The sequence below is a fragment of the Pseudomonas simiae genome (genome assembly GCF_900111895.1).
GTDB lineage: Bacteria > Pseudomonadota > Gammaproteobacteria > Pseudomonadales > Pseudomonadaceae > Aquipseudomonas > Aquipseudomonas simiae.
In genome coordinates, this window is record NZ_FOKB01000012.1 from 55,096 (window position 1) to 109,859 (window position 54,764).

The window sequence follows — 54,764 nt, forward strand, 5'->3', positions numbered from 1 at the left end:
TGCGCCAGGGCACGCACCACTTCACTGCTTGGCCCACCACGGGCAGCTTCCTGGAACAAGCGCATGTCCAGCTTGAGGATATCCGGCTGCAACGCCAGCACCCGGTCGAGCTGGGAATAGCCGGCGCCAAAGTCGTCGATGGCGATGCGCGCACCGGCTTCGCGATAGCGCGCCACCACGTCAGCCAGGCGACGGATGTCGCCACCCAGCTCGGTGATCTCGAACACGATGCGCTGCGGATCGACGCCATGGTGCTGGATCTGTTTGAGGCTCGGCAGGGCCTGGCCCGGTCGCAGGCGATTGATCCAACGTGGCGAGATGTTCAGGCTCAGGAACCAGTCTTTGGGGGCTTCATGCAAGCGGCTCAGCGCATTGTCGCGAATCTGTCGGTCGAGTCGGCGCAAGGTTGCGCCCGGTGTGCGCGGGTCAGCGAACAGCGGGCCTACGGACTGCAGGCGACCGTCAGCCTGACGCAGACGGCCCAGGGCCTCGACGCCGGCGATGCGGCCCGTGGCAGTGTCGATAAACGGCTGGAAGCAGGCGAGCGGTTGCCCGTCGATCACGGCGCCTCCTTAGAATGGTTGGCGAAAAAAGGCCCGACCCTCGAAATGAGGGCCGGGCCGTTTCTGTTAGCAAGAATGCAGCCAGCCAGGCTCAACTTTTACGCGAAGAGCCCTGCATGGCCAGTTTGATCAGCGGGATCAAGCCGGCACCGAGGCGCACCAGGCGCGTCAGGCTGCCGATACCACCGCCCTTGGCGCCTTTGCCGGTAAAGAAGCCCATCAGCGTCACCGCGGCCACGCCCCACAGCGGCGCGTGCTTGAGGCCGAGGCTGTCTTGCCAGTTATGGCCCATGTTGCGCACCTTGTTCAAAGGCAGCATCAACTGCTGGGACTCGTGGCGAATCTCCTGACGGTGCATTTCCATGCGCAGACGAATCAACGCCTTGCGCATTTCCCGGCGGGAGGTGGTTTTCGGGATTTCAGTGATGCTCATGGCAGCAGGCGCTCCCGGTCATTGGCCAGCTCTTCGAGGGTGGCGTGGAACGGCGTGGACTCATCAAACACCGCCGCTTTCAAGCGCACCCCGCAAAACGCTGCGGCCAGGGTGTAGAACACGCACAGGCTGATGATCCCGGTCAGGCGATAACCGGTGTCCCAGACGAGGATCATCACCAGCGTGGACAGGCCCACCAGCAACAGCAGCGCAAACACCAGCGCCAGGCCGGCAAACAGCAGCAGGCTGACGGTGCGGGCTTTCTGTTCCTGCAATTCGATGCCAAACAATTCGACGTGGCTGTGCAGCAAGCCCAGTACGGCCGCGCCCAGACGTCTTGAGGTGGTGCCCGTGGACGAGCCCGTTTCGCCGATAGACATGATTAGCGCCTTGTGGCCAGCAGGCCGATCAGAAAGCCCACGCCGGCAGCAATGCCCACCGACTGCCAAGGGTTGGCTTGCACGTAATCTTCGGTCGCAGTGACCGCCGCCTGCCCGCGTTCGCGCAGGGAGTCCTCGGTCAATTGCAGGGTTTCGCGGGCCTTGAGCAGGCTTTCGTGGATCTTGCTGCGCAGCTCGTCAGCCTGGTCACCCGCCAACACCTTGGTGTCATCCAGCAACTTTTCAGTGTCGCTGACCAGGGTTTGAAAATCCGCCATCAGTATTTCTTGAGCAGTCTTTGCAGTTCTTCTGGCCATGGGTATCTCCGTGATTGGCTGATCTGTACGTTTTCGAGTCACCGGCTTCGGTGAAGGTTCAGTGCAATTGTGTGGTACAGCTTTTGCTTTGCCTTGGTGCGCAGGCCCTGAGGCCTGCGCTGAATCTGGGCGGTCGGGCAGGAAGCCTTGAAAAACCTTACCCTAAATAACTGAAATTCGCGGAAAAACCCTATCGGTATCGGCTTGTTGTGTTGATCGCTGCGCTAAAGCGGTTCACGCCCTCTTAAGAGGGGTGGCGCCGGTGGTGCCAATTTAGTGCGCGCAACCCCGGATTGAACCGCTTTGGTGCTTTTTGCCTTTATTGCAGGCCTGCCAACCTCCATGGAAAATTTGCACAGTGCAGTGGACACGCTCGTCCACAGTTCCAATACCCTGTTTATTCTGATCGGCGCGGTCATGGTCCTGGCGATGCACGCGGGCTTCGCGTTCCTTGAAGTCGGTACGGTACGCCAGAAAAACCAGGTCAACGCGCTGTCGAAGATCCTCAGCGACTTCGCTATCTCTACGTTGGCCTATTTCTTTATAGGCTATTGGATCTCCTACGGTGTGAGCTTCATGCAACCGGCGGCGGTGATCAGTGCCGACCATGGCTATGGTCTGGTGAAGTTTTTCTTCCTGCTGACCTTTGCGGCGGCGATCCCAGCCATCATTTCCGGGGGCATTGCCGAGCGTGCACGGTTTGCTCCACAACTCTGCGCTACGGCGTTGATCGTGGCATTTATCTATCCGTTTTTCGAAGGCCTGGTGTGGAACGGCAATTTCGGTCTGCAGGCCTGGCTGCTCGCGACCTTCGGTGCCAGCTTCCATGACTTTGCTGGCTCCGTGGTGGTGCATGCCATGGGCGGGTGGCTGGCGCTGGCGGCGGTGTTGCTGCTTGGTCCGCGCAACGGACGTTACCGCGAGGGGCGCTTGGTGGCGTTCGCGCCGTCGAGCATTCCGTTCCTGGCGTTGGGTTCTTGGATTCTGATCGTCGGCTGGTTTGGCTTCAACGTGATGAGCGCGCAGACCCTGAACAGCGTCAGCGGCCTGGTGGCGGTCAACTCGCTGATGGCCATGGTGGGTGGCACGGTTGCGGCCCTGATCATCGGCCGCAACGACCCAGGCTTCCTGCATAACGGCCCACTGGCCGGGTTGGTGGCGATCTGCGCCGGTTCCGACCTGATGCATCCGGTGGGCGCGCTGGTCACGGGTGCAGTCGCTGGCGGCTTGTTTGTGTGGTTCTTCATCGCGGCCCAGGATCGCTGGAAGATCGACGACGTGCTGGGTGTGTGGCCCTTGCACGGCCTGTGCGGCGTGTGGGGCGGCATTGCCTGCGGCATTTTCGGCCAGACAGCCCTGGGTGGATTGGGCGGCGTCAGCCTGATCAGCCAGTTGATCGGCACGGCCCTTGGCGTGCTGGTGGCGTTGGTGGGCGGCCTGCTGGTATACGGCGTGATCAAGCGCGTGCATGGGCTGCGCCTGAGCCAGGAAGAGGAGTACTACGGTGCGGACCTGTCGATCCACAAGATCGGCGCGGTCAGTCAGGATTGATCGGCGCCTCGTCAGCGGCGTCCGGGTGTGAGTAAAAGCCGTGCAGCAGGCGATAGCGGTTCTGCCGCACCTCATCGACTCGCGCCTGGACCTGTTGGTCCGGCAGGCCCAGCAGGATCAGGGCGTGGGAGGCGAGCATCAGGCTCGACTCCAACAGCTCGGGCACCACTTCGCTGGCGCCCGCGGCTTTCAGTTCCGCGAGCTGGCTGTCATCGCGAGTGCGCACCAGGATCGGCACTTCGGCGTTGATCCGGCGCGCCTCTTTCAACACCGCCAGGGCGACATCGCTGTTGTCCACGGCAATCACCACCAGCCGCGCACGTTCCACGCCGACCGCGCTGAGCAGGGCGCCGCGCCGACAGTCGCCGTAATGCACGCTGCTGTCTTCGGTGGCTGCTTCCTGTACGCGCTCCGGGTCGTCATCCAGGGCGATATATGCCTGTTGTTCCTTGCGCAGAAAACGCCCGATCGATTGGCCGACGCGGCCATAGCCGCAGATCACTGCGTGCCCGCGCAGCTCGGCGTTCAGCGCAGTGATTTCTTCCAGTTGCACTTGTTGGTTGGGTTTGCGGTGCAGGCGCAGGGCGATGCCGGGTGCGGCGCGCAACAGCAGCGGCGTGAGCAACATCGAGCAGAAGGTCGCCGCGAGCAACAAGCCGTTGAACTCGTCAGGGATCAACCGGCTCTGCTGCATTTGTGCCATCAATGCAAAGCAGAACTCGCCACCCTGGGCCAGGGCCAGGCCGCTGCGCCAGGCGGTTTCACTGTCGCTGCCGCGCAGCTTGACCAGCACGGCGACCACGCAGCCTTTGACCAGCATCAAGGTAAGGGTCAGGCCGAGGATGAGCAGGCTGTGGCTGACAAACAATTGCAAGTCGATGAGCATGCCGATGCTGACGAAAAACAACCCCAGCAGGATGTCGCGAAAGGGCCGGATATCCGCCTCGATCTGGTGACGGTAGTGGCTTTCGCCCAACAACATGCCGGCCAGAAACGCCCCAAGAGCCGGGGAGAGCCCCAAGAGGTGGGTGAGCCAAGCGGTCAGCAACACGATCACCAGCGCCAGCAGCACAAACAACTCCGCTGAATGGGAGGCCGCCACTTCATGAAACAGCCGTGGCAATAACCAGCGACTGGCGAGCAGCAGGCCGACAAACAACACCACGGTCTTGCCCAGGGTCAGTGGCAGCGCCCAATACCAGGCTTGCTCGCCAGTGCCGGCGAACACCGGCACCAAGGTCAGCAGTAACACCGCTACCACATCCTGGAACAGCAACACGCCAATGGCGTTCTGGCCATGACTGCTGAAGATTTCCCCGAGGCTGGTCAGCTCCTTGCTGACGATGGCCGTGGATGACAGCGCCAGCCCAGCCCCCAGCAACAGGGCGATACCCGGCGCCACGCCCAGGATCATCAGCAACAGCCCCAGTAGCACCCCGCACCCCAACACCTGCAGGCTGCCCAGGCCAAACACCACACGGCGCAGGGCCAGCATCTTGGTCAAGGAAAACTCCAGGCCCAGGGAGAACAGCAGGAACACCACGCCCAGCTCGGCAAGGTCGGGCAACTCTTCGCTGTCATTCACCCAGTCCAGCGCGGTGGGCCCCACGGCCAGGCCGACGCAGAGGTAGCCCAGCACGGGCGGCAACTGCAGCCGGCGAAACAGCGCAATCACCACCAGGGATGAGGCCAGAATGATCAGCAGGTTGGCAAACACACGCATCTCCGTTGTAAGGGGGCTGGCAAAAAGCCGCAAGAGTCGGTGAATCAGTTATAGGCCATGGTGACCTGGGTCAGGGTTTTTGTGGTGGTGGGCTTCATGCCGCCACCGGGCATAGAATGTTGACCTACTTTCTGATCAGGTCCATTCGTCATGCTTCCTGAATGCCAGCTATTAGGCACCGTGGGTTGCCATCTTTGTGAGATTGCCGAAGCCGAAATCATGCCGCTCGTCGATAACGGGTTGCTGGTCGAACTGGTGGATATCACCGACCCCGAGGACCTGACCGACGTCTATGGCCTGCGGATTCCGGTGCTGCGTCGGGTGGACAGCGGTGCGGAACTGGATTGGCCATTCGACACACAACAGGTTGTTGCCTTCCTTCGTTAGGTTTATGCGATGGCAGGTTTCCAAATATTAAGTTACTGTATGTTTGTACAGCGATTGAAATAGAGGGAACGCCCGTGGTGAATGTCGAACAACTGAAAAGCAGCGTCAATCGCATGTCCGCCGACGTGGTGCGCGATGCGGTGAAGGAGCTGTGCCTCGATGGTCTGGTCACGGAAGGCAAGACGCCGTTCAACAAAGTGCACTTCAATACCTGCTTTGCCGAGATCGAGGCGCTGTTCCAGCGCGCCGGCTACCACAAGCAGCTGGATGTGGTGGGGTACCAGGGGTTGTTGTACGCGTTGTACGATCCGGGCCGTTGGGAAGCGGTGGATGTGCTGCGCTGGCTCAAGGAATTCACCGAGGCCGCCAGTGCCTCGCCGATCCTGCGGGCGGAGTTGGCCAAGGCCTGAGATCGGCCCTAGGCTCAATCCCGCTGCATGCGGGATAATGCCCGTCTGTTTGGTCAAAGGCGTCGAGCATTTCATGTCCACCTCCGGTTTTTCCGCGTCCCAACACCAAGCCAGCACGTTGTATCTGCCCCCCGGCCCTTGGATGACGGTGCTGGATTGCCTGTGCGAGCACTTTCCGGCCATCGGCCGCGAACACTGGCTGGATCGCATCGCGCGAGGCCGAGTGCTGGATATCAACGGCAGCCCGATCGCCCTGGACCTGGCCTACAAGGAAGGCTTGTGCATCTACTATTTCCGCGAAGTGCCAAACGAGAAAGTCATCCCGGTGCAGGAAACCATCCTGTATGCCGACGAGCATCTGGTGGTCGCCGACAAACCGCACTTCCTGCCCGTGACCCCGGCCGGTGAATACGTCGAGCAAACCCTGCTGCGCCGTTTGATTCGCCGCCTGGATAATCCATCGCTGGTGCCGTTACACCGTATCGATCGGCACACCGCGGGGCTGGTCCTGTTCTCGGCCAACCCGGCCAGTCGCTCGGCTTACCAGCAACTGTTTCCCACGCGCCAGATCGATAAATTCTACGAAGCCATTGCGCCAGCACTGCCGGACCTGACGTTCCCCAGGGTGCATAAAAGCCGGCTGGTCGATGGCGAGCCGTTCTTTCGCATGCAGGAAGGTCAGGGTGTCGCCAACACCGAAACGGCCGTGGAGGTGCGCGAGAAAAAGGGCGATTTGTGGCGTTATGGCCTGTTCCCGGTGACGGGCAAGAAACACCAGTTGCGCGTGCACATGACCGCCCTCGGCGCGAGTATCTGTAACGACCCGTTCTACCCGGAGGTGATCAAGGACGCGGTAGACGACTACGCCAACCCCCTCAAACTGCTCGCCCAGGGTGTGCGGTTCATTGACCCGGTCACGGGTGAAGAGCGCAGTTTCCGCAGTCGGATCACCCTCGACTGGTAACCCCCGGAAACGACAAGGCCCGCGCGAGGCGGGCCTTGATGGCAAACGTTAAGACTTACAAGTCTTTGACGGTGCGAACCTGGTCTTTGTTGATGCGGGTGCGCTTGCCGTCAAGTTGTTCGAATTCGTAGAAACCCGAATCTTCATTGTATTTCGGGGTGTCGACGGCCTGGATTTCGCGACCGTCATTCAAGGTGATCACTGTTGGCGAGGCGCAACCGGCGAGGGTGGCGAGGCCCAGTGCAAGCATGAGAGCGGCGATGGTCCGTTGAGTCATGAGTCTGTCTCCGAGAGAATACTTTTTAATAGCTGACCTTGTGACGCGTGCAGCGCCGACAAAGTTCCTTGTGCGAGGTTCATTCTGACACGCCCGATGGCGTCTGTAACAGCTCCGGCGTATTAAGGTTGGCCAGGCGAGGGTCATCCGCCGGGCATTGCAGACCCACGCCGCCCAGTTGTAGAAACAGCTTGCGCGGGCTGCGCTCACCGGCGTGCCACGCGCTGTCTACCGTGTCGCGCAGGCCGGTGGGGACGATGCAGATCAACGGTTCCCAGAACGCACCATGGCGCACCATCACCGGCAGCCGCGGGTTGCGTTGCGCGGTTTCACGCAGCGCCTGGATCAGCCCTGCGTCGATATGCGGCACATCGCACGGCAATATCAGCAGGTGCGCATGACGTGCGGCGGCGAGCCCCGCCCGGATACCGGCGAGCGGGCCGGGGAAGTCCGGGCTGTCGTCATTCACCAACTGGTCGGCGTAGGCGGCATAGTGTTGCGGGTTGCGGTTGCACGAGATGATCAGGTCATCCGTGAGCGGTCGCACCAAACGTTGCACGTGCGCGATCAAGGGCTGGCCGCGCCATTCCAGCAAGCCTTTGTCCTGGCCGCCCATACGTTGGCCGCGCCCGCCGGACAGCAGCAGCACCGAGCAGGGCAGGAGGGATGAATCGATAGGCATAACGGTTCCGCAGCGGCAGCAAAAGGGGGGCCTGTGATATAACATCGGGCTGTTCCTTCGACAACCGGACCGTGCCATGAAAGCCAAGGCAGATGCGCCCTTCGTACCCCTGAATATCGCTGTATTGACCGTCAGCGACACCCGTACCCTCGACACCGATACCTCCGGCCAGGTCTTCGTCGACCGCCTGACTGCCGCCGGCCACCACCTGGCCGAGCGCGTGCTGCTCAAGGACGACCTCTACAAGATCCGCGCCCAGGTCGCTCACTGGATCGCCGAAGACGTGGTGCAAGTCGTGCTGATCACCGGCGGCACCGGCTTCACCGGCCGCGACAGCACCCCCGAAGCGGTGAGCTGCCTGCTGGACAAACAGGTCGATGGTTTTGGTGAACTGTTCCGTCAGATTTCCGTGGCCGACATTGGCACGTCCACCGTGCAATCCCGTGCCCTGGCCGGCCTGGCCAATGGCACCCTGGTGTGCTGCCTGCCGGGTTCCACCAATGCGGTGCGCACCGGTTGGGATGGCATCCTCGCCGAGCAACTGGACAACCGTCACCGCCCGTGCAATTTCGTACCACACCTGAAACAGGCTGAGCCTTGTGAGTCCCGTGGGTAAGCCCGGCAAGACCGGCGCTCTGCTGCCGGTGGAAGACGCGTTGGCACAGCTGCTGGCCATGGCCGAAGCCGCGCCGATCCGCGAGCAGGAAACCCTGCTGCTGGCGGACTGCGACGGCCGTGTACTGGCGCAAGACCTGATCTCCACCCTCGACCTGCCGCCGTGGCCAAACAGCGCCATGGACGGTTACGCCGTGCGCCTGGCGGACTGGACGGGGGAGCCGTTGGTGGTCAGCCAGCGGATTTTCGCAGGCCAGGCGCCACAGCCTCTGGCGGCGGGCACCTGCGCCCGCATCTTCACCGGCGCCCCGGTGCCGGAAGGGGCCGACTGCGTGGAAATGCAGGAAAACGCCGTGGTTCACGCCGATGAGCGCGTGAGCTTCACCGAACCTCTGCACGCCGGCCAGAACATCCGCCCCCAGGGCCAGGAAACCACGGTTGGCGAGTTAGTGTTGTCGGCCGGCACGCGCCTGGGCCCGATTGAACTGGGGCTGGCGGCGTCCCTCGGTCGTGATCGCCTGGCGGTGGTACGCCGCCCGCGCGTGGCGGTTTTGTCCACCGGTGATGAACTGATCGAGCCGGGCTTGCCGCTGGGGCCGGGGCAGATCTACAACAGCAACCGACGGGTGCTGTGCTCATGGCTGGCGCGCATGGGTTGCGAAGTGATCGACGCCGGCATCTTGCCGGACGATCTGGAGCAAACCCGCGCACGTCTGGGCGGTTTGGGCAGTGTCGACTTGATCCTGTCGACGGGCGGTGTGTCGGTGGGCGAAGCGGACTTTCTTGGGATCGCCCTGCGTGAAGAGGGTGAGCTGGCGTTGTGGAAGCTGGCTATCAAACCCGGCAAGCCGCTGACCTTCGGCCACTTCCGTGGCGTACCGGTGATCGGCCTGCCAGGCAACCCGGCGTCGACGTTGGTGACGTTCGCGCTGCTGGCACGCCCTTACTTGCTGCGCCGCCAAGGTGTGCAGGATGTCGAGCCATTACGTTTTGCAGTGCCAGTGGGGTTCACCTGGCCCAAGCCGGGCAATCGCCGCGAATACCTGCGCGGTCGTATCGAGCAGGGCAAGGCGATCATCTACCGCAACCAGAGCTCGGGCGTGCTGCGCAGTGCGGCGTGGGCGGAGGGGTTTGTGGAGGTGTTGGAGGGGACGACGCTGGAGATGGGTGACCGGGTCAATTTCATTCCTCTAAGTGAAGTTCTGAACTGAACACAGGTCAAAAAAGTGGGAGCGGGCTTGCTCGCGAATGCGTTGGATCAGCCAGCGCATTGAGTGGCTGACACACCACATTCGCGAGCAAGCCCGCTCCCACAGTTTGTTTTGTGTTTGTCTGTGAGTCAGTAGTCATCCCCACGCTCCGTCACATCCCGCTCCACCGGGCCCGCATCCGGGTCATACCCCACCGGGAACTTGCCCTTCAATGTCCATGCAAACGCAATGATCTCGGCAATCGTGCGGTACAACTCCTCTGGAATGCTGTCACCCAGTTCCATCCGCGCCAGCAGCTTCACCAGCTCGGCGTTTTCATAGATGGGCACTTCGTTTTCCCGCGCCAGCTTCAGGATGGCCTCGGCCAGGGCATCGTCGCCCTTGGCGGTCAGGGTTGGTGCCTGCTGGCCGTCGTACTTGAGGGCGATCGCCTGGCGCGGTGGCGTAGGGTTTTTCATGCGGTCTCATCCACCCAGCGTTGCTCCAGTCCGGTTTTAGGCCCGCGCGGCGGGGTGCCGAGGTGGCAATCGAGGTCGCCGACATTGATGCCCGATGTCACCAGGCGTTCGCGCAGGTTGCCCAAGTGGCTTTCGATCAAGCTGGCGGTAAAGGGCCGGGAGGCCCACAACTGGCTGGACAGTTTGCCCTGGCTCAATTGCGCCTGGACCTGCAAAGGCCCCAGCGGCTCCATGTCGAAAGCCAACTCGACGCGCCAGAGCATCTGTTTGGCGTCCTTTTTCTCTTTGCGATCGGGCTGATCCTTGTCCGGCGCCGGCTCTTCGCGTTGGAACTTGACCTGCAACGGCACGATGTCCTGCAGGGTGCGCATGGGGATTTCCAACTGCCAGGTGGTTTGCAGGCGGCCGTCGGCGGTGGTGCCTGTTTGTTCCAGGCTCGACAGCTGATGGCTTTGCAACCGCGAGATCGCCCCGGCGGCCAGGCGCAGCAGGTTTTCCAGGTCGCCTTCGCCTTCCAGTTTTGCCATCAACCGTTCGGGCAGTGGGAAGCCGGCGGGCATCTGGCGCGCGCTGACCTGGCCGAGCGTATTCAGTGGACTGCGCACGAAGTTGGGCAGCACCTGGGCCAGGGTGTTGGCGGCGAGGATGGCATTCATATTGGTGTTGGCGGGTAGGGCTGGCAGCAAATCGGCGACTAGGCGCAGCAAAGCGCCTTTCATATCCAGAGGCGGGATCTGTGGGTTTTGCCCGGCAAGCAGCTTGGCTTCAAGAAACGCGCCGCTGTTCTGGATGACTTGCGCCAGTACCTTGGGATTGCTGACCTGGGCCAGGTCGGGCAGGGCGGCAAGCAAACGCTCGGCGGCGCCGCGCAGCTCGGCGGAGGTCGTGTCGCCGCGCGGCAGGTTTTGCAGCGCGGTGAAGACCGCATCCAGCGAGCCCTGGCGACTTTGCTGGGTCGACAGTTGCTGCGTGACGGCCAACTGATCCTTGAGCCCGCTCAACGGCACAAAGCTCAAGGTCTGCGTATTCTGCACCACAGCGCTGAGCAGGCTGCCGACGCGCAGTGGCTGGGGGCTTTCCACGCTCAGGGTCGCGCTGGCCAGCGCGCTGTTGAGCACGGTGACCAATGACCGATAGATCGCCGGTTGCGCCGTGCCCTGGGGCAGCATCTGGGTGGTCAGCACCTTGGCCTGCAACAGTGTGCCCACCGGCATCTGATCCGTGTCGATGCGGGTGAGGGCGGCGACATTGGCGCTCAAGGCTTGTTGCAGGCTGAGGGTCAGGTTGCCGGTGGGCGTCTGGCTCACCGCCACGTTGCTGCCCAGCGGCAGCGGCTGCGGGCTGCTTGCCTGTACCAATGTCTGGCGACCGCCCTCGAGGGTCAACTTGAGCAACAACTGAAAGGCTTCACCGCCTTGTTTCAGGGCGATGACCTCGGCATTCGCGGTTTTCCCGGGGTCGATCAGGCCGATCTGCGGCTCCAGCAGTTTCAACAGTTCGCCGGCCACAGGCGCAGGGCCGGGCCCGGCTGCCGGAGCAGGTGGAAGCGTAGGAAGGTTGATCTCACCGGTCATCGCGCGCGTCGTCTCTGGGGAAATTGCCCTCTTTAGAGTAGGGCATCACATGTATAATGCCGCCCGTCTGCAAAGAGAGCGGTAAAAACCTCACAACTATTTGATCCAGCTCTCTAAAATCGGTCGCCAAAGCCGTTATTGTGCATTTCTCTTTAACGGCCGCTGCACCGCCGACTTGAACCGTAAAGGCCCGCGATCTTTTGACCAGCCCTCTTCTTGAAGCCGTAGCGCTCTCCTGTGAACGCGACCTGCGCCTGCTGTTCGAGCACCTCGAATTGCGGCTGACGGGCGGTGACATGGTGCAGGTCAGCGGGCCCAACGGCAGCGGCAAGACCAGTTTGCTGCGCCTGCTGGCAGGGTTGATGCAGCCCACGGCTGGTGAAGTTCGACTGAATGGCAAACCCCTCAACGAACAACGCACCGAACTGGCACGCAACCTCATTTGGATCGGCCACGCCGCCGGGATCAAAGACGTGCTCACCGCCGAAGAAAACCTCAGCTGGCTCAGCGCCCTGCATCATCCCGTATCCCGCGATGCCATCTGGCAGGCTCTGGCCGCCGTCGGCCTCAAAGGCTTTGAAGATGTTCCCTGTCACACCTTGTCCGCCGGTCAACAGCGCCGCGTGGCTCTGGCGCGTTTGTATCTGCCGGGCCCGCCGTTATGGATTCTCGACGAGCCCTTCACCGCCCTGGATAAACAAGGCGTCGCCCAGCTTGAAGAGCACTTGGCGCGGCATTGCGAACAGGGCGGCACGGTATTGCTCACCACCCACCACACCCTGACGCGTATGCCCGCCGGCTACCGTGATCTTGACCTGGGGGAGTGGTCAGCATGAGCGTATTCGCCCTGTTGGTCGCCCGCGAAGCGCGGTTGCTGTGCCGTCGGCCGGCCGAACTGGCCAACCCGCTGGTGTTTTTCGCGATTGTCATCGCGTTGTTCCCGCTGGCGGTCGGCCCCGAGACTAAACTGTTGCAAACCTTGTCCCCAGGACTGGTGTGGGTGGCCGCGCTTTTATCGGTCCTGCTCTCGCTGGACGGGCTGTTTCGCAGTGATTTCGAAGACGGTTCCCTGGAACAGTGGGTCCTTTCGTCGCACCCTCTGCCACTTCTGGTACTGGCCAAGGTGCTGGCACACTGGGCTTTTTCCGGCCTGGCGCTAGTCTTGCTCTCGCCGCTGCTGGCGATGATGCTGGGCTTGCCCGTCGAATGCCTGCCGGTGTTGCTCCTGTCCTTGTTGCTCGGTACGCCGGTGCTCAGCCTGTTGGGGGCGGTGGGCGCAGCGTTGACCGTGGGTTTGAAGCGGGGTGGCCTGTTGCTGGCCCTGTTGATTCTGCCTTTGTACATTCCGGTATTGATCCTGGGCAGTGGTGCTTTGCAGGCCGCGCTCATGGGCATGCCGGCGACCGGTTACCTCTTGTGGCTTGGTAGCCTGACCGCCCTGGCGGTAACCCTGACACCCTTTGCTATAGCCGCCGGCCTGAAGATCAGCGTCGGCGAATAATGAGGTCTGGTTAAGCGTTGTCTTAACCAGTAAAGACCCTAAGCTTTTCGCAACGACGAAACGCTACCGTGATGGATACAGCAATGAACTGGACCTGGTTTCACAAGCTCGGCTCGCCCAAATGGTTCTATGGCATCAGCGGCAAGCTGCTGCCGTGGCTGAGCGTCGCCGCCGTGTTGCTGATCGGCATCGGCCTGGTCTGGGGCCTGGCCTTCGCGCCGCCGGACTACCAGCAAGGCAACAGCTTTCGCATCATCTATATCCACGTTCCCGCCGCGATGCTGGCCCAGTCCTGCTACGTGATGCTGGCGGTGTGCGGCATCGTCGGCCTGGTGTGGAAGATGAAACTGGCGGACGTGGCCCTGCAATGCGCTGCGCCGATTGGTGCGTGGATGACTGCCGTGGCGCTGGTCACCGGCGCGATCTGGGGCAAACCCACCTGGGGCTCATGGTGGGTGTGGGATGCACGACTAACGTCCATGTTGATCCTGCTGTTCCTGTACTTCGGTCTGATTGCCCTGGGCAACGCGATCAGCAATCGTGACAGCGCCGCCAAAGCCTGCGCGGTGCTGGCGATTGTCGGCGTGATCAACATCCCGATCATCAAATACTCGGTAGAGTGGTGGAACACCCTGCACCAGGGCGCCACCTTCACGCTCACCGAAAAGCCGGCAATGCCCGTAGAGATGTGGGCGCCGCTCCTGTTGATGGTGTTGGGGTTCTACTGTTTCTTCGGCGCCGTGCTGCTGATGCGCATGCGCCTCGAAGTGCTCAAGCGTGAATCGCGCACCCGTTGGGTCAAGGCCGAAGTACAAAGCAGCCTGGGAGCGCGCGCATGAGTTTTGCTTCTTTCAGCGAGTTTCTCGCCATGGGCCATCACGGCCTGTATGTCTGGACGGCCTATGGCATCTGCCTGACAGTGCTGGCCCTCAACGTCGCCGCGCCGATCCTGGCCCGCAAGCGTTACCTGCAACAAGAGGCGCGTCGTCTGCGCCGGGAGACCGATAAGTGAATCCGCTGCGTAGAAAGCGTCTGTTGATCATTCTTGCGATTCTGGTGGGCGTCGGCATTGCCGTCGGCCTGGCCTTGAGCGCCCTGCAGCAGAACATCAACCTGTTCTACACCCCGACCCAGATCGCCAATGGCGAAGCGCCGGTGGACACACGGATCCGCGCCGGCGGCATGGTTGAGAAGGGCTCACTGAAGCGTTCCGGTGATTCCCTCGACGTGACCTTCGTGGTCACCGACTTCAACAAGGCCGTGACCATCACCTACCGCGGCATCCTCCCGGACCTGTTCCGCGAAGGCCAGGGCATCGTCGCCCTGGGCAAGCTCAATGCCGACGGCGTGGTGGTGGCCGACGAAGTGCTGGCCAAGCACGATGAGAAATACATGCCGCCGGAAGTCACCAAGGCCCTGAAAGACAGCGGCCAATCCGCGCCAACGCCTGCCAAGGAGGGCTAAGCCATGACGTCCGCACTGTTTATTCCGGAGCTGGGGCAGTTGGCGATGATCCTCGCCCTGTGCTTTGCCATCGTCCAGGCCGTGGTGCCATTGCTCGGCGCCTGGCGCGGTGATCGCTTGTGGATGAGCCTGGCGCAGCCTGCGGCCTGGGGCCAGTTTGCGTTCCTGCTGTTCGCGTTTGGCTGCCTGACCTACGCCTTCATGACCGACGACTTTTCCGTCGCCTACGTCGCCAACAACTCCAACACGGCGTTGCCTTGGTACTACAAGTTCAGTGCCGTGTGGGGCGCCCATGAAGGTTCGCTGCTGCTGTGGGCGTTGATCCTCGGCGGCTGGACCTTCGCCGTGTCGGTGTTCTCCCGGCAACTGCCGCAAGTGATGCTGGCTCGCGTGCTGGCGGTGATGGGCATGATCAGCATCGGCTTCCTGCTGTTCCTGATCATGACCTCCAACCCGTTCAGCCGCATCCTGCCGCAGATCCCGGCGGACGGGCACGACCTCAACCCATTGCTGCAGGACATCGGCCTGATCGTGCACCCGCCGATGCTCTACATGGGTTACGTGGGGTTCTCGGTGGCCTTCGCCTTCGCCATCGCCGCCTTGCTCGGCGGACGTCTCGATGCGGCCTGGGCGCGCTGGTCGCGGCCGTGGACCATCGTGGCCTGGGCGTTCCTCGGCATCGGTATCACCTTGGGGTCCTGGTGGGCCTACTACGAACTTGGCTGGGGCGGCTGGTGGTTCTGGGACCCGGTGGAAAACGCCTCCTTCATGCCCTGGCTGGTCGGTACCGCGCTGATTCACTCGCTGGCCGTCACCGAAAAACGCGGCGTGTTCAAGAGCTGGACCGTGCTGCTGGCCATCGCGGCGTTTTCCCTCAGCCTGCTCGGCACATTCCTTGTGCGCTCGGGTGTGCTGACCTCGGTGCATGCGTTCGCGTCCGACCCTGAGCGCGGCGTTTTCATCCTGATCTTCCTGCTGTTTGTGGTGGGGGGGTCCCTGACGTTGTTTGCGTTGCGTGCGCCAGTGGTCAAGAGCCGGGTCGGCTTCAACCTGTGGTCGCGGGAAACCCTGTTGCTGGGCAATAACCTGGTGCTGGTGGTGGCCGCGTCGATGATCCTGCTCGGCACCCTGTACCCGCTGGTGCTGGATGCCTTGAGCGGCGCCAAGTTGTCCGTGGGCCCGCCGTACTTCAACGCGTTGTTTATCCCGTTGATGGGCCTGTTGATGGTGGTGATGGCCGTTGGCGTGCTGGTGCGCTGGAAAGACACCCCGGTGAAATGGCTGGTGGGCATGCTGATGCCGGTGCTGCTCGGCAGCGTGGCCTTGGCCGTGATCGCCGGGGTTGCCTACGGCGATTTCAACTGGGCAGTGCTCGCCACCTTCCTGCTCGCCGCCTGGGTATTGCTGGCCGGCGTGCGTGACATCTTTGACAAGACTCGCCACAAAGGCCTGATCAAAGGCCTGCCAACCCTGACCCGCAGCTATTGGGGCATGCAGATCGCCCACATCGGCATCGCCGTGTGCGCCCTGGGTGTGGTGCTCTCCAGTCAGAACAGCGCCGAGCGCGACCTGCGCCTGGCACCGGGAGAGTCCATGGACCTGGCCGGTTACCACTTCATTTTTGAAGGCGCCAAGCACTTCGAAGGGCCGAACTTCACGTCAGACAAAGGCACCGTTCGTGTAGTCCGCAACGGTAAGGAAATCGCCGTGCTGCACCCGGAAAAACGTCTGTACACCGTGCAGAGTTCGATGATGACCGAGGCCGGTATCGACGCCGGTTTCACCCGCGACCTGTATGTGGCGCTGGGTGAACCCTTGGGCGACGGTGCCTGGGCGGTGCGTGTGCATGTGAAACCGTTTGTACGCTGGATCTGGTTCGGCGGCTTGCTCACCGGTTTCGGTGGTTTGCTGGCTGCGCTGGACCGGCGTTATCGGGTCAAGGTCAAGAGCCGGGTGCGTGAAGCCCTCGGTCTGCAAGGAGCGGCGGTATGAAGCGTTGGTTGATGGTTGTGCCGCTGGCGTTGTTCCTGGTGGTCGCCGTGTTCCTGTATCGCGGTCTGTATCTGGACCCGGCCGAGCTGCCCTCAGCGATGATCGGCAAGCCGTTCCCGGCGTTTTCACTGCCGACCGTGCAGGGCGACAAGACCCTGACTCAAGCTGACTTGCTGGGCAAACCGGCGCTGGTCAACGTGTGGGGCACCTGGTGCATCTCCTGCCGTGTCGAACACCCGGTGCTGAACAAGCTGGCCGAGAAGGGCGTGGTGATCTACGGCATCAACTACAAGGACGACAATGCGGCGGCCTTGAAATGGCTGGCCGAGTTCCACAACCCTTATCAGCTGGATATCCGTGATGAAGACGGCAACCTCGGCCTGAACCTCGGCGTCTACGGTGCCCCGGAAACCTTTTTCATCGATGCCAAGGGCGTGATCCGTGACAAGTACGTCGGTGTGATCGACGAAGTGGTCTGGCGCGAGCAACTGGCCGCCAAGTACCAGGCACTGGTCGATGAGGCCAAGCCATGAAGCGTCTGTTAGCCGCTGCAGTCCTGGCGCTTGGACTGGTCGGCGTGGCCCATGCCGCCATCGACACCTACGAGTTCGCCAAGGACGGTGATCGCGAGCGCTTTCGCGAACTGACCAAGGAACTGCGCTGCCCCAAGTGCCAGAACCAGGACATCGCCGACTCCAACGCACCCATCGCCGCCGACCTGCGCAAAGAGATCTTCCGCATGCTGGGGGAGGGCAAGGACAACCAGCAGATCATCGACTTCATGGTCGACCGCTACGGTGATTTCGTGCGCTACAAACCGGCCCTCACCGGCAAGACCGCGCTGCTCTGGTTCGGCCCCGCCGGGCTGTTGCTGGCTGGCGTGGTGGTGATGGCCGTGATTGTGCGCCGCCGCCGCGCCGCGCCGACCGATGGTTCCGACGCGCTGTCTCCTGAAGAGCGTAAACGCCTCGACCAATTGCTGGACACCAAGACTGATGATTGATTTCTGGCTCGCAGCCGGCTTGCTGCTTCTGATTGCCCTGAGTTTCCTGTTGATCCCTATACTGCGCGGCCGCCGTGCCCAGCGTGAAGAGGACCGCACCGCGTTGAACGTGGCGCTGTACCAAGAGCGTGTCGCCGAGCTGCAAGTGCAGCAGGACGAAGGCGTGCTCAACGCCGCGCAACTCGACACCGGCCGCGCCGAAGCGGCGCGTGAATTGCTGGCCGACACTGAAGGTGTAGAAAAGCCCCGTAAATCGCGCCTGGGCAAGCCGCTGCCATTTCTGGCCGCGTTTTTGGTGCCAGCCCTGGGTGTTGCGCTGTACCTGCATTATGGGGCCAGCGACAAGGTTGAACTCACCCGCGAATTCGCCCAGCCACCGGTGTCCATGGAAGACATGACCCAGCGCCTGGAACGCGCCGCTGCCGCCCAGCCGGATTCGGCAGAAGGCTTGTACTTTCTGGGCCGTGCCTACATGGCCCAGGACCGGTCCGCCGATGCCGCCAACGTGTTCGAACGCACCGTGGCGCTGGCCGGTCGTCAGCCGGAACTGCTCGGCCAGTGGGCCCAGGCGCAGTACTTTGCCGACAACAAACAGTGGTCGCCCAAGGTTCAGGCGTTGACGGACGAGGCCTTGAAGCTTGATCCGAAGGAAGTCACCAGCCTTGGCCTGCTGGGTATCGCTGCGTTTGAAGGCCAGCGTTATCAGGAGGCTATCGACTACTGGAACCGTCTGCTGGCCCAGCTGCCACCGGAAGACAACTCCCGTGCGGCGTTGCAAGGCGGTATCGACCGTGCTGCCGAAAAACTCAAAGAGAGCGGTGGCACCGTCGCCCCTCAAAAAGCCGCGATGAAAGTTCGTGTGGATCTGAGCGCCGACGTGAAGGCCAAAGCCCTGCCCACCGACAGCGTATTCATCTTCGCCCGCGCCGTGAAAGGCCCGCCGGCACCGTTGGCAGCCAAACGCGTCACCGTCGCCGAACTGCCGATCACCGTCGAACTGGGCGATGCCGACGCAATGATGCCGCAGTTGAAACTGTCGAACTTCCCCGAAGTCCAACTGGTTGCGCGCATATCCCGGGCAGGTGTTCCGACAGCTGGCGAATGGATCGGCCGCAGCCAACCCTTGGCCAGCACCACCACTGCGCTGCAGCAGCTGACCATCGACAGTCCGGATAAGTAATTTCGAGGAAACGCCTATGACCGCACTCGCAAGAATCACCCTGCTCAGCCTGGTATTGGGCCTGAGCGCTTGTGCGGTCCACCGCCCACCTCCTGCGCCCACCGGCCCGACCATTCCACCGTCGGGCCCGTCGACCCAGCCGAGCACCAAGCCGTCCGGCCCGGTGACCCCAGCGCCGAAGCCAGTGCCGACTAAGTCAGCGACGTTCGCCCCACCGCCGGGCGCGGTGAGCCACTGGGACGGCAGGATGCAGGTGTATGTGCTCGACGAACAGCCCGACACCTTCTACCGCCAGCGCACCTACTACCGTTGGAGCAACGGCTGGAGCCGCTCCATCAGCCCGAACGGCCCATGGGAAGAAACCGACGTGCAAGGCGTGCCGCCGGGGTTGAGCAAGCAATACGCGCAATGACAAAAGGCGACCTTTGAAAGGTCGCCTTTTTTATTCTCAACAGCCAACCTGGCCCTCAACCCCCCACTTACCGTCGCCCCAGGTAAGAGGGCGCGCCAAACGTGGTGCGCGGCGGGTGGGACTCGGGTAATGTGGCCGCCGCCGGCCTGGCGGCTGAGGGATTGCTGGGTATACTTTCCAGTGACTATTGCCCGGCCAGCCTCTGGGGAGCAGTCAAGATGATTAGCCTGGGCTTCCGGTAGTGCAACAAGCAGGGCGACAAGCGAAGAGGGTGTTTTGATGGCAGGCAGGTTGATCTATCTCATCGGGCCCTCCGGCTCGGGCAAGGACAGCCTGCTGGATGCCGCACGCCCACGTCTGGCCGAGCGCGGTTGTCGCATTGTGCGCCGCGTTATCACTCGCTCGGCAGAAGCGGTGGGCGAGGCGGCGCAAGGGGTCAGCCCGGAGCAGTTCGCCTCGATGCAGGCCGAGGGCGCATTTGCGCTCAGCTGGCAGGCGAATGGCTTGTCCTATGGCATTCCGAAAGTGATCGACGATTGGTTGGCGGCAGGTGACGACGTGCTGGTCAACGGCTCCCGCGCGCACCTGGCACAGACCCGCGAGCGTTATCCGACGTCGCTGGTGTTGCTGCTGACGGTGGATCAGGCGGTACTACGCCAGCGCCTGATCGCACGCGGGCGTGAGGCACTGTTGGATATCGACGCCCGCCTGGCACGCAATGCGCGGTTCACTGCCGAGTTGATCGCGGGGAATGGGGCGGGGTTGTTCGTGCTGGACAACTCCGGTCCCCTGGAACATACGGTCGAGCGCCTGCTGTGCTGCCTCGACCACGGGCACTCGGCATGCGCCTGACGCGGGCGTTGTGCAGTATTGAGGAAATCGGTGCGCAACACGGGGTGTCGACATTTAGGAACCGAGCGCGTTCCTCTACGTGCCATTCATTGAGGCTATAGGGTCAGCTCGACGGGATCATCCGTGTTGGTGATAGTGAACCCGTCCACCTATTCCAGACCAGTTCACCGATGCGCAGGGCGACGTCGATGTCTTCTCATGTGTTTACGGTGTCGAGCAGGCAGGTTTTCAATATCCCGTAAAACAGCCGTCAGTCAGCCCCGCGTCTTTTGTGCTTGAGTAAAGATAACTCTAGGGTTACTTTTATTCAGGCCAAGCCAAGGAGGCAGGGGTGCAAAGCAGGTTATTGATCAAAGAACTGCAAGAGGCGGGTTGGGTGTTGGACCGGGTCGCGGGCAGTCATCATATTTTTACTCACCGCTATAACCCGTACACCATCCCGGTACCCCACCCAAAAAAGGACCTGCCGCTGGGCACTGTCAAAAGCATCAGGAAACGCGCCGGCTTGTTTCAGTTTTAAGGAGAACATTCATGCAATACCCAATCTGTATCGAATGGGGCGATGACTTCACCGCCACCGGTATTCAGATCCCCGACATCCCTGGCGCAGTCACCGCAGGGGACAGCTTTGAGGAGGCCTATAACGCTGCAGTGGAAGTCGCCCACATCATGCTGCAAGAGATTGCCGCAGAGGGTGGACCGATTCCCCTGCCAACGTCGGTCGCCAACCATCATGCGCACGAAGATTACGCCGGCATGGGCTGGGGGATGTTGGAGTTGGACATCTCGCCCTACCTGGGCAAGACCGAGAAGGTCAATGTGACCTTGCCCGGTTATGTGATCCGACGCATCGACCGTTATGTGCGTGAGCACAAGGTCAAGAGCCGCTCTTCCTTTCTGGCGGATGCCGCGCTGGAGAAGCTGGTGCGGTCCTGAGGAAGATTTAAGGGATATGTCCTGATCGTTGGGAAAACAGCGTACTGGCACGCGAAGTGCTTTTTTAGATTTTGTTTTTTTCTTGTTAAAACAACTCGATGCCGCCCGGAATTTTGTGTTGTCGGGTGTTTAAATTGCAACGGAATACCTGGTTGTATCGCCTCCTGTTTCGAGGCGCGCAGGTGTTGCGGTTAGAACCAAATCCGCGTTGGTATCGGATTTTTCAGCGTGCGAATTTACCTCTGGAAGGGTTGGTCAACGATCGCTTGGCCGGCTCCCGTTATTGAAACCAAAGGTGTCGCACAATGAATAATTATGACCTGCGCAGTAGGAGCTCTCTGAATAGCGTGCCGGTAGCGGACTTCGGCCCGTTGGGTGTGGGGGCTGGGAGTAAACCGTCTTACACAACGGACCAGGCGGCTAATCAACTTACCCGGGAAAACCTGCGTTTTCATGACCGTAATGGTGATTCGAAAGTCGATGTGAATTACACGGTGGACAACAGCTTCACCCACCAGCAGCAGGGGCGCGTCCGCCAGGCAGTGCAGTCCTGGCAGGATGTCGCCAATATCAACTTTCGCGAGCAGGCGAGTGGGACGGACGGCACTCTCAACATTCGCAACAATCCAGGCGGTGATCGAGGGGTGGCCAGCTTTCCTGGCCGTTTCACTACCCAGACTTCAGCCACGATTGGCACGCGCAGAGAAAGCGGGGCACCGGCATTGGGCAGCCAATTTTCGGTAACGGCTATCCATGAGATCGGCCACGCCATTGGCCTGCAGCATCCAGGGAACTACAACGGGAACGGTTTTGATTACCTGAACAGCGCGGTCTACGTCGAGGATACCAAGGCGCGTACGGTGATGAGTTATTGGTCGGAAAAAAACCAGAAGGGACACGACTTCAAAGGGCAGAATCCGTCCGCGCCGATGATGGACGATATTGCAGCGGCACAACGCTTGTACGGGGCCAATCACCAAACCCGTAACACCAATACCACCTATGGCTTCAACTCCAATACTGAGCGCGAGGCGATGAGCCTCAAGAGCGCTGCTGACAAACCGGTTTTCTGTGTCTGGGACGGTGGTGGCGTCGACACGATGGACTTCTCCGGGTTCTCCCAGGATCAGAACATCAACCTGAAAGCCGAATCGTTTTCCGATGTGGGCGGGCTGAAGGGCAATGTGTCCATTGCCAAGGGCTGCATGATTGAAAACGCGATTGGCGGCTCTGGCCGGGACACTGTGTCGGGCAATGAGGCCGCGAATCGGCTCAAGGGCGGCGGAGGGGGCGACACCCTGAGAGGCGGTGGCGGCGCGGACACCTTTGTCTACGACAAGGCCAGCGACTCCACGCCGACTGACCCGGACATGATCCAGGATTTCACCAGCGGTACGGACAAGATCGATGTGTCGGGCGCCTTGAAGGGCGCTGGGCTGAGCGGCCTGGCCTTCACTGATCGGTTCACGGGGCGAGCCGGTGAAGCGGTGCTCAAGCATGACCCCGGCACAGGCCTTTCAAGCCTGGCCATTGACCTGAAGGGAACGGGCAACGCGGACCTATTGATCAAGAGCAAGGGCGCGATCAAGCCAACTGATGTGCAGTGGGGCGGTCAAGCGCCTGAGGTTCAGCCTGCACCTGCACCCGTGCCGACACCCACGCCGACACCGACACCGCCTCCGGTCCCAACACCCGCTCCCTCCCCGTTGCCGGATAAGGCACAGGAACACGCCGCCGGCTTGATTCAGATGTTCGCCACCACCCTGCTAGCATTTTTCTCGCAGTTGCTGAGCCGGCTGACATCGCCGTCCGGCCAAGCATCCGCGGAAAAAAACCAGTCTTGAACCGCTGCCTCAAGCAGTGGCGACTGTGGCCTGGCGTGAAGCACTGAGGAACCGCAGTAACGCAATCAGAGGGAATGCGCTGCCCACCAGCATCACGCCCAGCCAGCCGCCGTGTTCATACACGCTGCTGGCAATCGCCGAGCCGAAGGCGCCGCCAATAAAGATGCTGGTCATGTACAGCGCGTTCAGGCGGCTGCGGCTGTTGGCGTCGAGGGCGTAGATAGCGCGCTGGCCGAGCACCATATTCATCTGCACGCAGAAGTCCAGGACCACACCGGTCACGGCCAGGCCGATCACGCTGTACAACGGGTGTACAAAGGCCGGCAGGAAACTCAACGCCGCAAACAGCATGGCCAGCAACGAAGCGCGATGGGTATGCCCGGCATCGGCCAGGCGACCGGCGACGGGCGCCGCAATGGCGCCCAGCGCACCGACCAGTGCAAACAGCGCGATCTCGCTTTGGCTCAGGCCGTGGTTACGCGCCAGTTCCAGTGGGGCAGCGGTCCAGAACAGGCTGAAGGTGGCGAACATGCAACCCTGATAGAACGCCCGTTGGCGCAATACCGGTTGCTCACGCAGCAACGTGCCGAGGGAGCGCAGCAACTGGCCATAGGTGGCACTGTGGTCAGGCTGGCGCTTGGGGATGGTGATCAGCAACACCACGCTGATTAACGCCATCAACGCCGCAGCGGCCATGAACATTGCGCGCCAACCGAAGTGGTCCGCCACCACGCTGGACACGGGCCGAGCCAGCAGGATGCCCAACAACAGACCGCCCATGATGCTGCCGACCACGCGGCCTCGGGACTCGGCGGGTGCCAGGTGCGCGGCCAGCGGGATCAGGATCTGCACCGACACCGAGCTGAAGCCGATCAGCAGCGACACCAGCAGGAACAGGTTCGGTTGTTCGGTAAATGCCGCCCCCAACAGGCTGGCGATGGCCAGCACGGTGGTGGCGATCATCAGCTTGCGGTTTTCCAGCAGGTCACCCAGCGGTACCAGGAAAAACAGGCCCAGGGCGTAACCAATTTGTGTCAACGAGACGATCAGGCTGGCCATGGCGGGCGTCAGGCCGATGTCCGGCGCGATCAGCTCGATGATCGGTTGTGCATAGTAAATGTTGGCAACGATGGCGCCGCAGCAAAACGCGAACAGCATCACCATGCTCCGGGTCATGGTGGTTGTAGCGTGGGAGGTAGCGTTCATGGTGTTCTCATAAAAGCGAATGAAAGTGAGGCGAGCCTAAAGACAACACCGTAGACCGGGTAGGCCGCTTGCAGTGATAACACTCATGCCCAGTAATGATGAGTGAATCGTTAACTTTCGGCGCGAAGGGTGATGATACATTCAGGCACAACTGCCGAAACAGGAAATTGAAGGTCATGAAAATCACATTGAACAAGATGCTCCTGGCTTCCACGCTTGCCGCCGCCATGGCCGTGGGCCTGGCCCAGGCCGAGGATGTCCCGCGGGTGGGCGTACGCGGCGCCATCACGGCGATGGAGGGCGACGCGATGCACGTCAAGGTCAACAGCGGCGAGGACGTCATCGTGCACCTGACCCCAAGCACTCAGGTGCGCGCGGTCACCCTGGCCAAGATCGATGAGATCAAGCCGGGCAGCTACATTGGCTCCGCCGCCATGCCCAACGCCGATGGCAGCCTGACGGCGCTGGAAGTGCACGTGTTCCCACCGGCCATGGCCGGCACGGGCGACGGGCATCGCGCGTTTGACTTGAAGGAAGGCAGCAGCATGACCAACGGCACCGTCGGCGACCTGGTGGTCAGCAACGGGCGGACGTTGACGGTGAAATACAAAGGCGGCGAACAGAAGATCGTGGTGCCGGAGGATGTGCCGATCGTCAACCTGGAACCTGGCGATCGCAGCTTGCTCAAGCCAGGGGTGAAGGTGGTGATGTTTGCGGCGCAGGGGGCGGATGGGATCATCACTGCCCAGGCTATCTCAGCCGGCAAGGATGGCGTGACACCACCGATGTAAAGTCTGGCGCAGAACCCAATGTGGGAGCGGGCTTGCTCGCGAATGGGGAGTATCAGTCACTGAATCAGTTGGCTGATACACCGCATCCGCGAGCAAGCCCGCTCACACAGGTTTAGTGCGTTGCGTCAGTTATTGACCCGAGTAAACCTGATCAAACACCCCACCATCATTAAAGTGGGTCTTCTGCACCGTGCGCCAGTCACCAAAGGTCTTCTCTACCGACAGGAAGTCGACTTTCGGGAAGCGGTCAGTGTATTTGGCCAGCACTTTCGGGTCACGTGGACGCAGGTAGTTGTTCGCCGCGATTTCCTGACCTTCCGGCGACCACAGGTACTTCAGGTAGTCTTCGGCGGCCACGCGGGTGCCTTTCTTCTCGACCACCTTGTCGACCACCGACACCGGTGGCTCGGCTTCGGCGGAGACGCTTGGATAGACCACTTCGAACTGATCGCGACCGAATTCACGGGCGATCATTTCCGCCTCGTTCTCGAACGTCACCAGCACGTCGCCGATCTGGTTGGTCATGAAGGTGGTGGTGGCCGCACGGCCACCGGTATCCAGCACCGGTGCCTGTTTGAATAGCTTGCCGACAAAGGCCTTGGCCTTGTTTTCATCGCCGCCGTTCTTCAGCACATAGCCCCAGGCCGACAGGTAGGTGTAGCGGCCGTTACCCGAGGTTTTCGGGTTGGGCACGATCACCTGCACGCCGTCTTTCAACAGGTCCGGCCAGTCCTTCAGGGCTTTTGGGTTGCCTTTGCGCACGATGAAGACCGTGGCGGAAGTAAACGGCGCGCTGTTGTTCGGCAGGCGAGTGACCCAGTTGTCCGGCACCAGCTTGCCATTGTCGACCAGGGCGTTGATGTCGGTGGCCATGTTCATGGTGATCACGTCAGCCGGCAGGCCGTCGATCACCGAGCGCGCTTGTTTGCTGGAACCACCGAAGGACATCTGCAGGGTCAGCTTGTCGTTCGGGTGTTCGGCTTCCCAGTGCTTCTGGAAAGCGGCGTTGTAGTCCTTGTAGAAATCGCGCATTACGTCGTAGGAGACGTTGAGCAGTGTGACGGGTGCGGCCTGGACGGCGCCCGCCAGGGCAAGGCCGGCGGCCAGGAGAGAGGCGCTAACGAGTTTTTTCACTGCTCATTCCTTGTTGTTCGAGACGGTTGTCAATTGAGTAGGGGCAATTTGCCAGCGACTATAGCTGGCGCCGCATAGACGCTTAAAGATTAAAACGTACTTTGCTTATTCCACTTTATGGAAAAGGTTGCTCCCGCAGCGCGAGCAGAAGGCGGCATTTGGCTCATGGCTGTTCTTCTTGCACACCGGGCAGTCGGTTTGCAGCTGTTCGCCCCGCATTGCGCTCGCCAGTTCAGCGGTAAAAATCCCGGTGGGCACGGCGATGATCGAATAACCGGTGATCATCACCAGCGATGAAATCACCTGGCCCAACGGCGTCTTCGGCACAATGTCGCCAAAGCCCACGGTGGTCAGGGTCACGATGGCCCAGTAGATGCCCTTGGGGATGCTGGTAAAGCCGTGCTCCGGACCTTCAATCACGTACATCAAGGTGCCGAACACCGTGACCAGCGTGCACACGCTGACCAGGAACACCACGATCTTCTGCTTGCTGCCCCGCAACGCCGACATCAGGTAGTTGGCCTGCTTGAGGTAGGGGCTGAGCTTGAGCACGCGGAAGATCCGCAGCATTCGGATGATGCGGATGATCAGCAGGTACTGCGCATCGCTGTAATACAGCGCGAGGATGCCGGGCACGATGGCCAGCAAGTCCACCAGCCCATAAAAGCTGAAGGCATAGCGTAACGGCTTGGGCGAGCAATACAGGCGCAACCCGTATTCGATCAGGAAGATCAGCGTGAAGCCCCATTCGATATAGGCCAGCACATCGGCGTAGTTCTGGTGTATCTGGTCGATGCTGTCGAGCATCACGATCACCAGGCTGGCGAGGATGATCAGCAGCAAGATGCCGTCAAAGCGCCGCCCGGCGACCGTGTCACTTTGAAAAACCATGACGTAGAGCCGCTGGCGCCAGTCGTTATTGCTGTCCATAAATCCCGCCTGAAACGAATATCGAGCAAGCCTAGGGGGATTCGAAGGGCCTGTCCATGCGGGGTTTGCGCAGCACCCGAGCGCCAGCGCGCACCAGCCAACAGGCGAGGATGAACGGCGCGGTCAACGCAGGCAGATGCAGGGCGGCAAAGCCTGGGGTGAGGGTGATTGCCAGCAGGATGCCGAGCAGCGGCAGCCAGGGTTGGCGACGTATTTGGCTCAACGCCACGGCAGCCAGCGCCGGGTTGTAGCTGTGCAGGCCAAGGAGGGCAGTGGCGGGTTCGTCCAGCCACAGCGCGATCAGTACGCCGACACTGGCGCCGATCAACGCCCAGGTGGCCGCGCGGCGGTTGGCCAACCACAGGCCCAACGCAATCAAGGCGCCGGCCACAGGCTGGTCCAGCAGCATGATTTGGGCGAGCCCGGTAAAAGGCGCGGTGAAGATGGCCGAGGCGTCGGGTACGTTCAGGGCAAATGCACGCTCCGGCAGGGTGCCCAGCAGCAACCAACCCAGGCCGACAAACGGCGCGGTGTAGGCGGGCAAATCACTGGGCTGAGTGGCGCGTTTCAACCATTGCCGCGTCAGGATCGCACTCAAGCCACCGCACGCCAGGATCAGCGGCGGCAACACGGCTGACCAGGCGAAGTGCTGGCTGATCAACAACCCCAGCAACACGCCGTTGTAGCTGTACAGCCCTGCCTGGCGTTCGGCCTTGGGATAGGCCCGGCGCTGGGCCGTGAGCAACCCCGCCAGGCCTCCCAGCAGCGCGCCGCCAAGCAAGGTCGGCGCGCCGATCAGGATCGCCAGCAGGCACAGCAGGCCACACAGCGGCTGGCGCTGCAGGAAGATCTGGCTGAAGCCGTTAAGCAGGGCTTCGGCCCAGTCGGGACAGGTTGGGTTGTGCATTTGGGGTCATTCAATCAGGCCGAGTTGCCCTTATCGCAGGCAAGCCAGCTCCCACAGTTGACCGAGTTTTCATGTCGAACATCGATCAAATGTGGGAGCGGGCTTGCCCGCGATGAGGCCCTTACAGACGCTAAATCAACGTCTCGATACGCAATGAGTTCGTCGACCCCGGCTGCCCGAACGGCACCCCCGCCGTAATCACCAAGGTATCCCCACGCTCCGCCATCCCCTGCGCCTGGGCAATCTCCAGCGCCGTGGAACACACCTCGTCTACTTGGCGCAGCCTGTCATTGACCACCGAATGCACGCCCCACGCCACGCTCAACCGCCGCGCCGTGGACAGGTTCGGCGTGAGGTTGAGGATCGGCGCCACCGGCCGTTCCCGCGCCGCGCGCAGACTGGAACTGCCCGACTCGCTGTAGTTCACCAGCACTGCCACCGGCAGGATGCTGCTGATGCGGCGGATTGCGCAGCTGATGGCGTCCGATACGGTGGCATCCGCCTTCGGTCGGCTGACGTCGAGCTGAGCCTGGTAATCCGGGCCGTTCTCCACCTGGCGGATGATCTTGCTCATCATCTGCACGGCTTCCAGCGGGTATTCGCCGGATGCGGTTTCCGCCGACAGCATCACCGCGTCCGCGCCTTCGGCCACGGCGTTGGCGACATCGGTGACTTCGGCGCGGGTCGGAGCCGGTGAGAAGCGCATCGACTCCAGCATCTGGGTCGCCACCACCACCGGTTTGCCCAGTTGGCGGCAGGTACTGATGATGTCTTTCTGGATCTGCGGCACACTCTCGGCGGGCACTTCCACGCCCAGGTCGCCTCTGGCCACCATGATCGCGTCGCTCAGTTCGGCGATTTCCTGCAGGCGCTGCACGGCCGAGGGCTTCTCGATCTTGGCCATCAGGAAGGCCTTGTCGCCGATCAGCTCGCGGGCTTCGCGGATATCTTCCGGGCGCTGTACGAACGACAGTGCCACCCAGTCCACGCCCAGCTCCAGGCCGAAGCTCAAATCGCGCCGATCCTTGGCGGTCAATGGGCTGAGCTCCAGCAGGGCTTGTGGGACGTTCACGCCTTTGCGGTCAGACAATTCGCCGCCGTTCAGTACGGTGGTGTCGATGGCGTCGGCATGTTTGGTGATGACCCGCAGGCGCAGCTTGCCATCGTCCAGCAACAGGTCCATGCCGGGTTCCAGCGCCGCGATGATTTCCGGGTGGGGCAGGTTGACCCGACGCTGGTCGCCCGGTGTTTCGTCCAGGTCCAGGCGCAATGCCTGGCCACGCACCAGTTGCACCTTGCCCTCGGCAAAGCGCCCGACCCTCAGCTTCGGCCCTTGCAGGTCCATGAGGATACCCAGCGGGTAATTCAGCTGACGCTCGACCTGGCGAATCCACTGGTAGCGCTGGGCGTGGTCGGCGTGGTCGCCGTGGCTGAAATTGAGCCGGAAGATGTTCACGCCAGCTTCCACCAGCTCGCGGATGTCATCGATACCGTCGGTGGCCGGGCCCAGGGTGGCGAGGATTTTGACCTTCTTGTCAGGCGTCATGTTTGGCAGTCTCAAGGATCAGGATGGCGCGGAAGTCGTTGACGTTGGTGCGCGTGGGCTCGGTGATGATCAAACCGTCGAGGGCGGCGAAATAGCCGTAGCCGTTGTTGTTATCCAGCTCGTCGCTGGCCGACAGGCCGAGGGCTTCGGCGCGCGAATAACTGCACGGCGTCATGATGGCGCCGGCGTTGTCTTCCGAGCCGTCGATGCCGTCGGTGTCACCGGCCAGGGCGTACACGCCGGGCAGGCCCTTTAGGCTGTCGGTGAGGCTCAGCAGGAACTCTGCATTGCGTCCTCCACGACCATTGCCACGTACCGTCACGGTGGTTTCGCCGCCGGAGAGAATCACGCACGGCGCTGCCAGCGGCTGGCCGTGTTGCACGATCTGTCGGGCGATGCCGGCGTGCACTTTAGCCACGTCCCGCGCTTCGCCTTCCAGGTCGCCGAGGATTAATGGACTGAACCCGGCCTGGCGCACTTTTACGGCGACTGCCTCCAGGGATTGCTGGGGGCGGGCGATCAATTGGAAGTGGCTACGGGCGAGCACCGGGTCGCCGGGCTTGACGGTTTCCGAGGCGGGGTTTTGCAACCAGCTGCGCACCGAAGCGGGGGCGTCGATGTTGTAGCGCTTGAGGATCGCCAGGGCTTGTTGCGAGGTGCTGGGGTCTCCGACCGTCGGGCCGGAGGCGATCACCGTGGCCTGGTCGCCCGGCACATCGGAAATCGCGTAGGTGTATACAGTGGCCGGCCATGCCGCTTTCGCCAATCGACCGCCTTTGATGGCCGACAGGTGCTTGCGCACGCAATTCATCTCGCCAATGGTGGCACCGGATTTGAGCAGGGCTTTGTTGATGGCCTGTTTGTCGGCCAGGGTGATGCCCTCGGCGGGCAGCGCCAGCAGGGCAGAGCCACCGCCGGACAACAGGAAGATAACGCGGTCGTGCTCCGTCAGGTTGCTGATCAGTGCCAGCACGCGCTGGGCCACGGCCAGGCCGGCGGCATCGGGCACCGGGTGAGCGGCTTCGACGATTTCGATTTTCTGGCACGGCGCGCCGTGCCCGTAGCGGGTCACGACCAGGCCGGTGACTTCACCCTGCCAGAGGTTTTCCACGACCAGGGCCATGGCGGCGGCCGCTTTGCCAGCGCCGATCACGATCACACGACCGCTGCGGTCGGCGGGCAGGTAGGGTTCAAGGACTTGCCGGGGGTGGGCGGCGTCGATGGCTGTGGCAAACAGCTCGCGAAGCAGGTGTTGCGGATCGACCGACATAAGCGGGCTCCCGGGGATTCTTGTTATTAGAGGTGCATCACGTTTCGGATCGGAATGCGATCAAATGTGGGAGCGGGCTTGCTCGCGAATGCGGTCTGACATCCAACATCCATGCTGACTGATCGACCTCTTTCGCGAGCAAGCCCGCTCCCACACTCGACCGAATTTCAAAGGTGCGGTGAAGCGGGGTTATTTATCGCGAATCGAGAAATTCGCCATATGTTCCAGGCCCTTGATCAGCGCCGAGTGGTCCCAGTTAGCGCCGCCAATCGCGGTGCAGGTGCTGAAGACTTGCTGCGTACCGGCGGTGTTCGGCAGGTTGATCCCCAATTCCTTGGCACCGGCCAGGGCCAGGTTGAGGTCCTTCTGGTGCAGGTTGATACGAAAGCCCGGGTCGAAGGTGCCCTTGATCATGCGCTCGCCATGCACCTCAAGGATTTTCGACGAAGCGAACCCGCCCATCAGCGCTTCACGCACCTTGGCCGGGTCGGCGCCGTTCTTGGAGGCGAACAGCAGCGCTTCGGCCACCGCCTGGATATTCAGCGCCACGATGATCTGGTTGGCGACCTTGGCGGTCTGCCCATCACCATTGCCGCCCACCAGGGTGATGTTCTTGCCCATGGCCTGGAACAGCGGCAGGGCGCGTTCGAAGGTCTGCGGTTCGCCGCCGATCATGATGCTCAGGGTGCCGGCCTTGGCACCGACCTCACCGCCGGACACCGGTGCATCCAGGTACTGCGCGCCGGTTTCGTTGATCTTTGCTGCGAACGCCTTGGTGGCGGTGGGGGAGATCGAGCTCATGTCGATCACGACTTTGTTCGGCGACAGGCCCGCCGCGACGCCGTCTTTGCGGAACAGCACGTCGTCGACCTGCGGGGTGTCCGGCACCATCACGATGATGAACTCGGCCTCCTGCGCCACTTGCTGAGGGTTGGCCAAGGCCACGGCGCCCGCGTCGACCAGGGCCTGCGCAGCCTTGCCGTGGTGCTCGGAGAGGAACAGTTGGTGACCTGCTTTCTGCAGGTTGGCGGCCATGGGTTGACCCATGATGCCGGTGCCGATAAATCCGATTTTTGCCATGAGAAAAGCCTCTTGTTATTCGGTATGTAGCGACCTGTCAAACGCCGCAGGTCCAATGTGGGAGCGGGCTTGCTCGCGAAGGTATTTCATTCAACATTGGCGTCGACTGATGCACCGCTTTCGCGAGCAAGCCCGCTCCCACATTTGGGGTTTGTGTTGTGTCTGTTAGATCGCGTTGTGGGTTTTGAGCCAACCCAAACCGGCTTCGGTGGTGGTCAACGGCTTGTATTCACAGCCGACCCAACCCGTGTAGCCGATGCGGTCCAAATGTTCGAACAGGAAGCGGTAGTTGATCTCGCCGGTGCCCGGCTCGTTGCGCCCTGGGTTATCCGCCAGCTGGATGTGGTTGATCTCACCCAGGTGCGCGGACATGGTGCGGGCCAGATCGCCTTCCATGATTTGCATGTGGTAGATGTCGTATTGCAGGAACAGGTTGTCGCTGCCCACCTGTTCGCGAATCGACAGGGCTTGCGCCGTGTTGTTCAGATAGAAGCCTGGGATGTCACGGGTGTTGATCGCTTCCATCACCAGCTTGATGCCCACGGCTTGCAGTTTTTCGGCGGCGTACTTGAGGTTGGCGACGAAGGTCTTTTCCAGGATCTCGTCGTCAATGCCTTGTGGCCGGATGCCTGCCAGGCAGTTGATCTGGGTGTTGCCCAGCACTTGGGCGTAGGCGATCGCCAGCTTGACCCCGGCACGAAACTCCTCGACCCGGTCGGGGTGGCACGCCAGGCCGCGTTCGCCCTTGGCCCAGTCGCCGGCCGGCAGGTTGAACAGCACCTGGGTCAGGCCGTGGGCGTCAAGTTGCGCCTTGATTTCGGCAGAGCTGAATTCATAGGGGAACAGGTACTCGACACCTTCGAAGCCCGCATCGGCGGCCGCTTTGAAACGGGCAAGAAAGTCCTGTTCGGTAAACAGCATGGACAGGTTGGCGGCGAAACGCGGCATAAGGTTCTCCTTAATCGAGCAGGGAAATGGCAGTCGGCGCATCGTTGCCGACCAGTGCCAGATCTTCGAATTCGTTGACGGCGTTGATCTCGGTGCCCATGGAAATATTGGTGACGCGCTCCAGAATAATCTCAACGATCACTGGAACCTTGAATTCTTCGATCATCTCCTCGGCGCGACGCAGGGCCGGCGCGATCTGGCTTGGTTCGAATACGCGCAGGGCCTTGCAACCCAGGCCTTCGGCGACGGCGACGTGGTCTACACCATAGCCGTTGAGTTCCGGGGCGTTGAGATTGTCAAAGGACAGCTGCACGCAGTAGTCCATTTCAAACCCGCGCTGGGCCTGGCGGATCAGACCGAGGTAGGAGTTGTTCACCACCACGTGGATGTATGGCAGCTTGAACTGCGCGCCCACGGCCAGTTCTTCGATCATGAACTGGAAGTCATAGTCGCCCGACAGTGCCACCACCTTGCGGCTCGGGTCAGCCTTGACCACGCCGAGCGCGGCGGGAATGGTCCAACCCAACGGGCCGGCCTGGCCGCAGTTGATCCAATGCCGCGGCTTGTACACGTGCAGGAATTGCGCGCCGGCAATTTGCGATAAGCCGATGGTGCTGACGTAGCAGGTGTCTTTGCCGAACACCTGGTTCATTTCTTCGTAAACGCGCTGTGGCTTGACTGGCACGTTGTCGAAGTGAGTCTTGCGGTGCAGGGTGGCTTTGCGTTGCTGGCAGTCGTTCAGCCAGGCGCTGCGGTCCTTCAACTTGCCGGCGGCTTTCCACTCGCGGGCCACTTCAATGAACATCGTCAGGGCGGAGCCGGCGTCGGAGACGATGCCCAGGTCCGGGGTGAAAACGCGGCCGATCTGCGTCGGCTCGATGTCGACGTGAATGAACGTGCGACCCTCGGTGTACACCTCCACCGAGCCGGTGTGGCGGTTGGCCCAGCGGTTACCGATGCCCAGCACCACGTCCGACTTGAGCATCGTCGCGTTGCCATAACGGTGGGACGTCTGCAAACCGACCATGCCGACCATCTGTGGGTGATCGTCCGGAATGGTGCCCCAGCCCATCAGGGTCGGAATCACCGGGATGCCGGTCAGTTCAGCGAATTCAACCAGCAGCTCGCTGGCGTCGGCGTTGATCACGCCCCCACCGCTCACCAGCAGTGGGCGTTCAGCCTTGTCCAGCAGCGCCAGGGCTTTTTCCACCTGCACGCGGGTTGCCAGTGGCTTGGCCAGGGGCAGTGGCTGGTAGGCGTCGATGTCGAATTCGATCTCGGCCATCTGCACGTCGAACGGCAGGTCGATCAGCACGGGGCCCGGGCGGCCGGAGCGCATTTCGTAGAAGGCTTTCTGGAAGGCGTACGGCACTTGGCCGGGTTCGAGGACGGTGGTCGCCCACTTCGTCACCGGCTTGACGATGCTGGTGATGTCCACGGCCTGGAAGTCTTCCTTGTGCATGCGGGCGCGGGGTGCCTGGCCGGTAATGCACAGGATCGGGATTGAGTCGGCCGAGGCGCTGTACAGGCCGGTGACCATGTCAGTGCCCGCCGGGCCCGAGGTGCCGATGCACACGCCGATATTGCCGGCCTTGGTGCGGGTGTAACCCTCGGCCATGTGGGAGGCGCCTTCAACGTGGCGAGCAAGGACGTGATCGATGCCACCCACCTTCTGCAAGGCCGAATACAGCGGGTTGATCGCGGCGCCCGGGATGCCGAAGGCGGTGTCCACACCTTCGCGGCGCATCACCAGGACAGCGGCTTCGATTGCTCTCATTTTGCTCATGATTTTGGTGCCTCTTGCGTTTTGTAATTGTATACAAGTGGTGTCTGGTCAAAGTGTATTCACGGCGAGCGGCGCAGGTCAATGCATTTTATGCACGGGTCTTTACGTTCGTCGGAACAGCTTTTTTCGACGTATGGAGCCTTTGTGCGAAAATATTGTATACAAAATTAAAAGTCATTGTGTTCTATTTGTTTGATCGAGCATCTGATCATTCAGACCTCCACCGCTTTCCCAATAACAAAAGAAGGACGGCACCATGAGCGCTTTAACCTTGAAACTCGCCACCCAACTGGCCAGCCAGGCCCTCAGCGCCGGGCGCACCATCTCAGCCGCACCGCTGACCATCGCTGTGCTCGACAGCGGCGGCCATCTGGTCACCCTGCAACGCGAAGACGGCGCCAGCCTGCTGCGCCCGCAGATCGCCATCGGCAAGGCCTGGGGCGCGATCGCCCTGGGCAAGGGCTCACGTCTGCTGGCGCTGGACGCGCAACAGCGCCCGGCGTTTATCGCGGCGTTGAATAGCCTGGGGCAGGGCAGCGTGGTGCCCGCGCCGGGCGGGGTGTTGATTCGGAGTCAGGAGGGCGTGGTGCTGGGGGCGATTGGAATCAGCGGGGATACGTCGGATATTGATGAGCAGTGCGCGATTACGGCGATCGAGGGGGTGGGGTTGATGGCGGATGCGGGGGTGTCGGCCTGATTTGAGGTGACTGATAGGTCCCCTTCGCGAGCAAGCCCGCTCCCACACTCAATTGGGTTCACACATTTAATGGGTGAATACGGTCAAATGTGGGAGCGGGCTTGCTCGCGAAGAGGGCAACTCGGTATCGACTCTACAACCAAATCGCGTCCCACAACGGATAGTCGCCAATCCGCTCCACCAGTCCCGCCCGCAGGGGATTGGCCACCACATACCTGGCCATTTTGACCAGATCATCTTCCTTGCGCAGCGCGCGATCATGAAAGCTGGTTTGCCAAAGCCTACCTTTGCGACCAGTAGCACCGTTCACGCTTCGAGTGCTCTTGGATTTCACTTGGCACATCAGATCCCCCAGCGAGCCTTTTTGTAGCTCGACCAGCCAGTGGAAATGATCTGGCATCACCACCCACGCCAGCGAGTTTGCCAGTCCTTGAGACTGGGCAAGCCTGAATTGCCAGACGACCAAACGGCCTAGATGAAAATCACTGAATATCGGCGCACGTTCGTGAGTGTTGGTGGTAATCAGATAGATACGGCTGGGTTCGCTAAACCGCCCGATGCGCAGGCGGTGTGATTTGGCTGGATCAGGCATTTCTTAGCCTCTCTTCAGATGGAGTTCTGAGAGGCTAGATCAGCTAGTTAATGCCGATCGGCAGGCTTTTGGCAGGATGTGTCTGGGAGGGCGCTTTCGCGAGCAAGCCCGCTCCCACAGGGGGGTGGCAGTGTTCTTGCTATTTATGTCAGTCCGGCTCACACCCCTTGAGCACCAGTCTGATAATCGTTTGCGCCGCCGCCTCATAATCCGCCTCATCCAGCTTGGCCTTCCCGGTTACCGCCGAGATCTGCCAATCAAAATCCGCATAGGTCTGCGTCGCCGCCCAGATGCTGAACATCAAGTGATTGGGGTCAATCGGCGCAATCAGGCCACGATCCACCCAGCTTTGGATGCACGCGATATTGTGCTTGGCCTGGGCGTTGAGCTGCTCGACCTGGTCCGCACTGAGGTGCGGCGCGCCGTGCATGATTTCACTGGCGAACACTTTGGAGGCGAAGGGCAGGTCGCGGGAGATGCGGATCTTGGAACGGATGTAGTTGCTCAGGACCACCGAGGGCTCGCCGTCCGGGTTGAACGGCGTGGAAGCAGCCAGGATCGGCTCGATAATGCTTTCGAGCACCTCGCGGTAGAGGTTGTCCTTGGACTTGAAGTAGTAATAGACGTTGGGCTTGGGCAGCCCGGCCTTGGCGGCGATGTCGCTGGTTTTGGTCGCGGCGAAGCCCTTGTCGGCAAACTCCTCGCTGGCCGCCCGCAGGATTTTTTCTTTGTTGCGCTCGCGAATGGTGCTCATGAACCAGAGGTTTCCTTGCCAGTACAGGCGGTTGCGCATGGTAGCACCGGCCATCCGCGCGCCTCAACAATGTGCCCATAAAGCGTTGCGCCGCGCTATGCTCGGTCCATCCCTCTCTAATGGAAGCCCGATTCATGGCAGGAAGCAGTTTGTTGGTGTTGATCGACGATATCGCCGCAGTACTCGATGACGTTGCCCTGATGACGAAAATGGCGGCGAAAAAGACCGCCGGCGTGCTGGGTGATGACTTGGCGCTCAATGCCCAACAGGTCTCCGGGGTGCGCGCCGAGCGGGAAATTCCCGTGGTGTGGGCGGTGGCCAAGGGTTCCTTCGTCAACAAGTTGATCCTGGTGCCCACCGCCTTGTTGATCAGTGCGTTTGCGCCGTGGGCGGTGACGCCGCTGCTGATGCTTGGCGGGGCCTACCTGTGTTTCGAAGGTTTCGAGAAACTCGCGCACAAGTTCCTACACAGCAAGGTCGAAGACCACGCCGAACATGCGCAATTGGTCAAGGCTGTGGCCGATCCGGCCATCGACCTGGTGGCCTTTGAAAAGGACAAGATCAAAGGCGCCATTCGCACTGATTTCATCCTTTCGGCCGAGATCATCGCCATTACCCTCGGCACCGTGGCCGATGCGCCATTGACGCAGCAGGTGATCGTACTGTCCGGTATCGCCATCGTCATGACCGTGGGCGTCTACGGGCTGGTGGCCGGTATCGTCAAGCTGGATGACCTGGGCCTGTGGCTCACCCAGAAGCCTGGCCAGGCGGCGCGCAGTATCGGTGGCGCTATCCTGCGCGCGGCGCCTTACATGATGAAGAGCCTGTCGGTGATCGGTACGGCGGCGATGTTCCTGGTGGGTGGCGGGATCCTTACCCACGGCTTGCCGGTGGTGCATCACTGGATCGAGACGGTCAGCCAGAGTGCTGGCGGGGTGGCGTGGTTGGTGCCGACGTTGCTCAATGGCGTGGCGGGGATCATCGCCGGCGCGGTGGTGCTGGCGGTGGTCAGCGGGGTGGGCAAGCTCTGGAACACCGCGAAGGCTTGATCGCGCAATAAAAAAAGGCCATTCAATCGAATGGCCTTTTTTGTGGGCGTTTACTCGGCAATCTGCAACTTGCGTGATTCCGTATAGATGTACCGCACCTTCTCATACTCGAACGGCGAGTTCATCTGGCCATACCGAAAGCTGGTCTGGTAACGCTTGTCTACCGCACGCAACGCCCAGATTTCCGGGTGGTTGGAACTGACTTCCGACACGTTGAGGAAGTTGATCTGGGTTTCCGCGCCGTAGTCGACGATCAGGCCGCCGGTATCGCGCAGGTTCGACGGGCCAAAGATCGGTAGCACCAGGTACGCACCGCCTGGCACGCCGTAGAACCCCAGGGTCTGGCCAAAGTCTTCGCTCTGGCGTGGCAGGCCCATGGCGGTAGCCGGGTCCCACAGGCCGGCGATGCCGATGGTGGTGTTGACCAGCAGGCGGCCGGTGGTTTCCAGGGAGCGATGGCCTTTAAGCTGCAGCAGGCTGTTCAACAGGTTGGGCACATCGCCCAGGTTGTTGAAGAAGTTGCTCACGCCGGTGCGCAGGAAGCTGGGCGTCACGTAGGTGTAGCCGTTGACCACCGGCAGGAACACCCATTGGTCGAAGCGGTAGTTGAAGTGGTACACGCGACGGTTCCACGATTCCAGCGGGTCATACACGTTGAGTGCAGTGAGCGACGAACGCTCGAACTCACGCTGATCCAGGCCCGGGTTGAACTTGAGTTTGGTCAGCGGTTCCTTGAACCCATCGGCGTCGACATTGACCGGCTCATGGGCCTTGCTGTTGTCGGCATTGGCCACGCCTGCGCACATCAAGGCGGCAAGCAGCAGAAGATATTTAGCCACGGAAGAACTCCAGCATGGCGTCGGCGTTGACGCGGTAATTGAGGTTGCCGCAATGGCCGCCCAGGGGGTAGACGGTCAAGCGATCGCCGAAGGTTTTACGCAGGAAGCCGAGGTCGCCTGGGCCAAGAATCACGTCGTCGGCGTTGTGCATCACGGCGATCTTCGGGTTGGTGTGCAGGTAGTCCTTGAGGGCGTACAGGCTGACTTGGTCAACCAGTTGCAACAGGCTGCCGCCGTCGGAGCGGGCGCGCCACATCGGAATCACTTGTTCGGTGAGGTAGCAATCGAAGTCGCACTGCAGCGCACGCTTGAGGAACGGCGTCAGGCTGGTGCCTTCGGTGATCGGGTACTTCGGCGGGATGATCAGGCCGCGGCGGTTGATCAGGTCCGAAGTGAAGGCGATGTCGGCCGCCGAGAAGCGGAACGAGGTACCGATCAGCATGGCCATTTGTTCGTTGGTCAGGTGCTGCTTGGATTGCTGGAAGTCGTAGAGCAGGGCATCGTTCAGGTCGATGTAGCCCTTTTGCTGGAAGTAGCGGGTCAGCTTGCTCAGCACCAATTCATAGAAGGTGGTGGTGTTGTTGATGCCTTTCACCTCGGTCTGCACCAGCTTGTCGAGGTTGGTGATCGAGGTGTAGAGGTTGACCGGCGGGTTGAGCAGCAAGACTTTCTTGAAGTTGAAGCTGCGACGGGTCTCGTCGAGCTTGCTGACGAACGCCGCATCCAGCGCGCCGAGGCTGTAGCCGGTGAGGTAGAAGTCGGTCACCGGCAGCGAAGCGTTCTGCGCACGCACGGCTTGCATCACGCGGTACATGTCTTCGGCGTCTTCCTGGGTGATACCCGGGGTGGCGAAGCGCGAGGCGGCGCTGATGAAGTCGAAGCTGGTGGGCGACGACAGTTGCACCACGTGGTAGCCGGCTTGGTAATACAGCTTTTTAAGGTATTCGTTGATGCTGCTGTCAAACCGCGCACCGGTGCCCGCGATCAGGAAGATCAACGGCGCGGCGCGATCCTGTTTGGCGATGCGGTAGGTGAGTTTCTTCACCGCCCAGAAGTTGTCCGGCAGGCTGAACTCGCGCTCGGGGCGCATGTTCAGGGTGTAGTCGGACTGGTTGATCTCGTCATCGCTCGGCAATTTCGGCCGAAGGTCAGGCGGGGTAGTGGCGATGGTCGCTTCGAACGGATTCGTCAAAGGGAAGCCATAGGTGGCCTGGTCGATATCGACGGCCAGTGCTGACGCACTCAAAAAAAGGCTGCCCAGCAAGGCAGCGCAGCGCAAGGAACGGAGCATGACTTAATCCCTAGGAGGAAACGTACTTAATGAAGTTCGCAGGCTATGACCGCCGTCCACTCGCCGAAGTGCCATCACGCGGCACGAAATGTCGGAAAAAAGGCGGAATCGGGGTAATAGTAGCCAGACGATACACGTTGACACGTATAGGTAAAAATTAATTGTGTGTATGCGCCTTGCCAACGGCCTCTGGCGCATTAAGCTGAGCGCCGTTTTTGCCTATTGGAGTGCCCCAATGTCCCATCGTTTTCCGTTGATACTGCTGCTTATTGCCCTGCCGCTGTGGCTGGCCGCCAGTTATGGCGCACGCTACGGCTTTATGGAAGATGGCCAGTGGGTGGGGATCTGCGCGGATGAGGCCAGCCGCTGGGAATGCCAGCTGCGTTCAAACCTGGGGTTGATGATTCACTTCAAGGTGTTGGGCTGGGCGGCGTTGATCACGTCGCTGCTGGCGTTTTTCGTGCCGGGGCGGGCGGGGTGGGGGTTGGCGGTGCTGGGGATGGTGTTCGGCCTGCCGGCGCTGGCGTTGTACAACACCACGTTTGCGGTGTTTGCGGTGGTGATTGCGGGGTTGCGGTTGGTCAGGAAGCCTCGGGCTGCTTGATAGAACCTCTTCGCAGGCAAGTCGAAGCGGCGGTTCGACGCTTCGACTTGCTCGCGAAAGCGGTCTTAAGCCTTGCGCACCCGCAGGCAACGCCACAAGGCTGCAACCATGAGCAGGCTGACCATGGCCCAGCCCCACGCCTGCTGGTTCAGCAAGCCTTCACGGTACAGTTGTGGCGCAACGCCAGCGCCGATGATAAAGGCCAGCAGCGCAATCTCCCGACGCGGTCCCGTCACCGGTCGCACCAGGTACACCAAGGCTGGCAGCAGCAGCGCCGCGCTTGGGAAGCTGCGATAGCGCGGATCAAACACCAACGTCAGCATCATCACCGCACTCGCGAACCCGGCAATCGCCACCAGCCAGCCTGCGCGCTGCTCCAGCCAGTCGAATGCCCGCTCACGCCAACCTTCCCGTGCGCTCAACGCCAATGCCGCGTGAGCCAGCACCAGCAGGTTCAACACCAGCAGCAACCCCGCCCACACCCATTCATCATTAAAGCGCGCCGTCACGCGGGTCAGCTCGGCCCAGGTGCCGATGGAGCAAGCCGCCACTGCACCCAACAGCGGCAGGGCAATAGCGGCACGCGGGCTGCGTACACGCCCCCCCAGCACCAGAGTGCCCAACAGGATAATCCCGCCGACGCCCAGCCATAGCGGCCAGTACGGCACATTGGTCACCGGCCCGGCGAGGATGCCCTTGTCCTGGCGATCCGCATCGAACAGGCCCCAGTAACCGCCCACGGCGCCTTCGCTCGCACGTTTCCAGGGTTGGTCAAAGGCTTCAATCAGGTTGTAGTGCCAGCCATTCGCCTCAGCCATGGCTACAAAACCGCGCATGAACTTGGCCTCATTGACCCGGCTCGGTACGGCGGTCTCGCGCTGGCGGCCTTCGCTTGGCCAGCCGGTTTCACCGATCAAGATGTCCTTGGGTGCAAACTTGTTGCCGAAGGTCTGGCGCACATCGCCCACGTGCTTGAGGGCCTGGTCGATGCCCGATGGATCATCTTCCCAGTACGGCAACAGGTGGATAGTGAGGAAATCCACCGCCGGGGCGATTTCCGGGTGTTGCAGCCAGAACTCCCACACATCCGCGTAGGTCACCGGCTGCTTGATCTGGCTTTTGACGGTCTGGATCAGCTTCACCAGCTGTGCGGCGGTGACTTCCTTGCGCAGCAGCGCTTCGTTGCCGACGATCACGGCTGTGACCACATCCGGGTGGGCGTTGGCCGAGGCGATCAGTTCGTCGATTTCCTTTGCGGTCGCTACCGGGTCGCTGCTCACCCAGGCCCCGGCCATCACCTTCAGTCCATGCTTGCGCGCCATGTCCGGCAAGGCTTCCAGGCCGGTCATGGAATAGGTGCGAATGCACTCGAAGCGGGTGGCAAGCAGGGCAAGGTCGGCGTCCATGCGTTCGGGGCGCAGGGCGAACGGCTGGTCGAACGGCGATTGATCTTTATCGAACGGGGTATAGGACGCGCACTGCATCTTGTGCGTGGCGCTGGCGACATCGGGCAGCACGACGGGCCGGCCGAGGCCATACCAATAAGCAAAGAGGGCCAGCAGGCCGAGGATCAAGGCGAAGCAATAGGGCAGGGCAGGGAAGCGGGCGGTCGCAGGCATGGTCGGCTTATCTGGAGGAGCAAAGGCGCGCATCTTACCCGGATTTGCCCCGTCTCAGTGGGGATGCATAATTTTGACATGCAAAGTTCAGGCGGGATTTTGACGCAGGGTCCTACAAAACATCCTACTGGCGATGTGATGTCGTTCCTTGCTTGCAGGATGTCGTTGACAGAGCAGGTCGAACACCCGGGCAGGTTGATGATCGAGGTGTCAGTACTCCGCTGACGGCGCACTACCGTGATCGATGCGCGTGAAGGGGGCGCGGTGCACCACATAACAACAGGTTGACGTCGCTCGGCATTCGCCGGGCGCAGCACTTTCGGGGAAGTACTATGAAGATGCGACGACTCTTGGGCGCAGCTGCCACTCTGGTAGTTGCGATGAGCTCCACACTGGCCAGCGCCGACAGCAAGACCCTGAGCATCGGCTATGTGGATGGCTGGTCCGACAGCGTGGCCACCACCCACGTGGCGGCAGAAGTGATCAAGTCCAAGCTCGGTTATGACGTGAAACTGCAAGCCGTCGCCACCGGGATCATGTGGCAGGGCGTGGCCACCGGTAAGCTCGACGCCATGCTCTCCGCCTGGCTGCCCGTCACCCACGGCGAGTACTGGGCCAAGAACAAGGACAAGGTGGTCGACTACGGCCCCAACTTCAAGGACGCGAAGATCGGCCTGATCGTGCCGGAGTACGTCAAGGCCAAGTCCATCGAAGACCTCAAGACCGACACCACCTTCAAGAACAAGATCGTCGGTATCGACGCCGGTTCGGGCGTGATGCTCAAGACCGACGAAGCCATCAAGCAGTACGGCCTCGATTACAAACTGCAAGCCAGTTCGGGCGCGGCAATGATCGCCGAGCTGACCCGTGCCGAAGACAAACAGGAGTCCATTGCGGTCACCGGTTGGGTGCCACACTGGATGTTCGCCAAGTGGAAACTGCGTTTCCTGGACGATCCAAAAGGAATTTATGGCGCTGCTGAAACCGTCAACAGCATCGGCAGCAAAGGCCTGGAGAAGAAAGCGCCGGAAGTCGCGGCCTTCCTGAAGAAATTCCAGTGGGCCTCCAAGGACGAAATCGGCGAAGTGATGCTGGCGATTCAAGAAGGCGCCAAGCCTGATGCGGCGGCCAAGGACTGGGTTGCCAAGCACCCTGAGCGTGTCGCCGAATGGGTCGGTAAGTAGAACCCCAGTTACAACCCTGTGGGAGGGGGCTTGCCCCCGATGGCGATGGTCCAGTCAGAGTGTTTTTGACTGACGCTCCGCCATCGGGGGCAAGCCCCCTCCCACATTAATTTCACGCCTCGCAAATCTTCCTGTGCTCGCGCAAACCCTCGCTACACTCCCTCTAATACTAAGGTCGTCTGGAACCTGTTCCGCAGCCGCATACAGTGGATACGTTCCAATAATAAAAAAGCTGTGCTGCGAGGATAAAAACAATGAACGACAGCATTTACCTCTCGATTCAAAACAGCCCGCGTTTCAAGGAGCTGGTGAGAAAAAGGGAAAGGTTCGCCTGGATTCTCTCGGCGATCATGCTAGGGCTTTACTCCGCTTTCATCCTGTTGATCGCCTACGGGCCACAATTGCTGGGGGCCAAGATCAGCCCCGGTTCGTCGATCACCTGGGGCATTCCCCTGGGCGTCGGGCTGATTGTGTCCGCTTTCGTCCTGACCGGCATCTATGTGCGTCGGGCCAATGGCGAGTTTGACGACCTGAACAATGCGATTCTCAAGGAGGCTGCGCAATGATCCGGCGTCTACTGGCAATATTGGGTGCTTCGATCTTTGCTCCAGCCGTTTGGGCGGCGGACGCATTGACCGGTGAAGTGCACAAGCAACCCCTGAACGTTTCGGCCATCGTGATGTTCGTCGTGTTTGTCGGCGCCACCCTGTGCATCACCTATTGGGCCTCCAAGCGCAACAAGTCGGCAGCCGACTACTACGCGGCCGGCGGCAAGATCACCGGTTTCCAGAACGGCCTGGCGATTGCCGGTGACTACATGTCGGCGGCGTCCTTCCTGGGGATTTCCGCGCTGGTCTACACCTCCGGTTATGACGGCCTGATCTATTCGATCGGCTTCCTGGTGGGCTGGCCGATCATTCTGTTCCTGATCGCCGAGCGCCTGCGTAACCTGGGCAAGTACACCTTTGCCGACGTGGCGTCCTATCGCTTGGGCCAGACCCAGATCCGCAGCCTGTCGGCTTGTGGTTCGCTGGTGGTGGTGGCGTTCTACCTGATCGCGCAGATGGTTGGTGCGGGCAAGCTGATTCAACTGCTGTTCGGCCTGGACTACCATGTAGCGGTGATCCTGGTGGGTATCCTGATGGTGCTCTATGTGCTGTTCGGCGGCATGCTGGCGACCACTTGGGTACAAATCATCAAGGCCGTGCTGTTGCTGTCGGGGGCCTCGTTCATGGCGCTGATGGTGATGAAGCATGTCAACTTCGACTTCAATGCCCTGTTCTCCGAGGCGATCAAGGTTCACCCTAAAGGTGAGGCGATCATGAGCCCCGGCGGCTTGGTGAAAGACCCGATTTCAGCGTTCTCCCTCGGGCTTGCGTTGATGTTCGGTACGGCTGGCCTGCCACACATCCTGATGCGCTTCTTCACCGTCAGCGACGCTAAAGAAGCGCGCAAGAGCGTGTTCTACGCCACAGGTTTCATCGGTTACTTCTACATCCTGACCTTCATCATCGGCTTTGGCGCGATCCTGCTGGTCAGCACCAATCCGGCGTTCAAGGATGCAGCAGGCGCCTTGATGGGCGGCAACAACATGGCGGCAGTGCACCTGGCCAACGCGGTGGGTGGCAGTATCTTCCTGGGCTTCATCTCGGCCGTGGCCTTCGCCACCATCCTCGCGGTGGTTGCCGGTCTGACCCTGGCCGGTGCTTCGGCGGTGTCCCATGACCTGTACGCCAGCGTGATCAAGAAAGGCAAGGCCAACGACAAGGACGAGATTCGCGTCTCGAAGATCACCACGATTGCCTTGGGCGTCTTGGCTATCGGCCTGGGTATCCTGTTCGAAAGCCAGAACATTGCGTTCATGGTCGGCCTGGCGTTCTCCATTGCTGCCAGTTGTAACTTCCCGGTGTTGCTGCTTTCCATGTACTGGAAAAACCTCACCACCCGTGGTGCGATGATTGGTGGTTGGCTGGGGCTGGTCAGTGCCGTTGGCCTGATGGTGCTGGGCCCGACCATCTGGGTGTCGATCCTGCACCATGAAAAAGCCATCTTCCCTTATGAGTACCCGGCGCTGTTCTCGATGATCATTGCGTTCGTCGGCATCTGGTTCTTCTCCATCACCGACAAGTCGTCGGCGGCAGAGAAAGAACGTGCGCTGTACTTCCCGCAGTTTGTGCGTTCGCAGACTGGCCTGGGGTCGAGTGGGGCTGTTAGCCACTAACCGCTGTAACCGCTACAAAAAAATGCCCCGGTCGTGAGATCGGGGCATTTTTTTGCTTTTATTGGTAACGGATTCCACAAAACTGTTTCTCAAATCCTGTATCAATAAAAGTGCCTTCACCTTGGCTGGGTCAACCACGATCCATCCTAGTGGCCGGCTTGCCGACGATAGCCCTCCTTGAACCTGGCGCTATGCTTGTGGGCCTCATCGCTGGCAAACCAACGCCTGCGGAGGTCGGTGCTGGCAGAAACAAATAAGGCCTCCAGAGGAGGCCTTATTCAGTGCAACTAAGCGGTTGAATGCTTACTTGCGATCTTCCAACTGGGTGATGTCACGCGACTCGTAGCCGGTGTACAGCTGGCGTGGGCGGCCAATCTTGTACGGGCTGGAGAGCATTTCTTTCCAGTGGGAGATCCAGCCCACGGTCCGCGCCAGGGCGAAGATCACGGTGAACATGCTGGTTGGAATGCCGATCGCCTTGAGGATGATCCCCGAGTAGAAGTCGACGTTCGGGTACAGCGAGCGTTCGATGAAGTACGGGTCGGTCAGGGCGATCTCTTCCAGGCGCATGGCCAGTTCGAGTTGCGGATCGTTCTTGATGCCCAGTTCCTTCAACACTTCGTCGCAGGTCTGCTTCATCACGGTGGCGCGCGGGTCGCGGTTCTTGTAGACCCGGTGACCGAAGCCCATCAACTTGAACGGATCGTTCTTGTCCTTGGCCTTGGCGATGAACTTGTCGATGTTCGAGACATCGCCGATTTCATCGAGCATGGTCAATACGGCTTCGTTCGCACCGCCGTGGGCAGGGCCCCACAGTGCGGCGATACCGGCGGCGATACAGGCGAACGGGTTGGCACCCGAAGAGCCTGCCAGGCGGACGGTAGAGGTGGAGGCGTTCTGTTCGTGGTCGGCATGGAGGATGAAGATCCGGTCCATGGCCTTGGCCAGCACCGGGCTGATCGGTTTGATCTCGCACGGCGTGTTGAACATCATGTGCAGGAAGTTTTCCGCGTACGTCAGGTCGTTGCGCGGGTACATCATGGGTTGGCCCATGGAGTACTTGTAAACCATTGCGGCCAGGGTCGGCATCTTGGCAACCAGGCGGATCGCGGAGATTTCGCGATGCTGCGGGTTATTGATGTCGAGGGAGTCGTGATAGAAGGCCGACAGGGCGCCGACCACGCCGCACATGACGGCCATCGGGTGGGCGTCGCGACGGAAGCCGTTGAAGAAGGTCTTCAACTGCTCGTGAACCATGGTGTGGTTCTTCACGGTGCTGACAAACTGGGCTTTCTGCTCGGCTGTTGGCAATTCGCCATTTAGCAGCAGGTAGCAGGTTTCCAGATAGTCCGATTTCTCGGCCAGTTGCTCGATCGGGTAGCCGCGATGCAGCAAAATGCCATTATCACCATCGATGTAGGTGATCTTCGACTCGCAAGAGGCGGTCGACATGAAGCCTGGGTCGAATGTGAAACGGCCCGTGGCCGTCAGGCCCCGTACGTCGATAACATCGGGACCAACGGTGCCGGTTAAAATGGGCAGCTCGACGGGGGCTGCGCCCTCGATGATCAACTGCGCTTTTTTGTCAGCCATGTGGCCTCCTATTTATGCTTCAAATCATCAGACAGACCCCCCACGCAGGGCCCGCACCACTATATTGATATAAATCCAGATGTCAATTTGCCTAAAGTCTTGCAGCAGAAGGCTTTAACCGTACTTTTTCCTCGAAATTGACTGCCGTTTACGCCTTTTATTCCCCCAGCGCAATCCGCTATTAGGGTGAGGAGTGCGCGTTGTCATTAGTAACCTAACTGTCTATACTCGGCCACCGACCGCCAAGGGCTTTTGGGCTTGCTTTCATTGGGGGTCGCACTCCCTGGGTGGTGCTTACCTGACCAGTGCACTCCCCAACAACTTTGCCCTGATTGTTAGGGGCTCTTCAGTGTGAAAAAAAGCCGTGAATAGCCAACGACCTGTAAACCTAGACCTAAGGACCATCAAACTCCCCATCACCGGCGTTACGTCGTTCCTGCACCGTGTTTCCGGCATCATCCTGTTCCTGGGCTTGGGCATCATGCTTTATGCATTGAGCAAATCCCTGGGTTCCGAGGAAGGATACGCCGAGGTGAAGGCATGCTTGACCAGCCCGCTGGCCAAGTTCGTAGCATGGGGCCTCCTGTCCGCTCTGCTGTATCACCTGGTAGCCGGTGTGCGCCACTTGATCATGGATATGGGCATCGGTGAGACGCTGGAAGGCGGCCGCCTGGGCTCGAAAATCATCATCGCCATTTCCGTGGTGCTGATCGTTCTGGCAGGAGTTTGGATATGGTAACCAGCGTTACGAATCTGTCGCGTTCGGGCCTCTATGACTGGATGGCACAGCGTGTGTCTGCGGTCGTTCTCGCGGCTTATTTCATTTTCCTGATCGGATACCTCGTTGCAAATCCGGGTATCGGCTATGAGCAATGGCATGGCCTGTTCTCCCACAATGCAATGCGAATCTTCAGTCTGCTGGCCCTTGTTGCCCTGGGCGCACACGCCTGGGTCGGCATGTGGACCATCGCGACCGACTACCTGACGCCGATGGCGCTGGGCAAGTCCGCGACCGCAGTACGTTTCCTCTTCCAGGCAGTCTGCGGCGTCGCGATGTTCGCTTACTTCGTCTGGGGTGTGCAGATTCTTTGGGGTATCTGATTCATGGCTAACATTCCAACTATTTCATTCGACGCCATCATCATTGGTGGCGGCGGTGCTGGCATGCGCGCTGCGCTGCAGCTGGCCCAGGGCGGTCACAAGACTGCCGTGATCACCAAGGTGTTCCCGACCCGTTCCCACACCGTATCGGCCCAGGGTGGCATCACCTGCGCCATCGCCTCCGCCGACCCGAACGATGACTGGCGCTGGCACATGTACGATACCGTCAAGGGTTCCGACTACATCGGTGACCAGGACGCTATCGAATATATGTGTCAGGAAGGCCCGGCCGCGGTGTTCGAGCTGGACCACATGGGTCTGCCGTTCTCCCGCACCGAGCAAGGCCGTATCTACCAGCGTCCATTCGGCGGTCAGTCGAAGGATTACGGTAAAGGCGGGCAGGCTGCCCGTACTTGCGCCGCTTCCGACCGTACCGGTCACGCGCTGCTGCACACCCTTTATCAGGGCAACCTGAAAGCCGGTACCACGTTCCTGAACGAGTACTACGCGGTCGATCTGGTGAAGAACGCGCAAGGCGAGTTCGTCGGTGTGATCGCCATCTGCATCGAAACCGGTGAAACCACCTACATCCGCGCCAAGGCTACCGTGCTGGCGACTGGCGGTGCAGGCCGTATCTACGCGTCGACCACCAATGCCCTGATCAACACCGGTGACGGCGTCGGCATGGCACTGCGTGCCGGCGTACCGGTGCAAGACATCGAAATGTGGCAGTTCCACCCGACCGGCATCGCCGGCGCTGGTGTACTGGTGACCGAAGGTTGCCGTGGTGAAGGTGGCTACCTGATCAACAAGCACGGCGAGCGTTTCATGGAGCGTTACGCTCCGAACGCGAAAGACCTTGCTGGTCGTGACGTTGTTGCCCGTTCGATGGTTAAAGAGATCATCGCCGGTAATGGCTGTGGCCCGAATGGCGACCACGTGCTGCTGAAGCTCGATCACCTGGGCGAAGAAGTGCTGCACAGCCGTCTGCCAGGTATCTGCGAGCTGTCCAAGACTTTTGCTCACGTTGACCCGGTGGTTGCTCCGGTTCCGGTTGTTCCAACCTGCCACTATATGATGGGCGGCGTGCCGACCAACATCCACGGCCAGGCGATCACCCAGAACGCCGAAGGCGAGGACGAGATCATCCACGGTCTGTTCGCTGTAGGCGAAGTGGCTTGCGTATCGGTGCACGGTGCCAACCGTCTGGGCGGCAACTCGCTGCTCGACCTGGTGGTATTCGGCCGCGCTGCCGGCCTGCACCTGGAAAAGGCGCTGACCGACGGCATCGAATACGATGACGCGACCGATGCCAACATCGAGGCTGCACTGGCTCGCCTGAACGCTCTGAACGAGCGCACCGATGGCGAAGACGTGGCTACCCTGCGTCGCGAGCTGCAAAGCTGCATGCAGAACTACTTCGGTGTATTCCGTACCGGCGAATACATGCAGAAGGGTATTGCCCAGCTGGCCGATCTGCGCAAGCGCATCGCCAACGTCAAGATCAACGATAAGAGCCAGGCGTTCAACACTGCTCGTATCGAAGCCCTTGAGCTGCAAAACCTGCTGGAAGTGGCCGAAGCGACCGCAATCGCTGCCGAGGTTCGCAAGGAGTCCCGTGGTGCTCACGCCCGTGAAGACTTTGAAGATCGCGACGACGAAAACTGGTTGTGCCACACCCTGTACTTCCCGGGTGACAAGCGCGTGACCAAGCGTGCCGTGAATTTCTCGCCGAAGACGGTTCCGACGTTTGAACCGAAGATTCGGACTTACTAAGGGTGGCTGCCATGTTGAAAGTCAGTGTTTACCGCTACAACCCTGATCAGGACGCTGCGCCGTTCATGCAGGAATTCCAGGTCGATACCGGTGGTAAAGACTTGATGGTGCTGGATGTACTGGCACTGATCAAAGAGCAGGACGAAGGTTTCTCCTATCGTCGCTCTTGCCGTGAAGGTGTGTGCGGTTCCGACGGCATGAACATCAACGGCAAAAACGGCTTGGCGTGCATCACGCCGCTGTCCGCCGTGGTCAAAGGCAACAAGCTGATCGTTCGTCCACTGCCAGGTTTGCCGGTTATCCGTGACCTGGTCGTCGATATGAGCATCTTCTACAAGCAATACGAGAAAGTTAAGCCGTTCCTGCAGAACGACACGCCGGCTCCGGCCATCGAGCGTCTGCAGTCCCCGGAAGAGCGCGAGAAGCTCGACGGTCTGTACGAGTGCATCCTGTGCGCTTGCTGCTCGACTTCGTGCCCGTCCTTCTGGTGGAACCCGGACAAGTTCCTGGGTCCAGCTGCCCTGCTGCAAGCCTACCGCTTCCTGGCAGACAGCCGTGATACCAAGACGTCCGAGCGTCTGGCTTCGCTGGATGACCCGTTCAGCGTATTCCGCTGCCGCGGGATCATGAACTGCGTCAACGTATGTCCCAAAGGCCTGAACCCGACTAAGGCCATTGGTCACATCCGTAACATGCTGCTGCAGAGCGGCGTGTAACCGACGTTGTAGTAAAGGCAGGACCGTTGTGCCCGTAAATGCTACGGCGCAGGCTTCAACCGGCGCCGTAGTTTTAACTTGAGCAGCGACTTACAAAGCCGCGGCTCTTATTTTGAAGAAATGAGACAAGCAGGGGCATTCGGGTTGGTACCCGAACTATCAGCGTGATCCTAAGTGGCTTGTTTTGGTCGCTGCACTTGGCCTTTTGCAAGCAAACTCGGTGTTTTCGCCGGTGGTGTCCCCAAATCGAGGGTGACCAAGCATGCAAGAAAGCGTGATGCAGCGCATGTGGAACAGCGGCTATCTTTCAGGTGGTAACGCTGCCTATGTGGAAGAGCTTTATGAGCTCTACCTGCACGACCCTAACGCTGTGCCAGAAGAATGGCGCACCAAATTTCAGACGTTGTCTTCAGACGGCAACGCTGCCACCGATGTATCGCACGCAACAATTCGCGATCAGTTCGTGCTGCTGGCAAAGAACCAGCGCCGCGCCCAACCGGTTTCCGCCGGCAGCGTGAGCAGTGAGCATGAGAAGAAGCAAGTTGAAGTATTGCGACTGATCCAGGCCTACCGGATGCGTGGCCACCAGGCGGCCCAGCTTGACCCGCTGGGGCTCTGGAAGCGTCCTGCACCTGCTGACCTGTCGATCAATCATTACGGCTTGACCAATGCCGATCTTGATACGACCTTCCGTGCCGGCGACCTGTTCATCGGCAAAGAGGAAGCGAGCCTACGCGAAATTCACGAAGCGTTGCAGCAGACATATTGCCGCACCATTGGCGCTGAGTTCACGCACATCACCGATTCCGAGCAACGCCACTGGTTCCAGCATCGCCTGGAAGGTGTGCGTGGTCGTCCGGTGCTGTCTGCCGACGTACGCAGCCACCTGCTCGAGCGCGTCACCGCTGCCGAAGGCCTGGAAAAATACCTGGGCACCAAATACCCGGGCACCAAGCGTTTCGGCCTGGAAGGCGGCGAAAGCCTGATCCCGATGCTCGACGAGCTGATCCAGCGTTCCGGTTCCTACGGCACCAAGGAAATCGTGATCGGCATGGCTCACCGTGGTCGCCTGAACGTGTTGGTCAACACCTTCGGCAAGAACCCGCGTGAGCTGTTCGACGAGTTCGAAGGCAAGAAGAAAGTCGAGTTGGGTTCCGGTGACGTTAAATACCACCAGGGCTTCTCGTCCAACGTGATGACCACCGGCGGTGAAGTTCACCTGGCCATGGCCTTCAACCCATCCCACCTGGAAATCGTTTCTCCAGTGGTCGAGGGTTCGGTCCGTGCCCGCCAGGATCGTCGTAACGACACCACCGGTGAAAAGGTCCTGCCGATTTCCATCCACGGTGACGCGGCATTCGCCGGTCAAGGCGTGGTCCTGGAAACTTTCCAGATGTCGCAGACCCGCGGCTTCAAGACCGGCGGTACCGTTCACATCGTCATCAACAACCAGGTTGGCTTCACCATCAGCAACCCGCTGGACGCGCGCTCTACCGAGTACGCTACCGACGTTGCCAAGATGATCCAGGCGCCGATTCTCCATGTGAATGGTGATGATCCGGAAGCCGTGCTGTTCGTGACCCAGCTTGCTATCGACTATCGCATGCAGTTCAAGCGTGACGTAGTGATCGATCTGGTTTGCTACCGTCGTCGCGGTCACAACGAAGCCGACGAACCAAGCGGCACCCAGCCGTTGATGTACCAGCAGATCACCAAGCAGCGCACCACCCGTGAGCTGTACGCCGAAAGCCTGACCAAGGCCGGTGTGGTTGACGATGCACGTGTTCAGGCCAAAGTCGATGAATACCGCAACGCGCTGGACAACGGTCTGCATGTAGTAAAAAGCCTGGTTAAAGAGCCGAACAAAGAGCTGTTCGTTGATTGGCGTCCATACCTGGGCCACGCCTGGACTGCGCGTCACGATACGTCGTTCGATCTGAAGACCTTGCAGGAATTGTCCGCCAAACTGCTGGAAATTCCTGAAGGTTTCGTGGTCCAGCGCCAAGTGGCGAAGATCTACGAAGACCGCCAGAAGATGCAAGCCGGCGGCCTGCCGATCAACTGGGGTTACGCCGAAACCATGGCGTACGCGACCCTGGCGTTCGAAGGTCACCCGATCCGCATGACCGGCCAGGACATCGGCCGTGGTACGTTCTCGCACCGTCACGCGGTATTGCACAACCAGAAAGACGCGGGCACCTATATCCCGTTGCAGAACCTGTATGAAGGCCAGCCACGTTTCGACTTGTACGACTCGTTCCTGTCCGAAGAAGCGGTTCTGGCGTTCGAATACGGTTACTCGACCACCACGCCAAACGCGCTGGTGATCTGGGAAGCTCAGTTCGGCGACTTCGCCAACGGTGCCCAAGTGGTTATCGACCAGTTCATCACCAGCGGCGAGCACAAGTGGGGTCGCCTGTGCGGTCTGACCATGCTGCTGCCACACGGTTATGAAGGTCAGGGTCCTGAGCACTCCTCGGCCCGTCTGGAGCGTTACCTGCAGCTGTGCGCCGAGCACAACATCCAGGTGTGCGTGCCGACTACGCCGGCCCAGATCTACCACTTGCTGCGTCGCCAGGTGATCCGCCCACTGCGCAAGCCGCTGGTAGTGCTGACGCCGAAGTCGCTGCTGCGTCATAAATTGGCCATCTCGACCCTGGAAGATCTGGCGGATGGTTCGTTCCAGACCGTGATCCCGGAAATCGACGCGTTGGACGCGGCAAAAGTGACGCGCCTGGTCCTGTGCAGCGGCAAGGTCTACTACGACCTGCTGGAAAAACGCCGTGCCGAAGGCCGCGAAGACATCGCCATCGTGCGTATCGAGCAGCTTTACCCGTTCCCGGAAGACGACCTGATGGAGGCCATCGCGCCTTACACCAACCTCACTAATGTGGTGTGGTGCCAGGAAGAACCGATGAACCAGGGCGCGTGGTACAGCAGCCAGCATCACCTGCGTCGCAGCATCGGCAACCACAACAAGGCCCTGGGCCTTGAATATGCCGGCCGTGATGCTTCCGCTGCACCTGCGTGTGGTTATGCGTCGATGCACGCCGAGCAGCAGGAAAAACTGCTGCAAGATGCTTTCACTGTTTAACGCCTTCGCGCTGACTGAAACCGAATTTTAAGGACCCACAGATAATGGCTATCGAAATCAAAGCCCCGTCATTCCCGGAATCGGTTGCCGATGGCACCGTTGCCACCTGGCACAAAAAACCAGGCGACGCTGTAAAGCGTGACGACCTGATCGTCGACATCGAGACCGACAAAGTCGTGCTGGAAGTGTTGGCCGAAGCTGACGGCGTGCTGGGCGCAATCGTTGCCGAAGAAGGCGCTACCGTGCTGTCGAACCAGGTACTGGGCTCGATCGAAGAGGGCAGCGCTGCTGCTGCCGCTCCTGCCGCTGCCGCTGCACCAGCTGCTGCTTCGGCTCCAGCCGCTGCTCCGGCTGCTGGTGGTGAAGATCCAATCGCTGCACCGGCTGCCCGTCAGTTGGCTGAAGAGAATGGCATCAACCTGGCTTCCATCAAGGGCACCGGCAAAGACGGCCGTGTGACCAAGGAAGACGTGGTTGCCGCTGTTGAAGCCAAGAAAAACGCTCCAGCTGCCGCACCTGCCAAGGCTGCTGCCCCGGCTGCCGCTGCTCCAGTGTTCGCCGCTGGCGACCGCACCGAGAAGCGTGTACCGATGACTCGTGTACGTGCCACCGTGGCCAAGCGTCTGGTTGAAGCACAGTCGAACATGGCGATGCTGACCACCTTCAACGAAGTCGACATGACCGAAGTCATGGCCCTGCGTTCGAAGTACAAGGATCTGTTCGAGAAGTCCCACAACGGCGTGCGCCTGGGCTTCATGTCCTTCTTCGTGAAAGCCGCCACCGAAGCGCTGAAACGCTTCCCGGCAGTGAACGCTTCCATCGACGGCAACGACATCGTTTACCATGGCTACGCAGACATCGGCGTTGCCGTGTCCAGCGACCGTGGCCTGGTGGTTCCAGTACTGCGTAACGCCGAGCTGATGAGCCTGGCCGAAATCGAAGGCGGCATCGCCACCTTCGGCAAGAAAGCCCGTGACGGCAAGCTGACCATCGACGAGATGACCGGCGGTACCTTCACCATCACCAACGGTGGTACCTTCGGTTCGATGATGTCGACCCCGATCGTCAACCCACCGCAAGCCGCGATCCTGGGCATGCACAACATCATCCAGCGTCCGATGGCCATCAACGGTCAAGTCGTGATCCGCCCAATGATGTACCTGGCGCTGTCGTACGATCACCGCCTGATCGATGGTAAAGAAGCCGTGACTTTCCTGGTGACCATCAAGAACCTGCTGGAAGACCCGGCTCGTCTGTTGCTGGATATCTGATTGAAGCAGCTGCAAGTTGCGAGCTGCAAGCTGTAA

The 54,764-nt window shown here is 60.7% G+C and carries 57 protein-coding genes and 1 pseudogene (1 of these 58 running past the window's edge); 34 read left to right on the forward strand and 24 right to left on the reverse strand.

The window, feature by feature from the left end; translation table 11 throughout:
- From BMZ57_RS26425 to BMZ57_RS26440, 4 genes are all read right to left on the reverse strand, one after another.
- Nucleotides 1-563, reverse strand: partial view of an EAL domain-containing protein gene (locus BMZ57_RS26425; protein WP_038452997.1) — the 5' end (the start) only. It extends 601 nt beyond the left edge of the window; 563 of the gene's 1,164 nt are visible here — the first part of the coding sequence; it begins with the start codon at nt 561-563; its stop codon lies beyond the left edge, outside the window.
- Nucleotides 564-654: 91 nt separating this feature from the next.
- Complete coding sequence (locus tag BMZ57_RS26430) at nt 655-996, reverse strand: hypothetical protein (protein WP_010206381.1); 342 nt, start codon at nt 994-996, stop codon at nt 655-657.
- Nucleotides 993-1,376, reverse strand: a complete 384-nt coding sequence (locus tag BMZ57_RS26435; RefSeq protein ID WP_021492234.1) for a phage holin family protein — start codon at nt 1,374-1,376, stop codon at nt 993-995. Before BMZ57_RS26435 ends, BMZ57_RS26430 begins: the two co-directional genes overlap by 4 nt.
- Before the next feature lie 2 nt (nt 1,377-1,378).
- Nucleotides 1,379-1,693, reverse strand: a complete 315-nt coding sequence (locus tag BMZ57_RS26440; RefSeq protein ID WP_010211812.1) for an ElaB/YgaM/YqjD family protein — start codon at nt 1,691-1,693, stop codon at nt 1,379-1,381.
- Nucleotides 1,694-2,035: 342 nt separating this feature from the next.
- On the opposite strand from BMZ57_RS26440, the gene BMZ57_RS26445 reads away from it, so the two are divergent.
- Nucleotides 2,036-3,244, forward strand: coding sequence for an ammonium transporter (locus BMZ57_RS26445; RefSeq protein ID WP_010211811.1), 1,209 nt, complete (start codon nt 2,036-2,038; stop codon nt 3,242-3,244).
- Here the strand turns inward: BMZ57_RS26445 and BMZ57_RS26450 are convergent.
- Nucleotides 3,231-4,967 (reverse strand): cation:proton antiporter, encoded by a 1,737-nt coding sequence (locus BMZ57_RS26450; protein WP_021492232.1) that lies wholly within the window; start codon nt 4,965-4,967, stop codon nt 3,231-3,233. The genes BMZ57_RS26445 and BMZ57_RS26450 overlap by 14 nt on opposite strands.
- Before the next feature lie 150 nt (nt 4,968-5,117).
- Between BMZ57_RS26450 and BMZ57_RS26455 the strand changes: the two genes are divergently transcribed.
- The 3 genes from BMZ57_RS26455 to BMZ57_RS26465 all read left to right on the forward strand — a co-directional run bounded on the left by BMZ57_RS26455 (nt 5,118) and on the right by BMZ57_RS26465 (nt 6,728).
- Nucleotides 5,118-5,354 (forward strand): glutaredoxin family protein, encoded by a 237-nt coding sequence (locus BMZ57_RS26455; RefSeq protein ID WP_044286868.1) that lies wholly within the window; start codon nt 5,118-5,120, stop codon nt 5,352-5,354.
- Between the two features lie 74 nt (nt 5,355-5,428).
- Nucleotides 5,429-5,764, forward strand: a complete 336-nt coding sequence (locus BMZ57_RS26460) for a hypothetical protein (RefSeq protein ID WP_021492231.1) — start codon at nt 5,429-5,431, stop codon at nt 5,762-5,764.
- Between the two features lie 73 nt (nt 5,765-5,837).
- Nucleotides 5,838-6,728, forward strand: a complete 891-nt coding sequence (locus tag BMZ57_RS26465; RefSeq protein ID WP_069673350.1) for a pseudouridine synthase — start codon at nt 5,838-5,840, stop codon at nt 6,726-6,728.
- Nucleotides 6,729-6,783: 55 nt separating this feature from the next.
- On the opposite strand, the gene BMZ57_RS26470 is transcribed toward BMZ57_RS26465, so the two are convergent.
- Nucleotides 6,784-7,005, reverse strand: a complete 222-nt coding sequence (locus BMZ57_RS26470) for a YgdI/YgdR family lipoprotein (protein ID WP_010211805.1) — start codon at nt 7,003-7,005, stop codon at nt 6,784-6,786.
- A gap of 79 nt (nt 7,006-7,084) precedes the next feature.
- Nucleotides 7,085-7,687: a molybdenum cofactor guanylyltransferase MobA gene (gene mobA / locus BMZ57_RS26475; protein ID WP_069673338.1), complete on the reverse strand. Its 603-nt coding sequence runs from the start codon at nt 7,685-7,687 to the stop codon at nt 7,085-7,087.
- 76 nt (nt 7,688-7,763) lie between these two features.
- Between mobA and moaB the strand changes: the two genes are divergently transcribed.
- Both moaB and BMZ57_RS26485 read left to right on the forward strand, forming a co-directional pair.
- Nucleotides 7,764-8,303, forward strand: a complete 540-nt coding sequence (gene moaB / locus BMZ57_RS26480) for a molybdenum cofactor biosynthesis protein B (RefSeq protein WP_010211803.1) — start codon at nt 7,764-7,766, stop codon at nt 8,301-8,303.
- Complete coding sequence (locus tag BMZ57_RS26485; protein ID WP_029529197.1) at nt 8,287-9,513, forward strand: molybdopterin molybdotransferase MoeA; 1,227 nt, start codon at nt 8,287-8,289, stop codon at nt 9,511-9,513. The genes moaB and BMZ57_RS26485 overlap by 17 nt, the downstream gene beginning before the upstream one ends.
- Before the next feature lie 128 nt (nt 9,514-9,641).
- On the opposite strand, the gene BMZ57_RS26490 is transcribed toward BMZ57_RS26485, so the two are convergent.
- Together BMZ57_RS26490 and fliK are read right to left on the reverse strand one after the other, a co-directional pair.
- Nucleotides 9,642-9,971 carry an EscU/YscU/HrcU family type III secretion system export apparatus switch protein gene (locus tag BMZ57_RS26490; protein WP_010211799.1) on the reverse strand — a complete coding sequence of 110 codons (330 nt, stop codon included), beginning with the start codon at nt 9,969-9,971 and terminating at the stop codon, nt 9,642-9,644.
- Entirely contained in the window at nt 9,968-11,545 is a 1,578-nt protein-coding gene (gene fliK, locus BMZ57_RS26495; RefSeq protein WP_069673339.1) for a flagellar hook-length control protein FliK, read from the reverse strand. The genes BMZ57_RS26490 and fliK overlap by 4 nt, the downstream gene beginning before the upstream one ends.
- A 200-nt stretch (nt 11,546-11,745) precedes the next feature.
- Here fliK and ccmA point away from each other — a divergent pair, with 200 nt between their 5' ends.
- From ccmA to BMZ57_RS26565, 15 genes and pseudogenes are all read left to right on the forward strand, one after another.
- Complete coding sequence (gene ccmA, locus BMZ57_RS26500) at nt 11,746-12,381, forward strand: cytochrome c biogenesis heme-transporting ATPase CcmA (RefSeq protein WP_044286874.1); 636 nt, start codon at nt 11,746-11,748, stop codon at nt 12,379-12,381.
- Nucleotides 12,378-13,046: a heme exporter protein CcmB gene (gene ccmB / locus BMZ57_RS26505; protein ID WP_003189951.1), complete on the forward strand. Its 669-nt coding sequence runs from the start codon at nt 12,378-12,380 to the stop codon at nt 13,044-13,046. The genes ccmA and ccmB overlap by 4 nt, the downstream gene beginning before the upstream one ends.
- A gap of 83 nt (nt 13,047-13,129) precedes the next feature.
- Complete coding sequence (locus tag BMZ57_RS26510) at nt 13,130-13,885, forward strand: heme ABC transporter permease (RefSeq protein ID WP_010211793.1); 756 nt, start codon at nt 13,130-13,132, stop codon at nt 13,883-13,885.
- Nucleotides 13,882-14,058 carry a heme exporter protein CcmD gene (gene ccmD, locus BMZ57_RS26515; protein WP_069673340.1) on the forward strand — a complete coding sequence of 59 codons (177 nt, stop codon included), beginning with the start codon at nt 13,882-13,884 and terminating at the stop codon, nt 14,056-14,058. The genes BMZ57_RS26510 and ccmD overlap by 4 nt, the downstream gene beginning before the upstream one ends.
- Nucleotides 14,055-14,510, forward strand: coding sequence for a cytochrome c maturation protein CcmE (gene ccmE, locus BMZ57_RS26520; RefSeq protein ID WP_042570794.1), 456 nt, complete (start codon nt 14,055-14,057; stop codon nt 14,508-14,510). The genes ccmD and ccmE overlap by 4 nt, the downstream gene beginning before the upstream one ends.
- A gap of 3 nt (nt 14,511-14,513) precedes the next feature.
- Nucleotides 14,514-16,502 carry a heme lyase CcmF/NrfE family subunit gene (locus BMZ57_RS26525; RefSeq protein ID WP_021492223.1) on the forward strand — a complete coding sequence of 663 codons (1,989 nt, stop codon included), beginning with the start codon at nt 14,514-14,516 and terminating at the stop codon, nt 16,500-16,502.
- Nucleotides 16,499-17,035 carry a DsbE family thiol:disulfide interchange protein gene (locus BMZ57_RS26530; RefSeq protein WP_010211784.1) on the forward strand — a complete coding sequence of 179 codons (537 nt, stop codon included), beginning with the start codon at nt 16,499-16,501 and terminating at the stop codon, nt 17,033-17,035. The genes BMZ57_RS26525 and BMZ57_RS26530 overlap by 4 nt, the downstream gene beginning before the upstream one ends.
- Nucleotides 17,032-17,505: a cytochrome c-type biogenesis protein gene (locus tag BMZ57_RS26535; RefSeq protein WP_012723038.1), complete on the forward strand. Its 474-nt coding sequence runs from the start codon at nt 17,032-17,034 to the stop codon at nt 17,503-17,505. Before BMZ57_RS26530 ends, BMZ57_RS26535 begins: the two co-directional genes overlap by 4 nt.
- Nucleotides 17,498-18,685 (forward strand): c-type cytochrome biogenesis protein CcmI, encoded by a 1,188-nt coding sequence (ccmI, locus tag BMZ57_RS26540; protein WP_069673341.1) that lies wholly within the window; start codon nt 17,498-17,500, stop codon nt 18,683-18,685. The genes BMZ57_RS26535 and ccmI overlap by 8 nt, the downstream gene beginning before the upstream one ends.
- A gap of 16 nt (nt 18,686-18,701) precedes the next feature.
- A complete protein-coding gene (locus tag BMZ57_RS26545) occupies nt 18,702-19,097 on the forward strand; it encodes a hypothetical protein (protein ID WP_010211781.1) in 396 nt (131 codons plus the stop codon).
- A gap of 89 nt (nt 19,098-19,186) precedes the next feature.
- A pseudogene (locus tag BMZ57_RS29895) lies at nt 19,187-19,324 on the forward strand (alpha-D-ribose 1-methylphosphonate 5-triphosphate diphosphatase); the annotation flags it as partial.
- Between the two features lie 52 nt (nt 19,325-19,376).
- Nucleotides 19,377-19,949: a phosphonate metabolism protein/1,5-bisphosphokinase (PRPP-forming) PhnN gene (phnN, locus tag BMZ57_RS26550; RefSeq protein ID WP_042570797.1), complete on the forward strand. Its 573-nt coding sequence runs from the start codon at nt 19,377-19,379 to the stop codon at nt 19,947-19,949.
- 331 nt (nt 19,950-20,280) lie between these two features.
- Nucleotides 20,281-20,469 carry a type II toxin-antitoxin system HicA family toxin gene (locus BMZ57_RS26555; protein ID WP_010211777.1) on the forward strand — a complete coding sequence of 63 codons (189 nt, stop codon included), beginning with the start codon at nt 20,281-20,283 and terminating at the stop codon, nt 20,467-20,469.
- 11 nt (nt 20,470-20,480) lie between these two features.
- Entirely contained in the window at nt 20,481-20,885 is a 405-nt protein-coding gene (locus tag BMZ57_RS26560; protein ID WP_069673342.1) for a type II toxin-antitoxin system HicB family antitoxin, read from the forward strand.
- A 305-nt stretch (nt 20,886-21,190) separates the two neighbouring features.
- On the forward strand, nt 21,191-22,729 hold the full coding sequence (locus tag BMZ57_RS26565; protein WP_069673343.1) for a M10 family metallopeptidase C-terminal domain-containing protein: 1,539 nt from the start codon (nt 21,191-21,193) through the stop codon (nt 22,727-22,729).
- A 9-nt stretch (nt 22,730-22,738) separates the two neighbouring features.
- Here BMZ57_RS26565 and BMZ57_RS26570 read toward each other — a convergent pair whose 3' ends face one another.
- Nucleotides 22,739-23,935 (reverse strand): MFS transporter, encoded by a 1,197-nt coding sequence (locus BMZ57_RS26570; RefSeq protein WP_021492219.1) that lies wholly within the window; start codon nt 23,933-23,935, stop codon nt 22,739-22,741.
- A 176-nt stretch (nt 23,936-24,111) separates the two neighbouring features.
- On the opposite strand from BMZ57_RS26570, the gene BMZ57_RS26575 reads away from it, so the two are divergent.
- Nucleotides 24,112-24,726, forward strand: coding sequence for a DUF5666 domain-containing protein (locus BMZ57_RS26575; protein ID WP_021492218.1), 615 nt, complete (start codon nt 24,112-24,114; stop codon nt 24,724-24,726).
- Between the two features lie 129 nt (nt 24,727-24,855).
- Here BMZ57_RS26575 and BMZ57_RS26580 read toward each other — a convergent pair whose 3' ends face one another.
- The 8 genes from BMZ57_RS26580 to gcl form a co-directional block, all read right to left on the reverse strand.
- Nucleotides 24,856-25,860, reverse strand: coding sequence for a sulfate ABC transporter substrate-binding protein (locus BMZ57_RS26580; RefSeq protein ID WP_010211770.1), 1,005 nt, complete (start codon nt 25,858-25,860; stop codon nt 24,856-24,858).
- A gap of 105 nt (nt 25,861-25,965) precedes the next feature.
- Nucleotides 25,966-26,790, reverse strand: coding sequence for an ion transporter (locus tag BMZ57_RS26585; RefSeq protein WP_010211769.1), 825 nt, complete (start codon nt 26,788-26,790; stop codon nt 25,966-25,968).
- 31 nt (nt 26,791-26,821) lie between these two features.
- Nucleotides 26,822-27,697 (reverse strand): urea transporter, encoded by an 876-nt coding sequence (locus BMZ57_RS26590; RefSeq protein ID WP_047543536.1) that lies wholly within the window; start codon nt 27,695-27,697, stop codon nt 26,822-26,824.
- 130 nt (nt 27,698-27,827) lie between these two features.
- Entirely contained in the window at nt 27,828-29,243 is a 1,416-nt protein-coding gene (gene pyk, locus BMZ57_RS26595) for a pyruvate kinase (protein WP_016979579.1), read from the reverse strand.
- Complete coding sequence (locus BMZ57_RS26600) at nt 29,233-30,513, reverse strand: glycerate kinase type-2 family protein (protein WP_069673344.1); 1,281 nt, start codon at nt 30,511-30,513, stop codon at nt 29,233-29,235. Before BMZ57_RS26600 ends, pyk begins: the two co-directional genes overlap by 11 nt.
- A 189-nt stretch (nt 30,514-30,702) precedes the next feature.
- A complete protein-coding gene (locus BMZ57_RS26605) occupies nt 30,703-31,593 on the reverse strand; it encodes a 2-hydroxy-3-oxopropionate reductase (protein WP_069673345.1) in 891 nt (296 codons plus the stop codon).
- A gap of 165 nt (nt 31,594-31,758) precedes the next feature.
- Nucleotides 31,759-32,541 (reverse strand): hydroxypyruvate isomerase, encoded by a 783-nt coding sequence (gene hyi / locus BMZ57_RS26610; protein ID WP_047543532.1) that lies wholly within the window; start codon nt 32,539-32,541, stop codon nt 31,759-31,761.
- Between the two features lie 10 nt (nt 32,542-32,551).
- Complete coding sequence (gene gcl / locus BMZ57_RS26615) at nt 32,552-34,327, reverse strand: glyoxylate carboligase (protein WP_038453017.1); 1,776 nt, start codon at nt 34,325-34,327, stop codon at nt 32,552-32,554.
- A 256-nt stretch (nt 34,328-34,583) separates the two neighbouring features.
- Here gcl and BMZ57_RS26620 point away from each other — a divergent pair, with 256 nt between their 5' ends.
- On the forward strand, nt 34,584-35,024 hold the full coding sequence (locus BMZ57_RS26620; RefSeq protein ID WP_044286883.1) for a GlcG/HbpS family heme-binding protein: 441 nt from the start codon (nt 34,584-34,586) through the stop codon (nt 35,022-35,024).
- A 133-nt stretch (nt 35,025-35,157) separates the two neighbouring features.
- Here the strand turns inward: BMZ57_RS26620 and BMZ57_RS26625 are convergent, their stop codons facing one another.
- Together BMZ57_RS26625 and BMZ57_RS26630 are read right to left on the reverse strand one after the other, a co-directional pair.
- Nucleotides 35,158-35,616 carry an REP-associated tyrosine transposase gene (locus BMZ57_RS26625; protein ID WP_010211757.1) on the reverse strand — a complete coding sequence of 153 codons (459 nt, stop codon included), beginning with the start codon at nt 35,614-35,616 and terminating at the stop codon, nt 35,158-35,160.
- 148 nt (nt 35,617-35,764) lie between these two features.
- Nucleotides 35,765-36,370 (reverse strand): TetR/AcrR family transcriptional regulator, encoded by a 606-nt coding sequence (locus BMZ57_RS26630; protein ID WP_010211756.1) that lies wholly within the window; start codon nt 36,368-36,370, stop codon nt 35,765-35,767.
- A gap of 134 nt (nt 36,371-36,504) precedes the next feature.
- Here BMZ57_RS26630 and BMZ57_RS26635 point away from each other — a divergent pair, with 134 nt between their 5' ends.
- Entirely contained in the window at nt 36,505-37,419 is a 915-nt protein-coding gene (locus BMZ57_RS26635; protein ID WP_010211754.1) for a DUF808 domain-containing protein, read from the forward strand.
- Between the two features lie 50 nt (nt 37,420-37,469).
- Here the strand turns inward: BMZ57_RS26635 and BMZ57_RS26640 are convergent, their stop codons facing one another.
- Together BMZ57_RS26640 and BMZ57_RS26645 are read right to left on the reverse strand one after the other, a co-directional pair.
- On the reverse strand, nt 37,470-38,258 hold the full coding sequence (locus BMZ57_RS26640) for an MlaA family lipoprotein (RefSeq protein ID WP_010211753.1): 789 nt from the start codon (nt 38,256-38,258) through the stop codon (nt 37,470-37,472).
- The gene (locus BMZ57_RS26645; protein ID WP_010211752.1) at nt 38,251-39,549 is read right to left on the reverse strand and encodes a serine protein kinase PrkA; all 1,299 of its coding nucleotides are present in this window, start codon (nt 39,547-39,549) and stop codon (nt 38,251-38,253) included. Before BMZ57_RS26645 ends, BMZ57_RS26640 begins: the two co-directional genes overlap by 8 nt.
- 235 nt (nt 39,550-39,784) lie before the next feature.
- Here BMZ57_RS26645 and BMZ57_RS26650 point away from each other — a divergent pair, with 235 nt between their 5' ends.
- Nucleotides 39,785-40,153, forward strand: a complete 369-nt coding sequence (locus tag BMZ57_RS26650; protein WP_069673346.1) for a hypothetical protein — start codon at nt 39,785-39,787, stop codon at nt 40,151-40,153.
- 65 nt (nt 40,154-40,218) lie between these two features.
- Here BMZ57_RS26650 and BMZ57_RS26655 read toward each other — a convergent pair whose 3' ends face one another.
- A complete protein-coding gene (locus tag BMZ57_RS26655) occupies nt 40,219-41,772 on the reverse strand; it encodes a glycoside hydrolase family 17 protein (RefSeq protein WP_069673347.1) in 1,554 nt (517 codons plus the stop codon).
- 332 nt (nt 41,773-42,104) lie between these two features.
- Between BMZ57_RS26655 and BMZ57_RS26660 the strand changes: the two genes are divergently transcribed.
- The 3 genes from BMZ57_RS26660 to BMZ57_RS26670 all read left to right on the forward strand — a co-directional run bounded on the left by BMZ57_RS26660 (nt 42,105) and on the right by BMZ57_RS26670 (nt 45,177).
- Nucleotides 42,105-42,956, forward strand: coding sequence for a glycine betaine ABC transporter substrate-binding protein (locus BMZ57_RS26660; RefSeq protein ID WP_010211747.1), 852 nt, complete (start codon nt 42,105-42,107; stop codon nt 42,954-42,956).
- A 254-nt stretch (nt 42,957-43,210) separates the two neighbouring features.
- Nucleotides 43,211-43,522 (forward strand): DUF485 domain-containing protein, encoded by a 312-nt coding sequence (locus tag BMZ57_RS26665; RefSeq protein ID WP_010211745.1) that lies wholly within the window; start codon nt 43,211-43,213, stop codon nt 43,520-43,522.
- Entirely contained in the window at nt 43,519-45,177 is a 1,659-nt protein-coding gene (locus BMZ57_RS26670; RefSeq protein ID WP_010211744.1) for a cation acetate symporter, read from the forward strand. Before BMZ57_RS26665 ends, BMZ57_RS26670 begins: the two co-directional genes overlap by 4 nt.
- A 303-nt stretch (nt 45,178-45,480) precedes the next feature.
- On the opposite strand, the gene gltA is transcribed toward BMZ57_RS26670, so the two are convergent.
- Nucleotides 45,481-46,770, reverse strand: coding sequence for a citrate synthase (gene gltA, locus BMZ57_RS26675; protein ID WP_003204440.1), 1,290 nt, complete (start codon nt 46,768-46,770; stop codon nt 45,481-45,483).
- A gap of 364 nt (nt 46,771-47,134) precedes the next feature.
- On the opposite strand from gltA, the gene sdhC reads away from it, so the two are divergent.
- From sdhC to odhB, 6 genes are all read left to right on the forward strand, one after another.
- The gene (gene sdhC / locus BMZ57_RS26680) at nt 47,135-47,509 is read left to right on the forward strand and encodes a succinate dehydrogenase, cytochrome b556 subunit (RefSeq protein WP_003172804.1); all 375 of its coding nucleotides are present in this window, start codon (nt 47,135-47,137) and stop codon (nt 47,507-47,509) included.
- Nucleotides 47,503-47,871 carry a succinate dehydrogenase, hydrophobic membrane anchor protein gene (gene sdhD, locus BMZ57_RS26685; protein ID WP_003172805.1) on the forward strand — a complete coding sequence of 123 codons (369 nt, stop codon included), beginning with the start codon at nt 47,503-47,505 and terminating at the stop codon, nt 47,869-47,871. Before sdhC ends, sdhD begins: the two co-directional genes overlap by 7 nt.
- A 3-nt stretch (nt 47,872-47,874) precedes the next feature.
- The gene (gene sdhA / locus BMZ57_RS26690; protein ID WP_010211741.1) at nt 47,875-49,647 is read left to right on the forward strand and encodes a succinate dehydrogenase flavoprotein subunit; all 1,773 of its coding nucleotides are present in this window, start codon (nt 47,875-47,877) and stop codon (nt 49,645-49,647) included.
- Nucleotides 49,648-49,658: 11 nt separating this feature from the next.
- The gene (locus BMZ57_RS26695; protein WP_003172807.1) at nt 49,659-50,363 is read left to right on the forward strand and encodes a succinate dehydrogenase iron-sulfur subunit; all 705 of its coding nucleotides are present in this window, start codon (nt 49,659-49,661) and stop codon (nt 50,361-50,363) included.
- A 262-nt stretch (nt 50,364-50,625) separates the two neighbouring features.
- A complete protein-coding gene (locus tag BMZ57_RS26700; RefSeq protein ID WP_010211737.1) occupies nt 50,626-53,457 on the forward strand; it encodes a 2-oxoglutarate dehydrogenase E1 component in 2,832 nt (943 codons plus the stop codon).
- 44 nt (nt 53,458-53,501) lie between these two features.
- On the forward strand, nt 53,502-54,728 hold the full coding sequence (gene odhB, locus BMZ57_RS26705; RefSeq protein WP_010211736.1) for a 2-oxoglutarate dehydrogenase complex dihydrolipoyllysine-residue succinyltransferase: 1,227 nt from the start codon (nt 53,502-53,504) through the stop codon (nt 54,726-54,728).
- Nucleotides 54,729-54,764 lie beyond the last annotated feature (36 nt).

What these genes read in the sequence shown, in the direction of transcription:
- BMZ57_RS26430 (WP_010206381.1), bottom strand. Translation starts at nt 996, where the DNA reads ATGAGCATCACTGAAATCCCGAAAACCACCTCCCGCCGGGAAATGCGC.
- BMZ57_RS26435 (WP_021492234.1), bottom strand. Translation starts at nt 1,376, where the DNA reads ATGTCTATCGGCGAAACGGGCTCGTCCACGGGCACCACCTCAAGACGT.
- BMZ57_RS26440 (WP_010211812.1), bottom strand. Translation starts at nt 1,693, where the DNA reads ATGGCCAGAAGAACTGCAAAGACTGCTCAAGAAATACTGATGGCGGAT.
- BMZ57_RS26445 (WP_010211811.1), top strand. Translation starts at nt 2,036, where the DNA reads ATGGAAAATTTGCACAGTGCAGTGGACACGCTCGTCCACAGTTCCAAT.
- BMZ57_RS26450 (WP_021492232.1), bottom strand. Translation starts at nt 4,967, where the DNA reads ATGCGTGTGTTTGCCAACCTGCTGATCATTCTGGCCTCATCCCTGGTG.
- BMZ57_RS26455 (WP_044286868.1), top strand. Translation starts at nt 5,118, where the DNA reads ATGCTTCCTGAATGCCAGCTATTAGGCACCGTGGGTTGCCATCTTTGT.
- BMZ57_RS26465 (WP_069673350.1), top strand. Translation starts at nt 5,838, where the DNA reads ATGTCCACCTCCGGTTTTTCCGCGTCCCAACACCAAGCCAGCACGTTG.
- BMZ57_RS26470 (WP_010211805.1), bottom strand. Translation starts at nt 7,005, where the DNA reads ATGACTCAACGGACCATCGCCGCTCTCATGCTTGCACTGGGCCTCGCC.
- mobA (WP_069673338.1), bottom strand. Translation starts at nt 7,687, where the DNA reads ATGCCTATCGATTCATCCCTCCTGCCCTGCTCGGTGCTGCTGCTGTCC.
- moaB (WP_010211803.1), top strand. Translation starts at nt 7,764, where the DNA reads ATGAAAGCCAAGGCAGATGCGCCCTTCGTACCCCTGAATATCGCTGTA.
- BMZ57_RS26490 (WP_010211799.1), bottom strand. Translation starts at nt 9,971, where the DNA reads ATGAAAAACCCTACGCCACCGCGCCAGGCGATCGCCCTCAAGTACGAC.
- fliK (WP_069673339.1), bottom strand. Translation starts at nt 11,545, where the DNA reads ATGACCGGTGAGATCAACCTTCCTACGCTTCCACCTGCTCCGGCAGCC.
- ccmB (WP_003189951.1), top strand. Translation starts at nt 12,378, where the DNA reads ATGAGCGTATTCGCCCTGTTGGTCGCCCGCGAAGCGCGGTTGCTGTGC.
- BMZ57_RS26510 (WP_010211793.1), top strand. Translation starts at nt 13,130, where the DNA reads ATGAACTGGACCTGGTTTCACAAGCTCGGCTCGCCCAAATGGTTCTAT.
- ccmD (WP_069673340.1), top strand. Translation starts at nt 13,882, where the DNA reads ATGAGTTTTGCTTCTTTCAGCGAGTTTCTCGCCATGGGCCATCACGGC.
- BMZ57_RS26525 (WP_021492223.1), top strand. Translation starts at nt 14,514, where the DNA reads ATGACGTCCGCACTGTTTATTCCGGAGCTGGGGCAGTTGGCGATGATC.
- BMZ57_RS26530 (WP_010211784.1), top strand. Translation starts at nt 16,499, where the DNA reads ATGAAGCGTTGGTTGATGGTTGTGCCGCTGGCGTTGTTCCTGGTGGTC.
- BMZ57_RS26535 (WP_012723038.1), top strand. Translation starts at nt 17,032, where the DNA reads ATGAAGCGTCTGTTAGCCGCTGCAGTCCTGGCGCTTGGACTGGTCGGC.
- ccmI (WP_069673341.1), top strand. Translation starts at nt 17,498, where the DNA reads ATGATTGATTTCTGGCTCGCAGCCGGCTTGCTGCTTCTGATTGCCCTG.
- BMZ57_RS26545 (WP_010211781.1), top strand. Translation starts at nt 18,702, where the DNA reads ATGACCGCACTCGCAAGAATCACCCTGCTCAGCCTGGTATTGGGCCTG.
- phnN (WP_042570797.1), top strand. Translation starts at nt 19,377, where the DNA reads ATGGCAGGCAGGTTGATCTATCTCATCGGGCCCTCCGGCTCGGGCAAG.
- BMZ57_RS26560 (WP_069673342.1), top strand. Translation starts at nt 20,481, where the DNA reads ATGCAATACCCAATCTGTATCGAATGGGGCGATGACTTCACCGCCACC.
- BMZ57_RS26565 (WP_069673343.1), top strand. Translation starts at nt 21,191, where the DNA reads ATGAATAATTATGACCTGCGCAGTAGGAGCTCTCTGAATAGCGTGCCG.
- BMZ57_RS26570 (WP_021492219.1), bottom strand. Translation starts at nt 23,935, where the DNA reads ATGAACGCTACCTCCCACGCTACAACCACCATGACCCGGAGCATGGTG.
- BMZ57_RS26575 (WP_021492218.1), top strand. Translation starts at nt 24,112, where the DNA reads ATGAAAATCACATTGAACAAGATGCTCCTGGCTTCCACGCTTGCCGCC.
- BMZ57_RS26585 (WP_010211769.1), bottom strand. Translation starts at nt 26,790, where the DNA reads ATGGACAGCAATAACGACTGGCGCCAGCGGCTCTACGTCATGGTTTTT.
- BMZ57_RS26590 (WP_047543536.1), bottom strand. Translation starts at nt 27,697, where the DNA reads ATGCACAACCCAACCTGTCCCGACTGGGCCGAAGCCCTGCTTAACGGC.
- pyk (WP_016979579.1), bottom strand. Translation starts at nt 29,243, where the DNA reads ATGACGCCTGACAAGAAGGTCAAAATCCTCGCCACCCTGGGCCCGGCC.
- BMZ57_RS26600 (WP_069673344.1), bottom strand. Translation starts at nt 30,513, where the DNA reads ATGTCGGTCGATCCGCAACACCTGCTTCGCGAGCTGTTTGCCACAGCC.
- BMZ57_RS26605 (WP_069673345.1), bottom strand. Translation starts at nt 31,593, where the DNA reads ATGGCAAAAATCGGATTTATCGGCACCGGCATCATGGGTCAACCCATG.
- hyi (WP_047543532.1), bottom strand. Translation starts at nt 32,541, where the DNA reads ATGCCGCGTTTCGCCGCCAACCTGTCCATGCTGTTTACCGAACAGGAC.
- gcl (WP_038453017.1), bottom strand. Translation starts at nt 34,327, where the DNA reads ATGAGCAAAATGAGAGCAATCGAAGCCGCTGTCCTGGTGATGCGCCGC.
- BMZ57_RS26620 (WP_044286883.1), top strand. Translation starts at nt 34,584, where the DNA reads ATGAGCGCTTTAACCTTGAAACTCGCCACCCAACTGGCCAGCCAGGCC.
- BMZ57_RS26625 (WP_010211757.1), bottom strand. Translation starts at nt 35,616, where the DNA reads ATGCCTGATCCAGCCAAATCACACCGCCTGCGCATCGGGCGGTTTAGC.
- BMZ57_RS26630 (WP_010211756.1), bottom strand. Translation starts at nt 36,370, where the DNA reads ATGAGCACCATTCGCGAGCGCAACAAAGAAAAAATCCTGCGGGCGGCC.
- BMZ57_RS26635 (WP_010211754.1), top strand. Translation starts at nt 36,505, where the DNA reads ATGGCAGGAAGCAGTTTGTTGGTGTTGATCGACGATATCGCCGCAGTA.
- BMZ57_RS26645 (WP_010211752.1), bottom strand. Translation starts at nt 39,549, where the DNA reads ATGCTCCGTTCCTTGCGCTGCGCTGCCTTGCTGGGCAGCCTTTTTTTG.
- BMZ57_RS26650 (WP_069673346.1), top strand. Translation starts at nt 39,785, where the DNA reads ATGTCCCATCGTTTTCCGTTGATACTGCTGCTTATTGCCCTGCCGCTG.
- BMZ57_RS26655 (WP_069673347.1), bottom strand. Translation starts at nt 41,772, where the DNA reads ATGCCTGCGACCGCCCGCTTCCCTGCCCTGCCCTATTGCTTCGCCTTG.
- BMZ57_RS26660 (WP_010211747.1), top strand. Translation starts at nt 42,105, where the DNA reads ATGAAGATGCGACGACTCTTGGGCGCAGCTGCCACTCTGGTAGTTGCG.
- BMZ57_RS26665 (WP_010211745.1), top strand. Translation starts at nt 43,211, where the DNA reads ATGAACGACAGCATTTACCTCTCGATTCAAAACAGCCCGCGTTTCAAG.
- BMZ57_RS26670 (WP_010211744.1), top strand. Translation starts at nt 43,519, where the DNA reads ATGATCCGGCGTCTACTGGCAATATTGGGTGCTTCGATCTTTGCTCCA.
- gltA (WP_003204440.1), bottom strand. Translation starts at nt 46,770, where the DNA reads ATGGCTGACAAAAAAGCGCAGTTGATCATCGAGGGCGCAGCCCCCGTC.
- sdhD (WP_003172805.1), top strand. Translation starts at nt 47,503, where the DNA reads ATGGTAACCAGCGTTACGAATCTGTCGCGTTCGGGCCTCTATGACTGG.
- sdhA (WP_010211741.1), top strand. Translation starts at nt 47,875, where the DNA reads ATGGCTAACATTCCAACTATTTCATTCGACGCCATCATCATTGGTGGC.
- BMZ57_RS26695 (WP_003172807.1), top strand. Translation starts at nt 49,659, where the DNA reads ATGTTGAAAGTCAGTGTTTACCGCTACAACCCTGATCAGGACGCTGCG.
- BMZ57_RS26700 (WP_010211737.1), top strand. Translation starts at nt 50,626, where the DNA reads ATGCAAGAAAGCGTGATGCAGCGCATGTGGAACAGCGGCTATCTTTCA.
- odhB (WP_010211736.1), top strand. Translation starts at nt 53,502, where the DNA reads ATGGCTATCGAAATCAAAGCCCCGTCATTCCCGGAATCGGTTGCCGAT.